The sequence below is a fragment of the Comamonas koreensis genome (assembly GCF_014076495.1).
Classification (GTDB): Bacteria; Pseudomonadota; Gammaproteobacteria; order Burkholderiales; family Burkholderiaceae_C; genus Comamonas; species Comamonas squillarum.
The window spans coordinates 4,747,414-4,804,083 of sequence record NZ_CP043575.1; the positions used below are offsets into that span (position 1 = coordinate 4,747,414).

A 56,670-nucleotide genomic window follows, 5' to 3' on the forward strand; every position below is an offset into this window, starting at 1 on the left:
TGCCGCCAAGCAAGCGGGCCTGCCGGTCGCGGCCATCAACCTGGGCCAGATGCGCGATGACGCACTGCTGGACCTGAAGCTGGCCCAGGCCTGCGCGCCCGCACTCAGCAGCCTGGCCGATCTGCTGGCACCCGCCCGCAGCGACTGACATTGCCAGCAACCCCAACCCACGACGGGGGCCCCGCAACGGTAGATGGAGCCGATAGCCTGCAGCTACACTAGCGGGCTTTACCCAGCCCGTGCCCCAGCGCTGCCAAGCCCCCTTTGCCCACTGCATGTCTCCTGCCTCCATCCCCCACCCCCAGCCGCACGACCACCAGAAAGCGCTGCGCCTCATGCTCGCCTTTGCCTGCCTGTACGCACTGGCCTGGACGCTCGTGCCGCCGCTGCTCGCCCCCAGCTTTCCGCTGGATGTGGTCGAGAGCCTGGGCTGGGGCCGTGAATGGCAATGGGGCTACTACAAGCACCCGCCGCTCCCCCCCATTGCGCTGCATGCGTCCTTCTTGGCGCTGGGCCGCTGGGGCCCGTTTGCGCTGAGCCAGCTGTGCGTGGCGCTGACCTTGGGGCTGGTCTGGCTGACGGCCTGCCGCCTGGTCGGGCGCGAGCGCGCCTTTATCGGCACGGTGCTGACGATGGGCGTGGTCTTCTACACCCGGCCCGCGCTGGAGTTCAACCACAACATTGCGCAGATGCCGTTTTGGGCGGGCATCTGCTACTTCTACCTGGCCGCCTGGCAGGACGACAAGCGCTGGCAATGGCTGCTGCTGGGCCTGATGGCCGGCCTGGGGCTGCTGAGCAAATACTCCATCGGCTTGCTGCTGCTCTGCCTGGGTCTATTTACCGTGCTGAGCCCGGCACGCAGCCTGCTGCGCCGTCCAGGCCCCTGGCTGGCCTTGCTGGTGATGGCGCTGGTGTTTGCGCCGCACCTGCTTTGGCTGCATAGCAACGACTGGCTGCCTTTCTCCTATGCCAAGGATCGCTCCAACAGCTCCGGCGAATCGCCGCGCGCAGGCGCGCTGGGCTTTTTGCTGACCCAGCTGCTCAACCACCTGCCGCTGCTGCTGGTGCTGCTGTTTGCCTACTTGCGGCTGCGCTGGTCCAAGCTGCGGCCTGCCGTATCTGCCCCCTGGCAGTGGCACAGCGCCAAGCCCGCCTACCTGTGCCTCATCGCGCTGGCCCCAGGCTTGCTGCTGGCCACGCTGGGCATGGCCCTGGGCTTGCGCCTGCGCGATATGTGGGGGGTGCCGATGTGGCCTTTCAGTGGCGTGCTGGCTGCGGCGCTCATCCCCAGCGCCTGGCTCGCGCCCATGCGCCCCTACCTGTTGCGCGGCACCATGGTGTGGCTCACGGTGATTTCCGTGCTCTGTGGTGTATATCTTTGGAAGATCTCGGACTTCCGCAAGAGCCCGGTGCGCAGCGATTGGCCCGCTGCCGCGCTGGCGCAGCAGGCCGAGGCCACTTGGGATTCGCTGTCGAGCTGCCCACTCGATACCGTGGCCAGCGATGCCTGGACCGGTGGCCTCGTCGCCATCGGCGCCAAAAGCCAGCCCTCGGTGCTGATCCCGGGCGACCCGCGCCATTCGCCCTGGGCCACGGCCCATCGCCTGCAGCAGCATGGCGCGCTGCGGATCTGGCAGTTGAAAGAGGATGCGGATCGGGATGCCCCCACTGGGCCCTACCCGGTGCTCGATGGACTGCAAGGCATGCGCCTGCATGAGGGCGAATGGGTCATTCCCTGGCCCCGGGGCCAGAGCCGTGCGGACCTGGTGGTGCAATGGCGCGCCTATGTGCCGGCGGCCTGCGAGCGGCGTTGATCACCGCCCTGCTTGCTCTGCCCCAGCCGTTTTGACCCGGGGCAGCAGGCGAGCGATGCTTAGCGCTTGATCCTCATCTCGGCTGCGCGCGCGTGGCCTTGCAGGCCTTCGCCATAGGCCAGCACCGCGGCAGTCTTGCCCAGCACCTGGGCGCCCGCCTCGCTCACCTCGATCAGGCTGGAGCGCTTTTGGAAGTCATAGACGCCCAGCGGCGACGAGAAACGCGCGGTGCCGCTGGTGGGCAGCACATGGTTGGGGCCTGCACAGTAGTCGCCCAGGCTTTCGCTGGTGTAGGCGCCCAGAAAGATCGCGCCCGCATGCTTGAGCAGGGGCTCCCAGCGGTGCGGATCGCGGCTGGAGACTTCCAGGTGCTCGGGCGCAATGCGGTTGCTCAGCGCGCAGGCCTCTTCCATGTCACGCGTGAGGATCAGTGCGCCCCGGTCGGACAGGCTCTTGGCGATGATGGCCTTGCGCGGCATCTCGGGCAGCAGGCGGTCGATTTCGCGCTGCACAGCATCCAGGTAGGCGGCATCGGGGCACAGCAGAATCGACTGCGCCAGTTCATCGTGCTCGGCCTGCGAGAAAAGATCCATCGCCACCCAGTCGGGCGGCGTCGAGCCATCGGCCAGCACCAGAATTTCGCTGGGGCCGGCAATCATGTCGATGCCCACCAGGCCGAACACGCGCTTTTTGGCGCTGGCCACATAGGCATTGCCCGGGCCGGTGATCTTGTCCACCTTGGGGATGGTGGCCGTGCCGTAGGCCAGCGCCGCCACGGCCTGCGCACCGCCAATGGTGAAGGCGCGGTGCACGCCCGCCACATAGGCCGCAGCCAGCACCAGCGGGTTCTTCACACCCTGGGGCGTTGGCACCACCATGATGATGTCCTCCACACCCGCTACATGGGCCGGGATGGCATTCATCAGCACGCTGCTGGGGTAGGCGGCCTTGCCGCCTGGCACATAGATGCCCACGCGGTCGAGCGGCGTGACTTTCTGGCCCAGCAAGGTGCCGTCTTCGTCGCGGTAGCTCCAGCTCTCGCCATTGGCCTTTTTCTGGGCCTCGTGGTAGCTGCGCACGCGGCGTGCTGCCGATTCAAGCGCCTCGCGCTGCTCAGTGGGCAGGCCCTCAAAGGCGGCCTTGAGCTCTTGCTTGCTCAACTCCAGCGCAGCCATGCTGCTGACCTGCAGGCCATCAAAGCGCGCGGTGTAGTCCAGCACAGCGGCATCGCCGCGCTTTTGCACGTCCGCCAGGATATCGGCCACCCGCTGCTCGATGGCAGCATCCGTGTCCGCCGACCAATGCAGGCGCTGAGCGAAGTCATGCTCGAACTGGGCATCGGTGGTTGACAGACGGGCGGGAGCGGCAACGAATTCCATAGTGAATACCTTCTGACTCAGACACTTTTCAAACAGGCAAGTGCCAGCCTGAGAGCGGATGCTTAAACCGGGGCAGTTTGGGCAACACCCGCAGCAAACACATCAATGATATGGCGCAGGCGCTTTTGCTTGAGCTTGAGCGCCGCCTGGTTCACCACCAGGTGCGAGCTGATGTCGATAATGTGCTCGACTTCCTGCAGGTGGTTGGCGCGCAGGGTATTGCCGGTGCTCACCAGGTCGACGATGGCATCGGCCAGACCCGTCAGCGGCGCCAGCTCCATGCTGCCGTAGAGCTTGATCAGGTCCACGTGCACGCCCTTGCGCGCAAAGAACTCGCGCGCAATCTGCGGGTACTTGGTGGCCACGCGCAGACGCGCGCCGCGCTTGACGGCCTGGGCGTAGTCAAAATCATTGCGCACCGCCACGCTCACACGGCACTTGGCGATCTGCAGATCGAGCGGCTGGAACAGGCCCTCGCCGCCGTGCTCGAGCAAGGTGTCCTTGCCGGTCACGCCCAGGTCCGCGCCGCCGTACTGCACATAGGTGGGCACATCGGAGGCGCGCACCAGCACCACCTGCACATCGGGCTGGGTGGTGGCAAAAATCAGCTTGCGCGATTTCTCGGGGTCTTCGAGCACCTCGATGCCTGCGGCGGCCAGCAGCGGCAGGGTTTCGTCAAAAATGCGGCCTTTGGAGAGGGCCAAGGTGATCATGGTGGTGTTGTCCATGGGGCACTTTCGCCAGCGGCAGCCTGCGCATCCATGCCGGATGGGGCTGGGCCAGCCTGGGTTGAAACAAGAAAAATCAGGCCTGCTGGGCAGCCCACTCGGCAGGGGTATGCGTCTTCATCGACAGCGCATGCACCTCATCGGTATGCATCTTCTGGCCCAGGGTCGCGTAGACCAGCTGATGGCGCTGGATCAAACGCTTGCCTTCAAAGGCGGGCGACACGATGGTGGCAAACCAGTGGCGGCCGTCGCCCTCCAGCGCAATATGTTCGCAGGCCAGGCCGGCGGTGATGATGTCTTTGAGGTCCTCAGCAGTCATTGCACGCTCTCACTTAGTCGGTTCGAAATGCCTGCCAGCCGCTCCGTGGGGCGGGCTGCTGGCCAGGCGACTGCAGCCGCGCGGGCTGCAGCAGGGTTCATCAGTTGCGGATCTTGTAGCCGGTGCGCAGCAGCTGCACCGCCAATGCACTCACCAGCAGCCAGGCAACGGCCACAATGCCCAGGCTCAGCCAGGGCGAGGTGTCGCTCTGGCCAAAAAAGCCGTAGCGAAAACCATCAATCATGTAGAAGAACGGGTTCAGGTGGCTGACCTTTTGCCAGAACGGGGGCAGCGACTGGATCGAATAGAACACGCCCGACAGAAAGGTCATCGGCACGATCACAAAGTTCTGGAACGCCGCCATCTGGTCAAACTTGTCTGCCCACAGGCCCGCCAGCAGGCCCAGGGTGCCCATCAGGCCTGCACCCAGCACGGCAAACATCAGCACCCAGGGCAGCGATGCAAAATGCGGCGGCGCGAAGAACAAGGTGATCACATAGACACCCAGGCCGACGGCTAGACCCCGCACGATGGAGGCGCCGACAAAGGCAAAGAACCAGCCCCAGTGCGACAGCGGCGTCAGCAGAACAAACACCAGGCTGCCCATAATCTTGCTTTGCACCAGACTCGACGAGCTATTGGCAAAGGCGTTTTGCAGCAGGCTCATCATCACCAGTCCCGGCACCAGAAAGGCGGTGTAGCTGACATCGCTGAACACGGTCACGCGGCCTTGCAGCACATGGCCAAAGATCAGCAGGTAGAGCACGGCGGTCAGCACCGGCGCGGCCACGGTCTGGAAGCTCACCTTCCAAAAACGCAGCACTTCTTTGTAAAACAGGGTTTGCCAGCCGCTCATCGTGCCACTCCCGCACCCAGTTGCGTGGTGGCATGGTCCACCACGGCATCGCGCGCCATCACTTGCAAGAACACATCCTCCAGATCCGCGCGGCGGATCTCCAGGTCTTCGACCACCACGCCTGCCGTGCGCAGCTGGGCAAGGATGCGCTCCACATCCGCTGCGCTGCTGGCGGGCAGCTGCACAATGCGGCCGGTGATGCGCGCCTGTGCGGCCAGATCGGCCGGCAGCAGGCCATCGGTCTTGAACTGCAGCACGTTCGAGGAGCTGCCCTGCAGCAGCTCGGCCATCGTCGACAGCGCCACCACATGGCCCGAGCGCAGCATCGCAATGCGGTTGCACAGCGCCTCGGCCTCTTCCAGGTAGTGGGTGGTGAGCAGCACCGTATGGCCCTGCTTGTTGAGCTTGCTGACGAACTGCCACAAGGTCTGGCGCAGTTCCACATCGACACCGGCTGTGGGCTCATCGAGCACGATGATCGGCGGCTTGTGCACCAGCGCCTGGGCGACGAGCACGCGGCGCTTCATGCCGCCGCTCAGCTGGCGCATATTGGCCGTGGCCTTGTCGGCCAGGCCCAGGCTCTCGAGCAGCTCATCGATCCAGGCATCGTTGTTCTTGACACCGAAATAGCCCGATTGGATGCGCAGCGATTCGCGCACATTGAAAAACGGGTCAAAAACCAGCTCCTGCGGCACGATACCGAGCTTGCGGCGCGCGTTGGCGTAATCCTCGCGCACATCGCTGCCCAGCACCTTGACGGAGCCGCTGCTGGCGCGGGCCAGGCCGGCCAGAATGCTGATCATGGTGGTCTTGCCCGCGCCGTTGGGCCCGAGCAGGCCAAAGAACTCCCCTTCCTCGATATCGAGGCTGACGTTGTTCAATGCCTGGAAGGGCCCCTTGGCGGTCTGGTAGACCTTGGAGACAGATTGGAATGCGATGGCGGACATGAGTCAGCCATTGTAGGCGCAGCGGCCAGATAGCGCTGTCCTGGGGATTCAGCGCTCAGCCGGCAGTGGTCAGCAGGCCATCGACACCATAGAGGCGCGCCAGCGACAGCACGGGCGCTGACACGCCACGCATCTCAAAGGGCCGGCCAGCCCCCAGTGCCGCGCGCCGGCTGCCCAGCATCACGGCCAGCGCCGATGAGTCAAACACCGCCAAGGCGCTGGCATCGATCTGCACCGCAGCGCCCGCTGGCAGCTGCGCAATGCCCGCCTGCAAGTGCTGCAGGCAGGCCTGGGCCTCATCATGGGTCAGGGTCGAAGGCAGGCTGAGCGCGGCCATGGCTTACTTGCCTGCGTTGGCCTTGTTGCGGGCAGCGATGGAGTCGATCAAGGTCTGTGGGCTGCCACCGGGCTTGTTCAGCTCTTCCTGGAACTGGTTGCGGTAGGTCTCCACCATCCAGATGCCCATGACATTGAGGTTGTAGATCTTCCAGCCCATGCCCTGGCCGGGGGTCTTGACCAGGCGGTAGTCCAGTTGGATCGGGTCACCCCGGCCCAGGATCTCAGAGCGCACCACGACTTCCTTGTCAGCGGGCTGCATGCGCACCGGCTTGACGCTGATGGTCTGGTCGCTCACCTGGTGCAGCGCACCGGCGTAGGTGTTGACCATCAGCTTCTTGAACTCATCTTGCAATTGCTGCTGCTGGGAGGCCGTCGCGGTACGCCACTTGGGGCCTACGGCCGAGGCCATCATGCGGCGGAAATCCACATTGGGCATGACCACGCTGTCGACATACGAGGTGATCTTGGAGACATCACCACCCCGGATGGACTGGTCGGTCTTCAAGGTGCTCAGCACTTCGTCCGAGAGCTGCTTGATCATCGCGTCGGGCGCCATGTCTGCTGCGCTGGCCGCCAGCGGGGCCGATGCCATGCAAGCCACTGCAGCCCATGCGGCGGAGTACTGCACCCATGCTCGACGATTCATCATATGCGTTCCTTTCAGCCGGTGTCTGCCATTCAGACTCGGACCATTTTTGATTCTGAGGCAGACACGCAGTTGCATGCACCACCCTATTTCTTGTAAGCCTTTATAACGGCGGCTTATTTGACGCGGCCCTGGGGCTGGGGGTCGGCTGCCGACTCATTCATCCACTGCGTCTCGTCCTCTTCCTCGCCCGCCTCGGTGGCATTTTGGCGCAGCTGCAGGTAGGCGTCACGGGTGAAGCTGTACTTGTCGAGCGCTGCGGACTGCACCAGCGACGTGGTGCCCAGCAGGTTGGCCCGGGTGTTGACAATGCGCAGACCGGTCAGCGAGTTGCGCACGGGCACATCGTTGATCGAGCTGACCACATTGCCCTGCCAGTCCACCACCATGCCGGCGGAATCGCGGATCGTCGAGGGGCCCAGCAAAGGCCAGACGATGTAGGCGCCCGCAGGCATGCCATAGCGCGCCATCGTCAGGCCAAAGTCCTGCTTGTGGCGCTCGATGTCCATTTCGCTGGCGATATCGATCAGACCACCCAGACCGAAGACGGTGTTGGTGGTAAAGCGCACCACGCTGTTGTAGGTGCCCTCACCCTTGAGCTGCAGCGCGTTGTTCACGGCTGACCACAGGTCGCCGAGGTTGGCGAAGAAGTTGGTCACGGCGGTGCGCACCACGGTCGGCGTCACATCGCGGTAGCCGGTGGCCACGGGCTCGAGCACCGCGCTGTCGACGGCATCGTTGAAGCTGAACACCGCCCGGTTGTAGGGCTCCAGCGGGTCGCGGGGGTTGGCACCAGGGCCGCTGGCACAGCCGGTCAGCACCGTAGCCAGACCCAGGGAAGAAGCCAGCACCCAGGTGCGGCCTTGGAGGTGGAGTGGATAACGCATCATCGTTCTCGTTTTTTGCTTGTGTTATTCGGCAGCCTTGGGTGCGGAGCTCTCCGAGGCCTTGCCATACAGGAACTGGCCGATCAGATTTTCCAGCACGATGGCCGATTGTGTATTGGTGACGGTATCACCACTGGCCAAGGGCTTTTCATCAAAGCCGGCCTCAACGCCCACGTACTGGTCGCCCAGCAGGCCGCTGGTCAGGATCTTGAACGAGCTGTCCTTGGGGAAGGCATAGCCATTGGCCAGCTCGATATGGACATCGGCCTGGAAGGTCTGGTCATTGAAGCCGATGCTTTTGACACGGCCAACCTTCACACCGGCGCTGCGCACGGCCGCCTGGGGCTTCAAGCCGCCAATGTTGTCAAAGCGGGCGGTGACTTCATAGCCTTTGTTGAAATCCAGGGTCAGCAGGTTGCCTGCGCGCAGCGCCAGGAACACCAGCGCGGCAGCACCCAGCATGACAAACAGGCCAACCCAGATATCGGTTTTGGAGGGCTGCATATGCGAATCCGTTTCTCTTTTCACTATCTATAGGGCAGGCGTCAGATGCTGAACATCATGGCCGTGAGCATGAAGTCCAGCGCCAACACCGACAACGAGGCCATGACCACGGTGCGTGTGGTGGCACGCGAGACACCTTCGGGAGTGGGGTTGGCGACAAAGCCTTGGAGCAAGGCGACAAAGGTCACCGTGATGCCAAAGACGATGCTCTTGATCACGCCGTTGCCCAGATCCTGGAAGACATCGACACCGCTTTGCATCTGGCCCCAGAAAGCGCCACCATCGATGCCCAGCATCAGTACGCCAACAATCCAGCCGCCCATGATGCCGACGGCGCTGAACACGGCCGCCAGCAGCGGCATCGCAATCAGGCCGGCCCAAAAGCGCGGCGCCAGAATGCGCTCGATCGGATTGACGGCTATCATCTCCATGGCCGAGAGCTGCTCGCCCGCCTTCATCAAGCCAATCTCGGCCGTCAATGCGGTGCCTGCACGCCCGGCAAACAGCAGCGCCGTCACCACCGGGCCCAGCTCACGCAGCAAGGTCAAAGCCACCATCATGCCCACGGCCTCGGCCGAGCCGTAGCGCTGCAGGATGTAGTAGCCCTGCAGCCCCAGCACAAAGCCGACGAAGAGGCCCGAGACGCCAATGATGGCCAGCGAATAATTGCCCAAAAAGTGGATCTGGTCGCGCAGCAGGCCCGGGCGCTTGAGCACATAGCCCAGCCCGGCGACCAGGCGCAGCAGCAGGCGCGTGGCCTGGCCTACTGCCGCAGCCTTGGAGCGCAGCGCAAAACCGATATCAGCAGGGTGCCACCAACGCATCAGCGGCCTCCCTTCTTGACGGCGCCAGGACCAAAATCTTCATCGATGCTGGGCCCTTGCACATGGAAAGGCACCGGCCCCTGCGCCAGCGCGTTGACAAACTGGTGCACGAGCGGATCGCTGCTGGCACGCACCTCATCGGGCGTACCCTGCGCGGCCACGACGCCGGGGCCCAGGATGATCACCTGGTCGGCCAGCTTGAAGGTCTCTTCCAGATCGTGCGAGACGATGATGCTGGTCAGGCCCAGCGCGTCGTTGAGTTCGCGGATCAGCTGGGCCGAGGTGCCCAGCGAAATCGGGTCCAGCCCGGCAAAGGGCTCGTCGTACATGATGAATTCCGGGTCCAGCGCCATCGCACGGGCCAGCGCCACGCGCCGGGCCATGCCGCCGGAGATCTGCGAGGGCATCAACTCGCGCGCGCCGCGCAGGCCCACGGCCTGCAGCTTCATCAGCACAATGTCGCGCACCATCGCATCGCACAGTTGGGTGTGTTCGCGCAGCGGAAAGGCCACGTTCTCGAACACCGTCATATCGGTGAACAGCGCGCCAAACTGGAACAGCATGCCCATGCGGCGCCGCGCGACATAAAGCTGCGCCTGGCTCATCGCACCCACATCCTGGCCGTCGAGCAGCACCTGGCCGGCCTGGGCGCGGGCCTGGCCGCCAATCAGGCGCAGCACCGTGGTTTTGCCGCCACCGGATGCGCCCATCAGCGCGGTCACCTTCCCGCGTGGGATGGTCAGCGACACATCACGCAAGATGGTGCGGTCACCATAGCCAAAGGTGACATTGCGCAGTTCGACAAGAGGTGGTGAGGCAGAAGATTGCATAGAAAAGCCGGCAACATCCGGCGTCGTCATCATAAGAGGGGGCAGGGCTCTTTTCTGTAGTCAGTTGCCGCAGCGCAAACCGTCAAGCTTACCGCTTGTAACAAACATTCATGAATGTATTTATATAGCCAGATCGTAACCCGGACGGGCTAAGCCCCGCAAGGCAACAGGCTATTGCAGTCGATTGCGTGATCGGGCCAGCCTACAGCATCGCACGGGCGGCTTCTCAGGCCGTTGTTCACAGCGTCAACAACGGTGAGAAGCGCCCGTGATTAGAGCATATTGTCCAAAAAGGAACGGATGCGTGGGTGGCTGCAGTCTTCAAAGAACGCGCGGGCGGGCTTGGTCTCGATCAGGGCGCCCTGGTCCATGAACACCACGGTATTGGCCACCTCGCGGGCAAAGCCCATCTCATGGGTGACCACGAGCATGGTCATGTGCTCCTCGGCCAGCTGACGCATGGTGCGCAGCACCTCGCCCGTCAGCTCCGGGTCCAGCGCCGAAGTGGGCTCGTCAAACAGCATGATGTCCGGCTCCATCGCCAGCGCCCGGGCAATGGCCACGCGCTGCTTCTGGCCGCCCGACAGGCGCGCAGGATAGGCATCGGCTTTCTCCAGCAGGCCCACCTTGCGCAGCAGCTCCTGGGCCTTGGGCATGATCTGCTCGCGCGTCAGGCCCTTGACGACCATCGGCGCCTCGGTGATGTTGTCGATCACCGACAGATGCGGGAACAGGTTGAAGCCCTGGAACACCATGCCCATGCGGCGCAAAATGGCGCGCATCTGGGCCTCGGGTGCGTACTGGGCCTGTCCCTGGGCATTGGTGCGGACGAGGGTCTGGCCCTCGACCACGACCGAGCCTGAATCGATCACCTCGAGGTGGTTCAAGCAGCGCAAAAAGGTGCTCTTGCCCGAGCCAGACGGCCCGATCACCGCCATCACTTCGCCCTTGTGGATATCGAGCGAGACGCGCTTGAGCACCTCGTTGCCATTGAAGGCCTTGCAGATATCACGCGCCTGCACCATCACTGGGGTGGTGCCCATGTCATTGCCTGTCATCGCCATTCTCCTGCGCTGTTCGCCATTGCCGCTTCACACCCACCCATCGCCAGCCACCACTTATGCGTCGTATTTGGCATAGCGCTTTTCCAGGCGGTTGAAGCCCCAGGTCAGCACCAGGGTCATCAGCAGGTAGAAGGCGGCCGCCACCACAAAGGGTGTGGTCGTGAAGTCGCGCTGCACAATGCCGCGCGCGGCGCGCAGCAGGTCGTTGAGGGCGAGCACATAGATCAGCGACGTGTCCTTGACCAGGGTGATGGTCTCGTTGCTGACCGGCGGCAGGATGGTGCGCACCATCTGCGGCAGCACAATGCGGCGCATGGTCTGGCTGTAGGACAGGCCCAGCACCTTCGCGCCTTCATACTGGCCCCGGTCCACGCTCTGGATACCGGCGCGGAAGATCTCGGCAAAATAGGCCGCATAGTTCAGCGCGAATGCCACCACAGCCGAGGGGAAGTCCGGCAGGCGCACGCCGATCACCGGCACAAAGGGCAGCGCAAAATAGATGAACAGCAGCTGCAGCATCAGCGGCGTGCCGCGCATCAGCCAGATATAGGCCTCGACAAAGCGCGCCAGCGCCTTGAAGCGCGAGATGCGCGCCAAGGCCAGCGCCAGACCCAGTGGCACCGACAGCGCCAGAGTGATGAAAAACAGCTTGAGAGTCACCAGGGCGCCGTTGGACAGCGGCCCCAGCATTGAAATTACATAATCCATCGATGGCCTTCAGGGTGGCAGCGGCTTCGCGGGCCTCGCTGCCACAGGCACGAGCGCCGCTGGAACCTGTTGGCGTTCCTGGTCTGGCGCTCCTGTCATAAAAATCCGTTCTGGCCGCCGGGCTGCGCCCAAAAGCACAAGACCGGCACGCTGTGCCGGCCCGGTGCAAAGTCACACGCAGATCAGTGCTTGATCACGTCGGCGCCAAACCACTTCTTGGCGATTTCTTCGGCCTTGCCGTCCTTCTTCATCTCAGACAGCACGTCGTTGATCTTGTTGCGGGTGGCTTCGTCGTCCTTGCGGAAGCCCACGCCATAGTCTTCGGTGCCAAAGTCTTCGGCCAGCACAACATAGTTGTCAGGCTTCTTGGAGACCAGGTAACGGCCCACTACTTCGTCCACCACCACAACGTCCAGACGGCCAGCTTCCACATCCATCAGCGCAGCGATGTTGTCGCCAAACAGCTTGGTTTCCTTGAACTGGGAGGACAGCTCCTTGTCCTTTTCCATCGCGGTCACGGCGCTGGAGCCTTCCTGGGCACCAACGATCTTGCCGGCCATGTCGGCCTTGGTCTTGATGGGCGAGCCGGCCTTGACGATGATGATCTGCTTGTTGACCATGTAGGGGTCGGTGAAGAGGATCTTTTCCTTGCGCTCTTCCAGAATGGTCAGGCCATTCCACAGTGCATCGACGCGCTTGCCCAGCAGCTCGGCTTCCTTGGCGTTCCAGTCGATGGGCTTGAATTCCACTTCGATGCCCGCGCGCTTGGCCGCTTCGCGGGCCATGTCGATGTCAAAGCCCACGATTTCGTTCTTCTCGTCACGGAAACCCATGGGCGGGAAGTTGTCGTCCAGACCCACCACCAGCTTGGTGACCGCCGCCGCAACAGGCGCGGGCGCGGGTGCTTCAGCCGCAGGCTTGGGCGCATCATTCTTGCCGCAAGCGGTGAGCAAGGCAGTCAGCGCCAGGGTGGCAACGAAAGAACGTTTTTTCATGTGTCTCAACCAAAGAGAAAGACAAAATAAGAGCACTTGGCTTGTTTTGTACAAGCATCAGCGTGCAGGCGAATCGCGTATTGTCTCCGATCACACGAAATTCGTGTCGCTCGTGTGGAAAACTCTGCCGGCCTAGTCGGACGTCCGCAAGCCGCTACGATGGCTGCCCCGGCCGCCGCGTGGCGACCAAGGCATCTCGGTATCACGGCTTTTTTTGCCGCGCGTGCATGATTGACAACACTGGCGGCCCCTTATTTATGACCACCCTCTCGCCCGAACTGCGCAAGGCTTTTGAAGAAACCCAGTACCACGTGCTGAACCAGGCCCCTTTCATCCTGCAGCTGGGCCAGGCCCAGGCGGCGCTCGGTGCCCTCTACCAGCAGCACCAGACCGACTGCAGCTGCTTCATCACCGCCTTCAACCCCATGGGCGAGCTGCTGGACAAGGACGAGAACATCGAGCGCCATGCCCAATTGGGCCGCGCGCTGGGCGCTGCCGGCTTTGCCGCGCTGCCCGCCGTTGCCCAGCACCCGGCCAACGGCTGGCCGGCCGAGCCGGGTTTTCTGGTCATCGGCATGGGTCGGGACGATGCCCAGCGCTGGGCCGCGCAGTGGGAGCAACTGGCGGTGGTATGGACCAGTGCCGACATGGTGCCCCAGCTGCTGGAAACCCGGGTGCCCGGCTGGATGCGCTGATCCCCATGACCGACTGAGAGGAAAACCCATGCTGTTGATCATTGGTACCGTGCGCCTGCCCGCCGCGAACCTGGAACGCGCCCTGCCCGCCATGCGAACGATGGTGGAAGCCTCACGCGCCGAGCCTGGCTGCCTGGAATACGGCTACGCCCAGGATGTGCTGGTGCCCGGGCTGATCCACGTCAAGGAGCTCTGGAGCGGCCAGGCCGCGCTTGATGCGCATTTTGCCTCCAGCCATATCCAGGCCTGGCGCGCTGCCTGGCCAGCGCTGGAGATTGGCGACCGCGATTTGCGCGTCTATGAGGTGGGCGCGCCGCGCAGCACCTGATGGTCAGTGGGCGCCGTCCTGTCCAACCACCCTCTTGCACTGCAATGTAGTGCCCGCGCCCATGCCTGAAATTCACAACTGGCTCGCCTTCGCTCTCATTTCCCTGGGCATGGTCCTGACGCCCGGGCCCAATATGGTCTATCTCATTTCCCGCTCGATATGCCAAGGGCGCGGTGCAGGCTTGATCTCGCTGGGCGGTGTGGCCCTGGGCTTTGTGTTCTACATGCTGTGCGCGGCGCTGGGTATCACCGCGCTGGTGATGGCCATCCCCTACGCCTACGACGCACTGCGCATTGGTGGCGCGTTGTACCTGCTGTACCTAGCCTGGCAGGCGGTCAAGCCCGGAGGGCGCTCCCCGTTCGAGCTGCGCCAGTTGCCGCAGGACAGCCCACGCAAGCTGTTTGCGATGGGTTTTCTGACCAACCTGCTCAACCCCAAGATTGCCGTGATGTACCTGTCACTGCTGCCGCAGTTCATCGATCCCGCACATGGCAGCGTTTTTTCGCAGTCCCTGGTGCTGGGTTTCACACAGATTGTGGTCAGCGTCAGCGTGAATGCCGCCATTGCGATGCTGGCCGGCTCGATCGCTGGGTTTCTGGCCAGCCGCCCCAGTTGGGTACAGATGCAGCGCTGGTTGATGGGCACGGTGCTCGCGGGCCTGGCGCTGCGCATGTTGACCGAGGCCCGCAAATAAAACAGGCGCCACAGCCCGGGGTGGGCGGCAGCGCCTGGCAGAAATCCGCGTACCGGGTTCTGTTTACAGCTGGCTGGCGTGAAAGCGCAGGTGCTCGTCGATAAAGCTCTGGATGAAGTAGTAGCCGTGGTCATAGCCGCCATGGCGGCGCAAGGTCAAGGGCTGGCCGACCTGGGCGCAGGCGGCTTCAAAGGCTTCGGGCAGCAGTTGCTTTTCCAGCAAGAACTTGTCGGCCAGGCCCTGGTCGATGAGGATGCCGGCCGGGTATGGCGGCTGCTTTTGCGCGGCCATCAGGGCGGTGGCATCGTGCTGCGCCCAATCGGCCTGGTTGTCGCCCAGGTAGCCGGCAAATGCTTTCTGGCCCCAGGGGCAGTGGGTGGGGTTGGCAATCGGCGCAAAGGCCGAGACCGACTTGAACACACCGGGGTGGCGCAGCGCCAGGGTCAGCGCGCCATGGCCGCCCATGCTGTGGCCAAAGATGCCCAGGCGTTGCAGGTCGATCGGCAGCTTGGCGCCCAAGAGCGGCAGCAGGTCTTCGAGGATGTAGCTTTCCATGCGCCAGTGCAGCGCCCAGGGCTTGGCCGTGGCATCGAGGTAAAAACCCGCACCCACGCCAAAATCCCAGCTCTCCGCCTCGCCAGGCAGGCCCGCGCCGCGCGGGCTGGTGTCGCAGGTGACCAGGGCCACGTTCAGCGAAGCCGCCAGGCGCTGGGCGCCGGCCTTGGTCATGAAGGTCTCTTCGGTACAGGTGAGGCCCGCCAAGTACAGCAGCGCAGGCACTTTCTCGCCCTCCACCGCCTTGGGCGGCAGAAAGACCGAGAACTTCATCGCCAGGCCGATCTGACTGGAGAAATGCTCATAAAAACGCTGGGCGCCGCCAAAGCAGGCATGGGCCGCCTGCAGCTTGAGGCTGGCTTGGGCTTCAGACATCGGAATTTCCTTCGGTCGGAGGTTGCGGGGATGCGGCCTGGGCGGCCGCTGCACGCAGCTTGTCTTTTTTGCTCATGCGCTTGCCCTTGATGCCGCCATTGCCGGCATCTTCAGAGGGCGCATGCGCGGGCACCGCTTCGGTGACCGGGTACTGCTCCAGGGTCTGCAGCGCCACATCGAGCCCATTGCGCTTCGCGATCAGCTTCCAGTGCGCCAGGCTGGCGGGGGTTACCAGGCTGATGGCCAGGCCCGAGATACCGGCCCGGCCCGTGCGGCCGATGCGGTGGGTGTAATCGGTGGGCGAGCGCGGCAGGTCGTAGTTGATGACCAGGGGCAGCGCCTCGACATGGATGCCACGCGCGGCCAGATCGGTGGTGACCAGCACCTGCCACTGGCTGCTGCGGAACTCCTGCAGCACCTGTTGGCGCGCACCCTGGCTCAGCTCGCCATGGAAAGCGGTGGCGCTGATGCCCTTGTCATAGAGCTTGTTGGCCACATGCTCGGCGCTGTAGCGGCTGGCCACAAACACCAGCATGCGCTGGCCCGCGTACTGGGTGACCAGCTCACGCAGCCAGGCAGTGCGCTTGGCGGCATCGAGGTAGTAGGCCTGCTGTACGATGGTGGCGTCCTGCAGGTGGGTCGAGGCGATCTCCACCTTCTCATGCATGGACCGCAACAGGGTGGGCACCAACGCCTGCACCGCCGGGGCAAAGGTGGCCGACAGCAGCAAGGTCTGGCGCTGCTCGCGCGCGGGCACCAGGGCCAGCACGCTGTGCAGCTCCTCGGCAAAGCCCAGGTCCATCAAGCGGTCGGCCTCGTCCAGCACCAGGGTGCTGATGGTGTCCAGCCGCAGCTTGCTGTGCGCCACCACATCGAGCAAGCGCCCAGGCGTGGCAATCACCAGATCCACGCCGCCGCGCAAGGCCAGCAGCTGGGGATTGATGGACACACCACCAGTGAGCACGGCCACCTTGGGGCGGCGGCCCAGGGCCTCGCCAACAAAGTAAACCAGCTCAGCCACCTGGGTGGCCAGTTCGCGCGTGGGCACCAGGATCAAGGCCTGCGTCTCATGGCGGCCCGCCTGGCCTGCCGCGTTGCTCAGCATCCAGGCCTGCATCAGCGGCAGCACATAGGCCGCCGTCTTGCCCGAGCCGGTCGGCGCGCAGCCCAGCAGGTCACGCCCGTCCAGAATGGCCGGAATGGCTTGGGTCTGGATGGCCGTGGGTGCCATCAGGCCATGGGCCTGGGCAGCGTGGGCCAGCGACGGAGCAAGGCCAAGAGAGGTAAAAGACATGGATTTCAATGGTGCGGGCCGGGCCGCAGGGACAACAAGCCTCGCATTGTCGCCCCTGGCAGCGCTGCCAGCGCTGCGCAGGACTATTGCAGCGCCCGCTGGCAGCCGGCGCTGGTCAGCTTTGGCCAGCGGCGCTTAGCGACGATCAGCTGGCGTAGTTGACTACCGAGCGGATCGACTTGCCTTCATGCATCAGGTCAAAAGCCTCGTTGATCTTGGCCAGGCCCATGGTGTGGGTGACAAAGGGCTCGAGCTTGATCTTGCCGGCCATCGCGTCTTCCACCATGCCGGGCAGCTCGCTGCGGCCCTTGACGCCGCCAAAGGCGGTGCCCAGCCATTTGCGGCCGGTCACCAGCTGGAAAGGACGGGTGGAGATCTCCTGGCCCGCGCCCGCCACGCCGATGATCACGCTCTGGCCCCAGCCACGGTGCGCGCATTCCAGCGCCGCACGCATCACCTGGGTGCTGCCAATGCATTCAAAGCTGTGGTCCACGCCCCAGCCGGTCATCTCGACGATCACTTGCTGGATCGGCTTGTCGAAATCCTTGGGGTTGATGCAATCGGTCGCGCCAAAGGTCTTGGCCAGCTCGAACTTGCCGGGGTTGGTATCGACAGCAATGATGCGGCCAGCCTTGGCCAGCTGCGCGCCCTGGATTACCGCCAGGCCAATGCCGCCCAGACCGAACACAGCCACGGTATCGCCCTCTTGCACCTTGGCGGTGTTCTTCACAGCGCCCAGACCGGTGGTCACGCCGCAGCCCAGCAGGCAGACCTGCTCGGGATTGGCATCGGGGTTGACCTTGGCCAGCGACACTGCGGCCACCACGGTGTACTCGGAGAACGTTGAGCAGCCCATGTAGTGGTAGATCGGCTCGCCGTTGTAGCTAAAGCGTGTGGTGCCATCGGGCATCACACCCTTGCCCTGGGTGGCGCGCACCGCTACGCACAGGTTGGTCTTGCCGCTCTTGCAGAACAGGCATTCGCCGCACTCTGCCGTGTACAGAGGGATCACATGGTCGCCCGGCTGGACGCTGGTGACGCCCTCGCCCACTTCCACCACGATGCCCGCGCCTTCATGGCCCAGCACCGCCGGGAAGATGCCTTCGGGGTCATCACCGCTCAAGGTGAAGGCATCCGTGTGGCACACGCCCGTGTGGGTGATCTTGACCAGCACTTCGCCCTTCTGGGGTGGCGCAACGTCGATCTCGACAATCTGCAAAGGCTCTCCGGCTTTGAAGGCAACAGCGGCGCGGGATTTCATGGGGGGACTCCTTGGGTCAAAAATGGGGAAAACAGTCAGGCGCGGTCATGACCACACGCCTATTTGAGGTACGAGCGCAGCAGCGACAGCATTTCGTCAATGTCCGCCTGCGACGGCGCGGGCTGCCGGGCCATGGTCTCGCGCATATGGCCATCAAGCAAATCGGCCATCAGCCCATGCACAGCGCCGCGCATGGCGGCGAGCTGCTGCAGGATGGGGGCGCAATCGCTGCCCGCCTCTACCGCCCGCTCCAAGGCCTCCGCCTGGCCTTTGATGCGGCGCAGGCGGGTGATGGCGCGGTGCTTGTCTTCGGCGTTATGGGGCATGGCAGGCGGTGTTCGCAACGGCGCAAAAGCACGCCAAACTCAGGTACTGGGCCAGAGTATAAATACAATTGATAAAAATTACATATAAAAAATAGATGAAAACCCCAGGTACCCCCTGGGGGTATCTTGAATCTCTGTCACTCTTTCAGGCCGAGCAGGCACAAAAAACCGCAGCCTCGGCTGCGGTCTTGGGTGGGTGAGTAGCTACCGGTTTTAGCGCGGCAGATCGCTCCAGCCCATCAGGTACTCGTCGACGGCGCGCGCGGCCTGGCGACCTTCGCGGATGGCCCAGACCACCAGCGACTGGCCACGGCGCATGTCGCCGGCGGCAAACACCTTGTCCACATTGGTGGCGTAGCCGCCAGTGAAATCGGTGGTGGCACGGGCGTTGCCACGGGCGTCCTTGTCGACACCAAAGGCTTCCAGCACGGGCGAGACGGGGTTCACAAAACCCATGGCCAGCAGCACCAGGTCGGCAGGCCATTCCTTTTCTGTGCCCTTGACTTCGCTCAGCTTGCCGTCCTTGAACTCGACCTGCACGGTGGTCAGGCTCTTGACCTTGCCCTTGTCGCCGTTGAAGGTCTTGGTCGAGATCGCGAACTCACGCACAGCGCCTTCTTCGTGGCTGGAGCTGGTGCGCAGCTTGATCGGCCAGTAGGGCCAGACCAGGGGCTTGTTTTCCTGTTCGGGCGGCATGGGCATCACCTCGAACTGGGTGACGCTCTTGGCGCCGTGGCGGTTGCTGGTGCCCACGCAGTCGCTGCCGGTGTCGCCACCACCGATGACGATGACGTCCTTGCCATCCGCACGGATCTGGCCCTTGAGCTTGTCGCCGGCATTGATCTTGTTTTGCTGGGGCAGGAACTCCATTGCGTAGTGCACGCCGTCCAGGTCACGGCCGGGCACCGGCAGATCGCGCGACTGCTCGGAGCCACCGGTCAGCAGCACCGCGTCAAAATCCGCCTTGAGCTGCTCGGGCGAGACGGTTTCCTTGGCCCAGTTGGTGACCTTGCTGTCCTTGCCCAGGCCGTCCTTGCCAGCCACCAGCACGCCGGTGCGGATGGTCACGCCTTCGGCCTGCAGCTGGGCGGCGCGGCGGTCGATGTGCAGCTTGTCGAGCTTGAAGTCGGGGATGCCGTAGCGCAGCAGGCCGCCGATGCGGTCGTTCTTCTCGAACAGGGTCACCGCATGGCCTGCACGGGCGAGCTGCTGGGCCGCCGCCATGCCGGCAGGGCCGGAGCCGACCACTGCCACTTTCTTGCCGCTCTGGTGCTTGGCGGGGCGCGCCTGCACCCAGCCCTCTTCCCAGGCGCGGTCGATGATGGCGTGCTCGATGGACTTGATGCCCACCGGGTCGTTGTTGATGTTCAGCACGCAGGCTGCTTCGCAAGGGGCGGGGCAGATGCGGCCGGTGAACTCGGGGAAGTTGTTGGTCGAGTCCAGCACATGAAAGGCGGCCGCCCAATCGGCGCGGTACACCAGATCGTTGAAATCCGGAATGATGTTGTTGACCGGGCAGCCGCTGTTGCAAAACGGCGTGCCGCAGTCCATGCAACGGGCGCCTTGCTGCTTGGCCTGCTGCGAGTTCAGGCCAACAACAAATTCCTTGTAGTGCTTGAGGCGGTCTTCAACGGGTGCATAACCCTCGTCGATACGCGCAAATTCCATAAAGCCTGTGACTTTTCCCATGATCGGATCTCTTGCTTGGCTGCTGCCCGCGCCGCGTTGGCGGGGACAGCAATCGTGGTCATTAATAAGGGGCTGGGTGCTTGGCGGCAGGGCCGCCAGGGGCCTCACTTCGCGGCGGCGTCCACACTCTTCTTGGCCGAGGTCTTGGCCTTGACGACCTGCGCCTTGGCTTCGGCGCGGGCATGGATCTCACCCAGCGCGCGCTTGTACTCGGTCGGGAACACCTTGACGAACTTGCTGCGCACCTCCGCCCAGTTGTCCAGCAGATCACGGGCACGCTTGCTGCCGGTCCAGCGCAGGTGGTCGGCGAGCAGGCGCTTGAGCTGTGCTTCGTCGGTCTGGCCGTTGTGCCACACACCCTTGTCGATGCTGGCCTCTTGCTCGGCCTGCGTCAGCACCTTGTCCAGCGTGACCATCGTGGTGTTGCAGCGGCTGGCGAACTGGCCGTCCTCGTCATAGACGTAGGCCACGCCACCGCTCATGCCGGCAGCAAAGTTGCGGCCGGTCTTGCCCAGCACCAGCACGGTGCCGCCGGTCATGTATTCGCAGCCATGGTCACCGGTGCCTTCGACCACCGCCGTCGCACCCGACAGGCGCACCGCAAAACGCTCGCCAGCCACGCCGCTCAGGAAAGCCTCACCGGTGGTCGCGCCGTACATCACGGTGTTGCCCACGATGATGTTCTTGTGCGCTTCGCCACGGAAATCCAGACTCGGGCGCACCACCACGCGGCCGCCGGACAGGCCCTTGCCGGTGTAGTCGTTCGCATCCCCCACCAGGTACAAGGTGATGCCGTTGCACAGGAAGGCGCCAAACGACTGGCCGCCCGTGCCCTCGACACGGATGTGGATGGTGTCGTCAGGCAGGCCTTCGGCATGCACCTTGGTCACCGCGCCCGAGAGCATGGCGCCCACAGTGCGGTTCACATTGCGCACGGTCTCCAGGATCTTCACGCGCTCGCCCTTGTCGATGGCGGGGCGCGACTTTTCGATCAGGATGTTGTCGAAGGCCTTTTCCAGACCATGGTCCTGGTTTTGCGTGTGGTAGAGCGGCACATCGTCCGCCACTTCGGCACGGGCCAGCAGGCGGCCAAAGTCCAGGCCCTTGGCCTTCCAGTGGGTAATACCGGCCTTCATGTCCAGCAGGTCGGCACGGCCCACCAGATCGTCGAACTTGGAGATACCCAGCTGGGCCATGATCTGGCGCGCTTCTTCGGCGATGAAGAAGAAGAAGTTCACCACATGCTCGGGCTTGCCGCTGAATTTCTTGCGCAGCTCGGGGTCTTGCGTGGCCACACCCACCGGGCAGGTGTTGAGGTGGCACTTGCGCATCATGATGCAGCCCTCGACCACCAGCGGTGCGGTGGCAAAGCCGAACTCATCGGCGCCCAAGAGCGCGCCAATCACCACGTCACGGCCGGTCTTCATCTGGCCGTCTGCCTGCACCCGGATACGGCTGCGCAGGCCGTTGAGCACCAGGGTCTGCTGGGTTTCGGCCAGGCCGATTTCCCAAGGCGAGCCTGCGTGCTTGATCGACGACCAGGGCGATGCGCCCGTGCCGCCGTCATGGCCGGCGATCACCACATGGTCGGCCTTGCACTTGGCAACGCCGGCGGCAATGGTGCCCACGCCAACCTCGGAGACCAGCTTGACGCTGATGGTCGAATGCGTGGCCACGTTCTTCAGGTCGTGGATCAGCTGGGCCAGGTCCTCGATCGAGTAGATGTCGTGGTGCGGCGGAGGGGAGATCAGGCCCACACCGGGCACCGAGTAGCGCTGCTTGCCGATGTACTCGGTCACCTTGCCGCCTGGCAGCTGACCGCCTTCACCGGGCTTGGCGCCCTGGGCCATCTTGATCTGGATCTGGTCCGCAGAGGCCAGGTACTCGGCCGTCACCCCAAAGCGGCCCGATGCCACTTGCTTGATGCGCGAGCGCAGGCTGTCGCCTTCTTGCAGCACGTAGTCCGATTCAATCTGGTCTTTGCCGATGATGGAGGCCAGCGACTCGCCCTGCTTGATCGGGATGCCCTTCAACTCATTGCGGTAACGGGCAGGGTCTTCACCGCCTTCACCGGTGTTGCTCTTGCCGCCGATGCGGTTCATCGCCACGGCCAGCGTCACATGGGCTTCGGTACTGATCGAGCCCAGCGACATGGCGCCGGTGGCAAAGCGCTTGACGATCTCGGCCGCCGATTCGACCTGCTCGACCGGGATGGCCTTGGCAGGGTCGATCTTGAACTCGAACAGGCCGCGCAAGGTCATGTGGCGCTTGCTCTGGTCGTTGATCAGCTGCGCGTATTCTTTGTAGGTGTTAAAGCTGTTGGCGCGGGTCGAGTGCTGCAGCTTGGCAATCGCATCGGGGCTCCACATATGCTCTTCACCCCGGGCACGCCAGGCGTACTCACCACCGGTGTCCAGCATGGTGGCCAGCACCGGGTCGTTGCCAAAGGCTGCCTTGTGGCGGCGGATGGCTTCTTCTCCGATCTCGAACACGCCCAGGCCTTCAACGCGGCTGGAGGTGCCGGTGAAGTACTTGTCGATGGTTTCGCTGTTGATGCCGACGGCCTCGAACAGCTGCGCACCACAGTAGGACATGTAGGTGGACACCCCCATCTTCGACATGATCTTGGACAGACCCTTGCCGATGGCCTTGATGTAGTTGTAGATCGCCTTGTCTGCCGACAGATCGCCGGGCAGGTGCTTGTGGATCGAGGTGATGGTCTCGAGCGCCAGGTAGGGATGCACGGCTTCGGCACCGTAGCCGGCCAGCACGCCGAAATGGTGCACTTCGCGGGCGGTGCCGGTTTCCACGACCAGACCGCAGGCGGTGCGCAGGCCTTCGCGGATCAGGTGTTGGTGGATGGCCGACAGCGCCAGCAGCGCCTGGATGGCCACGCGGTCCTTGCTGACACCCTTGTCGCTGATGATCAGGATGTTGTTGCCGGTCTTGATCGCATCAACGGCTTGCGCGCACAGCGATGCCAGGCGCGCTTCGACGCCTTCACTGCCCCACTCCAGCGGGTAGGTAATGTCGAGCACGGCCGAGCTGAACTTGCCGGCGGTGTGCGAGCGGATGTTGCGCAGCTTGACCATGTCGGTGAAGTCCAGCACCGGCTGGGTCACTTCCAGGCGCAGTGGTGGGTTGACCTGGTTGATGTCCAGCAGGTTGGGCTTGGGGCCGATAAAGGACACCAGGCTCATCACGATTGCTTCACGGATCGGATCTATCGGCGGGTTGGTCACCTGCGCGAACATCTGGCGGAAGTAGTTGTACAGCGGCTTGTTCTTGTCCGAGAGCACAGCCAGCGGGCTGTCATTGCCCATCGAACCAATGCCTTCTTCGCCGTTGGCGGCCATCGGGCTCATCAGGAACTTGATGTCTTCCTGGGTGTAGCCAAAGGCCTGCTGCAGGTCCAGCAATTCGGTCGACTGCTGCTCATCGGCAACGGCGCCAAACTCTTGCGAGGCCTTGGCCTGCTGGTCGATCTGCGATTCGCCAGCCACGGGCTTTTCCACATCGTCCAGGCGGATGCGCAGGTCTTCGATCCAACGCATATAGGGCTTGGCATTGGTGAGCGAGGACTTGACTTCTTCGTCATCAATCAGACGGCCCTGGTCCAGATCGATCAGGAACATCTTGCCCGGCTGCAGGCGCCACTTGCGCACGATCTTGTGCTCGGGCACGGGCAGCACGCCCGATTCGGAGCCCATGATGACGAAGTCATCGTCGGTCACGCAGTAGCGGGCAGGACGCAGGCCGTTGCGGTCCAGGGTGGCGCCGATCTGGCGGCCATCGGTGAACACGATCGATGCTGGGCCATCCCAGGGCTCGATCATTGCGGCATGGTATTCATAGAAAGCGCGGCGGCGCGAATCCATCGTGGCGTGCTGTTCCCATGGCTCGGGGATCATCATCATCACGGCCTGGGCCAGCGGGTAGCCCGCCATGGTCAGCAGCTCCAGGCAGTTGTCGAAAGTGGCCGTATCGGACTGGTGCGCAAAGCTGATCGGGTAGAGCTTTTGCAGATCGTTGCCCAGCACGGGCGAGCTCATCACGCCTTCGCGGGCGCGCATCCAGTTGTAGTTGCCCTTGACGGTGTTGATTTCACCGTTGTGCGCCACATAGCGGTAAGGGTGGGCCAGCGGCCACTCGGGGAAGGTGTTGGTCGAGAAGCGCTGGTGCACCAGGCCCAGCGCCGAAACGCAGCGCTCATCTTCCAGATCACGGAAGTAAGTGCCCACCTGGTCGGCCAGCAGCAGGCCCTTGTAGATCACAGTGCGGCTGCTCATGCTGGGCACGTAGTACTCTTTGCTGTACTTGAGCTGCAGGTTCTGGATGGCCGCGCTGGCGGTCTTGCGGATCACATACAGCTTGCGCTCCAGCGCATCCTGCACGATCACATCGGCTCCACGGCCGATGAACACCTGGCGGATGACCGGTTCTTTTTCGCGCACCGTGGGCGACATCGGCATTTCGCGGTTGACCGGCACATCGCGCCAGCCCAGCAGCACCTGGCCTTCGGCCTTGATGGCGCGCTCGAGCTCTTCCTCGCAGGCCAGACGCGATGCATGTTCCTTGGGCAGGAACACCATGCCCACGCCGTACTCGCCAAACGGCGGCAGCTTGACGCCCTGGGCGGCCATCTCGTCGCGGTAGAGCGCATCGGGCAACTGGATGAGGATACCGGCGCCATCACCCATCAGCTTGTCGGCACCCACCGCACCCCGGTGGTCCAGATTCTCCAGAATCTTCAGAGCCTGGGTCACGATGGCATGGCTCTTCTGGCCCTTGATGTGGGCCACAAAACCGACGCCGCAGGCATCGTGTTCCAGAGTCGGGTCATACAGACCCTGAGCTTGCATGTGCTCGCGTGCAGAAGCCGACATGGCGCAATCCTTCAAATAATCTATCGCGGGAAGGTCAATGTAGAGCAGCTGGCAATACCCGAGCAAGTTTTTTATTTGGGGTCAGATACTAATTATTTTCAAATGATTTTTCTCAACAATTAATTGGGGTCATATTAAAAATAGCAAAATTATCGTTGATTTATATGACATTTTCAATTCAATCGGCGGAGGGATCTACCAATCGCGGGCGTCCCGCACTCTTTTTGTGCAGCCTGCGCACCGTTTTGGACTGCAAAGACTGCACAAAGTCCTCGCTGCCCATCGCCCAGCCGCCTTGCACGGCATCGGTCAGCGCCCCGGACTCACGCTGCGACAAGCCATAAGCGAGCATTTGGGCATAGCGCGCCTCCCGCGCGAAGGGGGTGTTACCCAGCGCCCAGAAGGCCGCCGGATCGCGCAACCAGGCCATCGGTTTTGCACCTAAATGGTGCGCACAGCTGGACCAAGGGTAGTCTTCGGCCTTGGCGACCAGGCCTGCGCGCTGCGGGTTGGAATCGATATAGATGATGCATTGCAGCAACGGCGTGGCCGGCTCCACAACCGTCGAGCGGTAGCGCCCTTCCCACAAGGTGCCGCTGCGCCCATGCCGCGCATTGAAATAGCGCACATAGGCCCGGCCAAGCGCCTGCATCAAGAGCGGCAGGCCCTGCTCGGTCTGGGGTGTTATCAGCAGATGGAAATGGTTGGGCATCAGCACAAAGGCATGCACTGCCACCAGGTGGGTCTGCGCGAGCTGGCGCAACAAGTCGCTGAAGTGCTGGGAATCCTCGTCATCGACAAAGACCGTCTGCCGGTTGTTGCCCCGGTGCAGCACATGGTGCGGCATGTCGGGAAGACTGAGTCGGGGAAGGCGGGCCATGGTGAAAACGTCAGCAAAGGACGACAGAGGAAAAGCCGCTCCATTATCAACGCTGTGCCCTATGCACTACGCAATGGCAGCATCTGCCCCCACTCGCAGCCACCTAGCGCACAGGGGCTGCCCCAAGCTGTCACAGCACCACTAACAACACAAAGCCATCCACCCCATGGGCAGATGGCCTTTTTCCATACCAGCCTTGCAGCTTAGAAGCGGTAACGCGCCACCAGTTGCACCGAGCGCGGCGCGCCCGGCAGGTTCAGATTGGGCGAGGAGCCGTGGCCGGCTACGATGTAGCGCTTGTCCAGGAGGTTGTTGAGCTTGAGCTGCAGGTCCACGTTGTTCAGGCGGTAGTAGGCCATGGCATCCAAGGTGGCGTAGCCTGGCAGCACAACGGTATTGCCAGGGTTGGCAAAACGCGCACCGACATAGCTGATGCCGCCACCGGCGCCAAAGCCATGGCCCAGCGCCTTGGTGACCCAGATATTGGCGCTGTGCTTGGGCGTCAGGGTGGCGCGCTTGCCTTGCACGGCCTGGCCGGCGTCCACTGCCGGCGACGAGGTCATCTCGCTGAGCAGGTAGGCATAGCCCGACCAGATCTGCCAGCCCTGCGACAGGTCACCGGCAAAGCTCAGCTCCAGGCCGCGCGTGCGCTGCACGCCCAGGGGCACCAAGGTGTTGGTCACAGGGTCCACGCTCTTGATATTGGTGCGCTCGATCTCGAACAGCGCCGCATTGGCGCTGGCCTTGCCGTCGAGCAGATCCCACTTCACACCGACCTCACGGCTGCTGGTTTTCTCAGGCGCCAGCTGGGCATTGTTGGCAGCCAGCGCAAAGGTCTCGCCCGAGGGCTGGAAGGACTTGCTGAACGACACGTAGTACGACAGCGCATTGCTGGGCTGGTAGACCAGGCCGACGCGCGGGCTCCAGGCCACATCGGTGCGGCCCAGGTTGACGCTGCCTGGCGTGTAGTTGTCGGTTTCCTGGCGGAAGCGGTCATAGCGCACGCCGGCCAGCAGCTTCCATTCCGGGGCCAGGGTGACCATGTCCTGCACATAAGCACTGGCCACGCTGAAGACGCTGTCGTTGTTGGCAGACGGTGCAGCCGTCAGCACCGGCGAGACAACCGGCAGCACCGGGTTGAACAGCGATACCGTGCCCACATTGCTCTGGCTGATGCTCAGCAGGCCCTTGTTCTGGCGGCCCAGCTCCAGACCGTACAGCACCTGGTGCTGCATGCCCGCCAGATCCAGCTTCTGCGTCAACTCCAGCTGGTTGAAAAAGCCGTGCTCGTTACGCTCCAGATGGCCACGGTTGAGGGTCGCCGTCTGCGCCTTCTCATTCACCGAGCCAACCAGGGTGTTGCTGCGGTCCAGGCTGTAGTCGTAGTAGCGCAGCACATTGCGCAGGCTCAGGCTGTCGTTGAATCGGTGGCTCAAGGTGGCCGATGCCGAATACACCTCGGAGGTGCTGACATCGGTATCGCGTGCATTGGCCGCGCCAAAGTAGGTGCGGGGCGACACGTTGACCGGCCGGCCCTGGAAGGCGGGAATGCCGAAGTCAGTGAGGCGGCTGTCCTTGAGGTAGTCGGCCTGCAGCAGCAACTGCGTGTCCGCACTGAACTTGAACTGCACCGAGCCGGCCAGCGCCTTGCGGTCCAGAAACTGCTGGTCGCGGTAGCTGTCGGCGCGCTCGATGGCGCCGGTCAGGCGGTAGGAGACGATGCTGTCCTGCGGCGCGCGTGCCAGGTCAAACTCGCCCCGGCGCTGGTTCCAGCTGCCCAGGGTCAGACCCACCTCGCTGCGGTCAATGCCGGGCTTCTTGGTGATGCGGTTGATCAAGCCACCCGAAGAGCCCCGGCCATACAGCACCGATGCCGGGCCCTTGAGCACCTCGACCTGCTCGACATTGGACAGGTCACGGAAATACAGCGCGTCATCGCGCACGCCGTCGACAAACTGGTCGGCAATGGCCGAAAAGCCCCGGATCGTCACCTGGTCGCGCTGGCCATCGCCATGCGACAGGCCAATGCCGGGCACCGCCTTGAGCACGTCCTGCATCGACTGCACGGCCTGGTCGCGCATCAGCTGCTGGGGCACCACGTTCACCGTTTGCGGAATATCGCGCAACGGCGCTTCGATCTTGGTGGCGCTCTTGGCCGTAGGCGCTGCATAGCCCACGTCCGCTGCGGTATCGCCCTGCACGCGCACTTCCTGCAGCGTTGTCTCAGCCGGCGCCTGCTGCGCCGCTGCATGGCCCGTGCACAGCAGCGCCACTGCTGCTGCCACGGCTTGTGTTTTGAAAGCCATTCCAGTTCCTTGTATCGCTTTGGTATGTGTTCGGTTTGGCTGTACCGCAGGGAGAATCCGCACTCTGGTTGGCTACCACCGGGAAAAGCTCGCACATCTTAAAGAGGAAAATGGTTCTCATTTACATATCTTTAAGAAACGAATGCGAGGCAGCAACAAACCCACAGTAGGAGCTTTCTTTGACCGCCTTCAGGTTGTATTAAGAAACGCCGCAACTGCAGCGCATGGGCGGGCTGCGCGCCGTCGCAGCCCGCGCTTGGCACGGCTCGAAGCAGAGAAATTCCCCCTGCAACAAAGGGCTTACCGGGGCCAGGGCATGGCGAGCCGCAGCCTGCGACCGGCCTGGGCGCATCAAAGCGATGGGGGAGCGATGAGGCCCGAGCCCAAGCGCGCAGCGGCGCCCGCCACTCAGCAGCGTGGCACGATCTTGCCGCCCATGCCACGACCCGGCTGGTAGCCCAGCAGGCCTGAGACGCGCCCAGCCGCCTGCAACAGCTGGGGCAGCAGCTCGCCCTGCATGATCTCGGGTGTCGTGCGGTTGGCCTGGCCGCTGATGTTCATCGCAGCCACCACCTGGCCGCTGGCATTGCGGATGGGGGCTGCGACCGAGGTGAGGCCCTCTTCCAGCTCCTGGTTGAGCAGGCACCAGCCCTGCGCGCGCACCTGGGCCAGCTCGGCCAGCAACTGCGCATCGTCCTGGATCGTGAAGCGCGTGAACAGCGTGCGGTCGCGGCCCTGCAGCAAGGCCTGCAGCTCCTGCGGCGGCAGCTCGGCCAGCAGCACCCGGCCGAGCGACGTCCAGAAACTCGGCAGGCGCGAGCCCATGCCTAAGTTGGTGCTCATGATCTTGTGCGTGTGTACGCGCAACACATAGACAACATCCTGGCCATCGAGCACGGCGATGGAGCAGGACTCGTGCGTCTGCTCGACCAGCGCATCCATCACTGGCTGGGCCAGGTTCCAGACCGGCATCGACGACAGATAGGCGAAGCCCAGATCCAGAATGCGCGGCGTGAGCGCAAACAAACGGCCTTCCACCCGCACATAGCCCAGGGTCTGCAAGGTCAGCAGAATGCGGCGCGCCCCGGCACGCGTCATGCCGGTGGCCTCGGCCACTTCCGTCAAGGTCTGGCGCGGCGCGGCAGCGCCAAAGCTGCGGATGACCTCCAGCCCGCGCGCGAAGGACTGCACATAGCTGTCGCTGGGGCGGAGGGTCGGGTCTTCTTCTTTCATAGGCCGCAATCTTGGTCGTTGGCGTGGAGCGGGTCCCTGGCAATACAAAAGCAAATCGCAGGGACATCGGGTAGCGGATTATCAGGCAGTCTATAATTCTTTTAGCGAACTAATGTTCTATATACGAACATTTTATCCAAGAGCCCTACCAAAGGCCGCCGATCCTCTCAAATGCATTCCCAAGTCTCGCGCAGGCAGCCTCGGCATTGCATTTGTCGCACGCGGTACAGGCACTGCCACAGCGCAGCGCGACCATGCCGCAGCGGGATCAGCAGCCTGTTGCGACCCGTGTACAGAACCAGGAGACAAGATGATCAACAAGATTTCGGACTCGATTGCCGAGTCCCTCAGCCGCGTCCAGGACGGCTCGACCGTGCTCATCGGCGGCTTTGGCACCGCCGGCATTCCCGCAGCCCTGATTGATGGCCTGATCGCGCAAGGTGCGCGCGACCTCACGGTGGTCAACAACAACGCCGGCAATGGCGACACGGGCCTGGCGGCCTTGCTCAAGACCGGCGCGGTGCGCAAGATCATTTGCAGCTTCCCGCGCCAGGTCGACAGCTATGTGTTTGACGAGCTCTACCGCAGCGGCAAGATCGAGCTCGAAGTGGTGCCCCAGGGCAACCTGGCCGAGCGCATGCGCGCTGCGGGCGCCGGCATCGGCGCGTTCTTCTGCCCCACCGCCTACGGCACCGAGCTGGCAGCGGGCAAGGAAACGCGCGAGATCAACGGCAAGCACTATGTGCTCGAGTACCCCATCTATGGCGATGTGGCGCTGATCAAGGCCGAGCAAGGCGACCGCTGGGGCAACCTCACCTACCGCAAATCGGCGCGCAACTTTGGCCCGGTGATGGCCACCGCTGCCAAGTACACCGTGGCCACCGTGCATGAGATCGTGGAGCTGGGCCAGCTCGACCCCGAGGCCGTGGTCACCCCTGGCATCTATGTCAACCAGGTCATCAAGATCGAGCGCGTTGCCACGCAAGCCGGTGGCTTCAAAAAAACAGCCTGAAGCAGGAGACAAGACCATGAGCAGCTACCAAAAACGCACGAAAGACGAACTGGCCGCCCGCGTGGCGCAGGACATCCATGACGGCGCCTACGTGAACCTGGGCATTGGCCAGCCGACGGCTGTGGCCAACCACATCCCCCAGGACCGCGAAGTCATCCTGCAGTCGGAAAACGGCATCCTGGGCATGGGCCCGGCACCCGCCGCTGGCGAGGAAGACTATGACCTCACCAACGCCGGCAAGCAGCCCGTCACCTTGCTGGCGGGCGGCAGCTTCTTCCACCATGCCGACAGCTTTGCGATGATGCGCGGCGGTCACCTCGACATCTGCGTGCTCGGCGCTTTCCAGGTGGCAGAGAACGGCGACCTGGCCAACTGGAGCACCGGTGAAGCCGGCGCCATTCCCGCCGTGGGCGGCGCGATGGACCTGGCCATTGGTGCCAAAGAGACCTGGGTGATGATGGACCTGCTGACCAAGAAGGGCGAGAGCAAGATCGTCAAGCAATGCAGCTATCCGCTGACCGGCATTGGCTGCGTCAAGCGCATCTACACCGACGTGGCCACCATCGAGGTCACGCCCCAAGGCCTCAAGCTCATCGACACCGTCGACGGTCTGGACAAGGCCGAACTCGAAAAAATGATTGGCCTGAGCCTGCTCTAAGCGCAGCGCCGATCTGTACTCATCCAAGGAGACCACCATGACCAACGCCTATATCTGCGACGCCGTGCGCACCCCCTTTGGCCGCTACGGCGGCGCGCTTGCCGGTGTGCGCACCGATGACCTGGGCGCCGTGCCCATCAAGGCGCTGATGGAGCGCAACCCCGGTGTGGACTGGACGGCGGTGACCGACGTGATCTACGGCTGCGCCAACCAGGCCGGCGAAGACAACCGCAATGTGGCCCGCATGTCCAGCCTGCTCGCGGGCCTGCCCATCGAGGTGCCCGGCGCCACCGTCAACCGCCTCTGCGGCTCGGGCCTGGATGCCGTGGGCACGGCCGCCCGCGCCATCAAGTCCGGCGAAGCACGCCTGATGATCGCCGGTGGTGTGGAATCGATGAGCCGCGCCCCCTTTGTGATGCCCAAGGCCGAGTCCGCCTTCAGCCGCAACAATGCCGTCTACGACACCACCATTGGCTGGCGCTTTGTCAACAAGCAGATGAAGGCGCTGTACGGCGTGGACTCCATGCCCGAGACGGCCGAGAACGTGGCCGACGACTTCAAGATCGAGCGCGACGCCCAGGACCGCATGGCCTTGGCCTCGCAGCAAAAGGCCGCAGCGGCCATCGCCGCCGGCCACCTGGCCCGCGAGATCGTGGCCGTGACCATTGCGCAGAAAAAGGGCGATGCACTGGTGATCAGCCAGGATGAGCACCCCCGTGCCACGACGATCGAAGCGCTGGCCAAGCTCAAGGGCGTGGTGCGCGAAGGCGGTACCGTGACGGCCGGCAATGCCTCGGGCGTGAACGACGGCGCCTGCGCCCTGCTGCTGGCCAATGAAGAAGCCGCCCAGCAATACGGACTGACCCCGCGCGCCCGTGTGGTGGCCATGGCGACGGCCGGTGTGGCACCGCGCATCATGGGCTTTGGCCCGGCCCCTGCCGTGCGCAAGGTGCTGGCGCTGGCCGGCCTGAGCTTGGCCGACATGGATGTCATCGAGCTCAACGAAGCCTTTGCCGCCCAAGGCCTGGCCGTGCTGCGCGACCTGGGTATTGCGGATGACGACCAGCGCGTCAACCAATGGGGCGGCGCGATTGCGCTGGGCCACCCGCTGGGCGCATCGGGCGCACGCCTCGCTACCACCGCCGTCAACCAGCTGCATGCACTGGGTGGCCGCTACGCACTGTGCACCATGTGCATCGGCGTGGGCCAGGGCATTGCCGTGATCCTCGAAAAAGTCTGACGCCCCTAGCGGCGGCAAGCGCGGGCCTGCAACGGCCGCGCCTTGCCCCCGCGTCTCTCCATCCTCCCCCCAAAACACCCGCGCTGCTGCCTCGCCCACCTTGGCGCAGCCACGCCCGCGCAGCGATGCAGGGGCATTTTTTGAAGGACAGAACGCCATGGCAACACAACAAATCACCACTGCGACCGGCATGTTCAACATCGATCTGCAAGGCCCCGAGGGCGCGCCGGTGCTGGTGTTCTCCAACTCGCTGGGCACCACCTTGGACATGTGGGATGCCCAGGCCCACACCTTCAGCAGCCAGTACCGCGTGCTGCGCTATGACACCCGGGGCCACGGCGCCAGCGTGGTGAGCCCTGGCCCCTACCAGTTTGCACAACTGGGCGGCGATGTGCTGGCCATTCTGGACAGCCTGGGCATTGACCAGGCCCATTTCTGCGGTATCTCGATGGGCGGCCTCACAGGGCTCTGGCTGGGCGTGCATGCCGGCGCACGCATGCGCAGCATCACCGTGGCCAACAGCGCCGCCAAGATTGGCGCCGAAGCCAGCTGGCGCGACCGTGCCGCGCTGGTGCGTGCCAATGGCGCTGCAGCGATGCAAACGCTGGCCGACTCGTCACCCAGCCGCTGGTTCACCGAAGGCTTTATCGCCAGCCAGCCCCAGGTGGTGCGGGCCGCCCAGGCCTGGATCGCCGGCATTGCCCCCGAAGGCTATGCCAGCTGCTGCGAGGCCCTGGCCGCCGAAGACCTGCGCGCCGATATCGCCCGCATCCAGACCCCCACCTTGCTGATTGGTGGCAGTGCCGACCCTGTTACCACGGTGGCCGATGCCCAGGCCATGCATGCCGCCATTGCCAGCTCGGAGCTGGCGACGGTGCCGGCCTCGCACCTGTCCAACCTCGAAGTGCCCCAGGCCTTTGACCTGGCACTGGGCAGCTTTTTGCAAAAACACTGAGGCAGTCGCCTTACACCATGCAGACGGGTACCAAGAACAACAACCGCCCGCTGCAGCCCTTCCTCAACCAAGGAGACAAGCATGTCCGATGCCAATCCACGCTGGAAGCAGCGCCCTGCAGGATCGACCTGGGGCGACTTCGGCCCCGATGACCAACTTGGCCGCCTCAACCTGCTGACGGCAGCCAAGGTGCGCCAGGGCGTGGCCGAGGTGCAGGAAGGCCTGCGCTTTTCGCTCAGCCTGCCACTCGATTACCCCGGCGGCAGTGCCCTCAACCCCAACCGCAAGCCACCTGTGCTGCGCCCCCTGCAGCGCAAGGGCCTGGTCAACTTCAACTGTCTGCTCGGCGACCTGGAGCCTGGCCGCACCGATGTGCTGTCGGACGACATGGCCGTGCTGTCGCTGCAGTACTCCACCCAGTGGGATGGCCTGGCCCATGCCGGCCAGCTGTTTGATGCCAATGGCGACGGCGTGCCCGAGCCGCTCTATTACAACGGCTTTGCCGCAGGCCGCGATGTGCTGGGGCCGCTGCTGGTCAGCGACACCGGGATGCCCACGGCCGAGAGCAGCGGCAGCACCAGCTGCGCCAAGGCGCTGGGCATCGAGGGCATGGCCCAGAACGGCGTGCAAGGCCGGGGCGTGATGATGGACCTGCATGCGCACTACGGCGATGCCCGCACGCTGATCGGCTACGACGAGTGGATGCGCGTGATCGAGGCTGACCGGCTGGAGATCGAGCCCGGCGACATGCTCTGCCTGCACACTGGTTTTGCCCAGGCCGTGCTGGCGATGCAAAAGAGTCCCGACCCGGTTGTGCTGAACAACAGCTGCGCGGTGCTCAATGGCCGCGACGAGAAGCTGCTGCAGTGGATCAGCGACAGCCAGATCGCCGTGATCGCGGCCGACAACTATGCCGTCGAAGCCCACCCGGCCCAGCCCGGTGCCGATTGCTGCGCGGCGTTGCCGCTGCATGAGCACTGCCTGTTCAAGCTGGGCCTGCACCTGGGCGAGCTGTGGCACCTGACGCCGCTGGCGCAGTGGCTGCGCGCCCATGGGCGCAGCCGCTTTTTGCTGACGGCCCCGCCGCTGAACCTGCCCGGCGCCATTGCCTCGCCCGTGACCCCGATTGCCACGGTCTAAGACCTGCATCCAGACAACCGTATTACTGCGGCAGCAGCCCAACGCCCGCCTGCCGCGCCCTATCCCGGAGCCACCATGCCCTACATCATTGAGACTTTCGACAAGCCCGAGCACCAGGCCGTGCGCCAGGCCCACCGCCCGGCACACCTAGACTTTCTGGCGCGCAATGCCCAGCTGCTGCTGGCCTGCGGCGCCAAGCTGCAGGACGACGGCAGCGACATGGGCGGTGGCCTCTATGTGGTGGACCTGGACACGCGCGAAGCAGCCCAGGCCTTTATCGAATCCGATCCCTTCTACCAAGCCGATCTGTTTGCCCAGGTGCGCATCACGCGCTGGCGCAAAGCCTACGTGGCCGGCCAGTGCTGCCTGTGACGCCTTTCTTGGAAACCGCTATGTCCACTCCATTGACCCCATCGACCTCCGCACGCCCACGCGTGCTTATCACCGGCGGCGGCGCTGGCATTGGTGCAGCCGCTGCGCTGCGCTGCCACGCCGATGGTTACGACCCGGTCATCATCGACCGCCAGATTGACCAGGTGCCGGCAGGTTTTGTCGCGATCCAGGCCGACCTCAGCAGCGCCGAAGACACGGCGCGCGCGCTGGGCGAAGCGCTCGCTGGCGGCCCTATCACCCGCCTGGTGAACAACGTTGGCATCGTCGTGCCCAACGACTCCGCCAGCCAGACGCTGGCCGAATTTGATCTGGCCGTATCGCTGAACCTGCGCTGCGCCTTCCAGTGCATGCAGGCCTTGCTGCCCGGCATGCAAGCGGCGCGCTTTGGCCGCATCGTCAACATGTCCTCGCGCGCAGCTCTGGGCAAGGATTTGCGCACCGCCTACGCCGCGACCAAGGCCGGCCTGATCGGCATGACCCGCGTCTGGGCGCTGGAGCTGGGCCAATGGGGTATCACCGCCAATGCGATTGGCCCCGGCCCCATCCGCACCGAGCTGTTTGACAAGGCCAACCCGCCGGGCGCCGAGCGCACGCAAAAGATCATCCAGTCCGTGCCCGTCAAGCGTGTGGGCACGCCCGATGACGTGGCCCATGCCGTGGCCTACATGCTCGACGAGCGCAGCGGTTTTGTCACCGGGCAGGCGCTCTATGTCTGCGGCGGCATGACCGTGGGCGTGGCACCGGTCTAGCCTTTTTCCTGAGCGTGTCTGGTACACGCCCACCTTTGCTCCCTCCATCGATAACAAGAGACATTGATGTCAAAAATCACCGCTTTTTTCACCGAGCTGATGCGCAAGTATCTGCCCGACCCCTTCGTGTTCGCGATCCTGCTCACCTTGCTGACCATGGTGCTGGCCTTTGCCGTGGAGAGCCGGCCCATCAACCTGGTAGTGCAGGACTGGGGCAAGGGCTTTTGGAGTCTGCTGGCCTTTACCACCCAGATGGCGGTGATTCTGGTGATGGGCTATGTGCTGGCCGCAGCGCCGGTGGTGGACCGTTTCCTCAACCGCATCGCGGCCCTGGTGAACACGCCGCGCGGCGCCATCATCATGGCCACTGTCGTGGGCTGCGTAGGCAGCTACCTCAACTGGGGTTTTGGTCTGGTGATTGGCGGCATCATGGCCAAGAAGCTGGCCCTGCGCGTCAAGGGCGTGCACTACCCGCTGATCATCGCCTCGGCCTATACGGGTTTCACGATGTACAGCCTGGGGCTGTCGGCCACCATCCCGGTGCTGATCTCCACCAAGGGCCACAGCTTTGAAAAGCAGATGGGCATCATCCCCTTGAGCGAAACCATCTTCTCGCCCCACATCCTGCTCACGGCCCTGGCCGTGCTGATCGTGCTGCCGCTGATCAATGCAGCGATGCACCCCAAGGCCGGAGAAAAGGTCACCGAAATCAGCCCTGAACTGGCCAGCAACGAAGAGGCCAAGGGCGCGTCGGCCGCCAACCTGTTGGGCGATGAAAAGACCTTTGCCGGTCGCCTGAACAACAGCCGCATCCTGAGCTGGCTGATTGGCCTGACCGGCATGGCCTTCGTGGCGATGCACTTCATGCAAAACGGCAGCCTCGATCTGAACATGATCAATTTCTTCATCCTGTTCCTGGGCATCTTGCTGCTGGGCACGCCGATGAAATATGTGGAAAAGGTCAATGAAGGCGTCAAGACCATTGGCGGCATCATCCTGCAGTTCCCGTTCTACGCCGGCATCATGGCCATCATGCATGCCTCGGGCCTGGTCGAATCGATCGCCCATGTGTTTGTGAGCTTCTCGACCGCCTACACCCTGCCGCTGTGGGGCCTGGTGAGCTCGTTCTTCATCAACTTCTTTGCGCCCTCTGGCGGCGGCCACTGGGTGCTGCAAGGCCCGTTCATGATTGAAGCGGCCAAGACCCTGGGCGCATCGCAGGCCCACACCGCCATGTCGGTGATGCTGGGCAATGGCTGGAACGACCTGGTGCAGCCTTTCTGGATCCTGCCGGCGCTGGCGCTGTCCAAGCTCAAACTCAAGGACATCATGGGCTACACCGTGGTCTCGATGTTTGTCGTGGGGGCCATCTATATCGGCTCCTCCCTCTTCTGGCCATAAACGCCGCTAACACAACCCTTGATACGTCGTTGCCAAGCCTTGTCTTACGCCTGTAATGCCTGCGGCTTGACGCCTCGTCGGGGGCGCCAAGCCTCAATCGCAAACCTGCGGTTTTCTGGGCCGTGTTAGCGGCTCAGAACAACAGGCCAGGCCTTCCCTTCCTCCGGCTGTCACGCGAGACCCCACAAGCACTGACAAAACAAGTGGCAGCCTTTTTCACTTTGCTTTGGAGATACCCATGAACACCATCCGCCTCAACGCCCGCCGCACCGTGCTGCAAGCCATTGCCGCTGTCAGCCTGGGGGCAGCCCTCATGCCTGCTGCCTTTGCGGCAGAGGCCTTCCCCAACAAACCCATCACGATGGTCGTGCCCTTTGTGGCCGGCGGCACCACCGACATCCTGGCCCGCATCGTCGGCCAGTCGCTGGGCGAGGAGTTGGGCCAGCCAGTCATCATCGACAACCGTGCCGGTGCCGGTGGCAATATCGGCGGGCAGTTTGCCGCACGTGCGCCTGCTGACGGCTACACCATCTTCATGGGCACCGTGGGCACCCACGCGATCAATGAATGGCTCTACAAGAAGATGCCCTTCAGCCCCAACAAGGACTTTGCGCCGCTGACCCGCGTGGCCAATGTGCCCAACCTGCTGGTGGCCAATCCCGCCCAGCCTTTCAAGAACGTCAAGGAGCTGATCAGCTACGCCCAGGCCCATCCCGGCCAGGTGAACTTTGGCTCCTCGGGCAGCGGCAGCTCCATCCATCTATCCGGTGAGCTGTTCAAGATGATGGCCAAGGTCGACATGATCCACATCCCCTACAAGGGCAGCGCGCCGGCCGTGACCGACCTGCTGGGCAACCAGATTGCGATCATGTTCGACAACATGCCCTCGGCCATCCAGCATGTGCGCTCGGGCAAGCTGCGCCCGCTGGCCGTGACCACCGCCAAGCGCTCGCCCGAGCTGCCCGATGTGCCTACCGTTGCCGAAGCGGGCGTGCCGGGCTACGAGGCCACCTCCTGGTTTGGTCTTTTCGCCCCCACCAAGACGCCCGCCGATGTGCAGGCCAAGCTGCATGCCGCGATCATCAAGGTGTTGCAAAAGCCTGACGTGATCAAAAAGATTGGTGACCAGGGCGGCGAAGTGGTGACCGAATCGCAAGCGGAATTTGGCAAGTTCATCGCTGCTGAAAACGAGAAGTGGAAGCAAGTGGTGAAGACCTCGGGCGCGACCGCAGGCTGATTAACACAACAAGCGCCCAAACCAAAGCCGCCGACCCTGGATGCCCAGGACCGGCGGCTTTTTCTATGCAGCGCGGCTAAAGTATCAGACGCCGATCGGGCCGCCGTCCACCTTCTGGATCACCACCGTCGACGAGCGTGGGCGCACCTTGCCATCGGGCGCGCGGGTGGCATCGGCCGTGCCATAGGCAGGCCAGTTCACCGGGTGCTGGATGTTGAGGAAGATGCTGGTGTGGTCGGGGGTATAGGCAAAGCCGGTGATCTCGGCCTCGTTGGGGCCGACAAAGAAGCGGCGCAGCTCGGCCTGGTTGGCCGCATTGATGACCGGGCCCGTGCCCTTGGCATCCTTCATAGCACCGGGCACCACGGCCAGCATCTGGTCATTGGTGGCCTTGGCGACGGCATTGTTGCGGCCGCCGTCGATGCCGTTGTCGGTCTGGATCCACAGAATGCCGCGGTCATCGAAGGCAATGCCATCAGGGCTGGCCAGCTGGTTCATCTCGGTCAGGCCCGAGCGGTTGGTGTCGGCATTGCCCGCCGCGTCCGAGCCGAACACAAAGATATCCCAGCGGAAGGTGTTGGCGCCGGCATCGTCGTGCCAGCGCACGATGTGGCCGTTGACATTGTTCAGGCGCGGATTGGCCGGGTTGGTGCCGCGCTCGGCATTGCGGCTGGTGTTGTTGGTCAGGGTCAGGTAGACATCGCCATTGCTGGGGTGCACAGCGGTCCACTCGGGGCGGTCCATCGGGGTGGCACCGACAAAATCCGCCGCGCCGCGCGTGTTGATCAGAATGGCATCGATATTGCCAAAGGCCTCGCCCAGGCTGCGGCCGTCCTTGCCCTTGGTCGCCGGAGTCAGCGCCAGCCATTCGCCCTTGCCTTCGGCATCAAAGCGCGCCACATACAAGGTGCCCTTGTCCAGGTACTTGTGGCCCACGGCAATGCGGTCGCTGCGCTCGGCATCCTTGGGGTCCCACAGCGCTTCGGACACAAAGCGGTAGATGTACTCAAAGCGCGAATCATCGCCGCTGTAGAAGGCCAGCGGCTTGCCAGCCACCGGGATGCCGTAGGCGGCGCCTTCGTGGGCAAAGCGGCCCATCGCGGTGCGCTTGGTGGCCGTGCTCCCGGGGTCATACGGATCGATCTCAACCAGGTAGCCAAAGCCGTTGACCTCATTGCGCCAGTCCTGCAGGCCGTCGGTGCCAGTGGCAGTGATGTTGAAGCGGGCAAATTCGCCCTGCTGCTCGCTCGCGTCGCCCGCTGCGGTTTCCCACTGGTAGCGGCCCAGCTTGGCCTGCACGCCCACGCGCTTTTGCGCGGCGGTTTGCTCGCCGGTGTTGACAAAGCAGGCCGCCCAGTTTTCTTCGGCGGTGATGTAGGTGCCCCAAGGCGTGGTGCCATTGCCGCAGTTGTTGTTGGTGCCGCGCACTTGGCTGCCGGTGGTCGAGAACGGCGTCTTGACCCAGTCGGTTCCCGCCACGGGGCCGGACAGGTTCATCGGCGTGGCCGAGGTAAAGCGGCGGTTGTAGCGCGAGTTCTGGATGATCTCCCACTGGCTACCCTGCTTGCGCACATGCATCACCGCCACACCATGGGCGTTGATCTCCTTGCGCACTTCTTCTGCCGGGCGCTTGCCGCCCACCGAGGTGGGGCCGTTGGGGTGCAAGGCCTTCTCGTCGATGTACTCGTGGTTGACCACCAACAGGCCTTCGCTGGAGCTGCCTGCCAGCGGGAAGTAATGCATGCCGTCATGGTGCATGCCGGTGGAATGCAGCAGGTCTTGCGAGGTGTTGCGGCCTTCATTGCTCCAGGGTGCCGCCTGGTCGTTGAGCGGCGTGCCCCAAGCACCGATGACCGAGGCCACATAGCCGGCGGGCACCACGCAGGCGTCCGTCATCGAGTTGGGCAGCGAGGCAAAGCCGAGCTTGACGGCCTTGTCATCATCGCCATCGCCGCCGCCACCACAGGCGGAGATGCTCGCACCGGCAAACAGCGCCAGGGCCGAGCCCAGGCTGCCGCGCATCACCAGGCGGCGCGACATATGCGTTTCAAGGATGGTGCTGAAAGGGGTGTTGCCTTCCGTGTTGCGGACGACTTTGTCGGAAATGGATTTGCTCATCGCTGGGACTCTCCTGATGGTGGGACTGCCTGAGGGAAGGCCCAGTCTAGAAAGCAGAAATGACGGCTCCATGAATATCCGATGACGTCACGGCGCCGTCATGGAAGCGATACGTTTGTGCGTTATAAGCCGGCAACCAAGGCCAGCGCCAAGGCTGCTGGCGGGCGCTACCAGGGCTTTTGGTTCAGCACCCATCACTCCCGCCCAGCCCAGCTGATGCCAATGTTCAATCCATCCGGTAGCGGTGCTGCAAGGACTGGTCCAGACCGAACTCGACCAACAGCTGCTGCAGCCGCTCGGCCGCCGCGCGCTTTTTGTGGCCGGTGTACTTGGCCAGGATCAGCTCGTTCTTCATGCTGTGCTCCCAGCCGACCAGCTCGGTGACGGTGACCTGGTAGCCCTGGCTTTCCAGGTAGAGGCAGCGCAGCACATTGGTGATCTGGCTGCCCATCTCACGGGTGTGGATGGGGTGGCGCCACAACTCTGCCAAAGGGGTGCGCGCAAGGTTCATGGCCTTGTTCTGGCGCAGGCAGGCCGCCACTTCGGCCTGGCAGCAGGGCACCAGCACCATCGCGCGGGCCTGCTTTTCCAGGCCAAAGGCAATGGCGTCATCGGTGGCGGTATCGCAGGCATGCAGTGCGGTGACCACATCGAAGCGCTCGGGCACCGCATCGGTGCGGGTCGAATCCGCGACCGACATGTTGAGGAACGACATGCGGTCAAAACCCAGGTCGGCGGCCAGCTGCTGTGAGGCCTCGACCAAAGGCGCACGGGTTTCGATGCCGTAGATATGGCCACGGCCCAGGTATTTGAAAAACAGGTCGTAGAGGATAAAGCCGAGGTAGGATTTGCCCGCGCCATGGTCAGCCAGGCTGACCGGGTGGTCCTGCGCCGACAGCTCAGTCAGCAAAGGCTCGATGAACTGGTAGAGGTGGTAGACCTGCTTGAGCTTGCGGCGTGAATCCTGGTTCAGCTTGCCATCGCGCGTGAGGATGTGCAGCGCCTTGAGCAGTTCAATCGACTGGCCGGGCTTGAGCTCCAGCTGCTGGGCGACATCAGGGGCCGCAGGCTTGGTGGCAGGGCGGCCTGCGGCGCGCGGTGCTTTCATCGTTTTCATTCCTTGGCCTTGTCGCTGGCAGCGCCTGGGTGCGGAAAGGGGCAGCGTGGGCCCACGCCCAGGTCGAGCCAGCCCTCCAGGCCCAGCGCATCGAGCGTGTCCATGTTCTTTTCGTAGATCGCATCCGCCTCGGGAAAGGCCTCCACCGCTTTGTCGATGCTCTCCTCGCGCAGCAGGTGCAGGATCGGGTACGGCGAGCGATTCGTGCAGTTGGTCACATCATCGATGGTGGTGCCCTCGAACTGGAACAGGGGGTGGAACGAGGCCACCTGCAGGATGCCGCCCAGATCCAGCTCTTCGATCATTTCGTCGGCGATCTCCAGGAAATCATTGAAATCCAGAAAATCATGCAAAGCCTGGGGCAGGATCAGCAAGGTGGTGTCTCGCTTGTCGGGGTTGGCTTCGGCCAGCGCTTCGAGCTCGCGGTGCAGGTCGTGCGCGACCGCTTCGGCATCCTGCGCATCGCTCACCACATAGTGGATCTGGTCCTTGACATGCACGCCCTTGGCAAAGGGGCAAAGGTTCAAACCAATGACGGCCTTTTCCAGCCAGTTCACGGTGTAGGCGATCACCACTTGGTGCAAGGCCTCATCCGCAGGCGCGGGCGCAGCATGGGTATCGGTCATCGTGGGGCTTTCTGGTGGAGTTATGGGTGGCCAGCGGGGGCTGTCTGCGGGCCTTCACCCTGCAAATGGGCGGGCGCTTGGCGCCAGAGCGGCGCAGGGCCGCAGGCGGCAGAGGCTGACGCTGGGCCTGCCATTGTAGCGAGGCTGGCTTTGCCACCTGCCGCGCTACACCATGCCCACCGTGCCGGGGCCCGCCATCAGGGCACCAGAACGCGCTGGCCCGTCAGGCGTTCATGCTCTCGCAATGCATAGCGGTCGGTCATGCCGGCAATAAAGTCGGCCACCACGCGGGCGCAAGCGACTTGCTCCAAACCGGCCGCACGGGCGGCAAAGCGCGGCTTCATCTGCGCGGGCTCGGCCAGGTAGATGTCAAACAGCTCGCGCACGACGACCTTGGCTTGGCCAGTGGTCTGCACCACCTGCGGGTGGCGGTAGAGGTTCTTGAACAAAAAGCGCTTGAGCTCGGCCGACTCGGCCGCCATCGTGCTGCTGAAACCGACCAGGGCGGGCAGCTGGCGCACGGCATCCACATCGGCCGGCTGCGCGGCCTGCAGCCCAGCGCTGGTGTGGCGGATCACATCGTAGATCTGTTCGCTGAGCATGCGGCGCGTGGCCTCATACAGCCATTTGCGCTGCCAGCGCGGCTCCTGCAGTTGCGGGTACTCGGCCAGTGCCTCCTGGGCATAGCGGGCAAACAGCGGCACGCCCATCAGCTGCTCCAGGCTGATCAGGCCCGAGCGCACGCCGTCGTCCGCATCATGGGCGTTGTAGGCAATCTCATCGGCCAGATTGGCCAGCTGGGCCTCAAGCCCCGGCTGGTGGCCCAGCAAAAAACGCTGACCCACACCGCCGGGCTCGCGCTGCACCAGCTGGCGCGCGTGTTTGGCCGAGCAGTGCTTCAAAATGCCTTCCCGGGTCTCAAAGCAGAGGTTCAGGCCGCTGTAGTCCGGGTAGCGCTCTTCGAGCGTATCGACCACGCGCAGGCTTTGCATATTGTGCTCAAAGCCGCCAAAGTCCTGCATGCAGGCATTGAGCGCATCCTGGCCCGCATGGCCAAAAGGGGTGTGGCCCAGGTCATGGGCCAGGCAGATCGCTTCGGTCAGGTCTTCATTGATACGCAGCGCCCGCGCCACCGAGCGGCCCAGCTGCGCCACCTCGATCGAGTGCGTGAGGCGGGTGCGAAACAGGTCGCCCTCGTGGTTCAAAAAGACCTGGGTCTTGTAGACCAGACGGCGAAAGGCGGTGGAGTGGACAATCCGGTCGCGGTCACGCTGGAAGGCACTGCGCGTGGGCGCGGCCTCTTGCGCATGCAGACGGCCCTGGCTTCGGTGGGAGAAGCAGGCGTAAGGCGCCAGGCCCAGCTCGGTCCAGATCTGCTGGGACTCGGCCGGCTGCATCAGCAGCGAGGGACGGTCCATCCGGTCAGGCCTGTACTGCGCCGGCGCAGCACAGGTCGATGACTTCGCGCACCAGCGCATCAGGCGCCTCGCGCACCACCGCCTTGCCGGGGCCATCGATCAGCACAAAGCGGATCGCACCGGCCTGGGATTTCTTGTCGTGGCGCATCAGCTCCAGATAGCGGCCCGCGTTGTCATTGGCATCCAAAATGGCGCCGCGCACCGGCAAACCGGCACGCGCCACCAGGGCACGCAGGCGCTGCACAAAGGCCGCATCGACCAGGCCTAGACGCTGGGACAGTTCGGCAGCCATCACCATGCCGGCGCCCACGCCTTCGCCATGCAGCCAGACGCCATAGCCCATGCCGGCTTCGATCGCATGGCCAAAGGTGTGGCCAAAGTTCAAAATGGCACGCAGGTCTGCCTCGCGCTCGTCCTTGGAGACCACATCGGCCTTGATCTCGCAGCTGCGGCGCACCGCATGGGCCAATGCGCGCTTGTCGCCCGCAATCAGCGCAGGCATCTCGGCCTCCAGCCAATCCATAAAGGCCATATCTGCAATCGGGCCGTACTTGATGACTTCGGCCAGGCCAGCGCTCAGCTCGCGTGCGGGCAAGGTGTCAAAGGTGTCCAGGTCACAGACCACCAGCTGGGGCTGGTAGAAGGCGCCGATCATGTTCTTGCCCAGCGGGTGGTTGATGCCGGTCTTACCGCCGACCGACGAATCGACCTGCGACAGCAAGGTGGTGGGCACCTGCACAAAGGGCACGCCGCGCATAAAGCTGGCAGCGGCAAAGCCGGTCATATCGCCCACGACACCGCCGCCCAGCGCAAACAGCACCGTCTTGCGGTCGGCGCCGTTGTGCATCAGTGCATCAAAGATGCCTTGCAGGGTTGTCCAGTTCTTGTGCGCCTCGCCATCGGGCAGCTCCACCAGCTCCACCTTGGGGTAGTGCGGCGCCAGCGCAGCCTGCAGCTGGCGGGCGTAGAGCGGGGCCACCGTGTCGTTGCTGACGATCAGCGCCTGCGAAGCCTTGGGGCAGTGCGCAAAGGTGTCCGCCTGGGAGAGCAAGCCAGCAGCAATCAGGATGGGGTAGGAGCGGTCGCCCAGATCAATATGAACAGTGTCGGTCACAGGTGTTTGCGTCGGGAAGTTGTACGGGTTCGCCCGCCCATTATCGGGGAGTTGCCAGATTCGCGCCCAACTGAGGCACCAAGCCAGCGAGCTCGGCCTGCATGCTGACCTTGCGCATCACCTGGCCAGTGCCGCAACGCAAGGTGTCTATCGTGAAATGCGCCGTCTCTTCGTACAGGGCCGCGCGCACGGCCAGCAGGTCCTTGAGGCGCTTGAGCGTGTCATCGCCTTGCAGCAAGGGGCGCCCGGTATCGTTGCGCAGGCGCCGGGCAATGTCTTCAGGGCTGGAATGCAGGTAGAACACCGTTGTGTGGGCATGCAGCACCGCGCGGTTTTCTGGCCGCAGCACCGCGCCGCCGCCGGTGGACAAAATGCAGGCCCGCTCCCGTGTCGCAAGCGCGGCAATCACCTGGGCCTCGACATCCCGAAAAGCCTGCTCGCCATGGACCGAGAAATACTCCTTGATCGTGCAGCCCAGTTGCGCCTCGATCACATGGTCGGAATCGACAAAATCCACACCCCAAAGGCGTGCCAGCTGCCGGCCGATGGTGGATTTCCCACTGCCGGGCAGCCCAATCAAACACACGGAAGGTGCCATCGCGCTAGATCCTGAAAACGGACTGCACATGATATGGCAATGGCGGGCATAAAAAAACCTCCGGGGGTGCCGGAGGTTTTTGGGCAGACCCGGTCAGGGGTCTACATCAACGCGATCAGGATGTCGCGCCGGGCGTTGGTGTCGTTGGCGTGCAGGTGCCAGCTGTGTCAGTGACACGGAAGGTCACTTCTCGACTGACCGAATTGGTCGCGTTCTTCGCCGTTACAAACATGCGGTAGGTAGCTACATCTGCACAAGTCAAGGGTGCACCCGACGCGATGCGACCAGTCGTGCCTTGACCCACCACTTGCAACCAGCTAGGCGCACCTTCCAGAACCCAGGTCACATTGTCACCAGTCGCGGAGAAGGTGTAGGTGTAGGAGGTTCCCACTTCCACAGAGGCAATCGGGCAAGGCGAAGTCGACGAGCCGGTGCAACCGTTTATGGTGAAGGCAACTGGGTTGTCTGGCAGGTTACCCACTACGGTCAGCACCAGGGTTTGACGTGCAGTAGCGCCGTTGGCATCGCGCACATTCAGCACCACGGTGTATGCGCCAGGGCCCTTGACATTCGGTGTGCCGGAAATCAGGCCATCCGAGCTCAGACTCAGACCTGTGGGCAGGGTCGAAGTGGTGGACCACAGGAAAGGAGCAACACCACCTTCTACAACCAGGGCATGAGAATAGGGCTCGGCATTCTGCACCGTCTGGGCCAATTCTGACTCAGGAATGCTCAGTGCGCTGGAGGCAATCGCATGCACAACGGGAATCACAGCGTACTGGGTGATGGGTTGCTGGATGCCATTGGTCAGGTCATTGTCAGCGCGGTCGACTGTCAAACGCAGCAGCAGGGAGCCCGAAGCAGGACCGCTGGCCACGGAGAACTGGCCTACGCCATTGACGGTGCTGATCTGGATAGAGCCACTGTTGGTCTGGCCACCGGCCAGCAACCTGGCGCCGTCGGATGCCGCATTGGGCACAATGCTGACCTGCAGGTTGGCATTGCCCGAGCTGCTCACGGGCTGGTCATTGTCGTTCTTGAGGATCGCCTGCACCACCACGCTGTTGGGGATGTTGTTTACATTGTCACGCGAGCCGACATAGGAGGCATCCTTGGTCAACGTGACTGTCGCTGGCGTTGCGGTGCTGCCGCCGCCAACCTTCACGGTTGCGCGGTCGGTGTAGACCTTGTTGTCACGCGGATCGGTCACGCTGCACTGTACGGTGACTTCTCCGGCAATGTCGTGCGAGATGATATGGAACGACGCACCACCGGCGTTGGAGCCCAGGGTGATATTGCGGTAAGCACCTGGAACCTTGACAGTCCCGGTTCCAGATGGAATCTCAACGGTATGCTCATCCTTACCATCCAGGTAGTAAAGCGCGCCGGAGTCCAGACCCGAGGTGATGTTGCAGGAAAAAGCCCCGTCTTCTTGGTTTGGAATGGGATTGCTGCCTGCGTTGGCCTGGATGTACAGGGTCGACATGTACGGGTAGTAATCACCATTGGAATAGCCCGGCAAGCTACTTCCAACATTCACTGGCACCGTTGTCTTGGAAGACGTCAGCTTGATGCTGTACTGCAGTTGCGCTTCACCACCGCTACCACCGCCGCCGCCACAGGCGGCCAACAACAGTGGCGCCACCAGCACCAAGGGCTTCAACAAATTTCTCATAGCTCTCCCTATCAATCTTAATTAACGCATTTCACCGCGGTCTGAAATCATCTTTGGAGTGATGAACACCAGCATCTCGCGCTTTTCCGATTCACGAACATTGCTCTTGAACAGATTGCCCAGCACCGGCACATCGCCCAACAAAGGAATCTTGTTGGTGGTCGATGTTTCCGAGAGCTCGAAAATACCGCCAATCACCACGGTACCGCCATTTTCCACCAAGACTTGGGTCTTAATGTGCTTGGTATCGATCGCCGGGCCCGCAGAGGTATTCGCCCCCTGGGAGTCCTTGGAGACATCCAGGTCCAGAATGATGCTGCCTTCAGGGGTGATCTGGGGCACCACTTCGAGCTTGAGCACCGCCTTTTTGAATTCCACCGTGGTCGCACCGTTTTGTGCAGAGTTCTGGTACGGGATTTCCGTCCCTTGCTCGATCAGCGCCTTGGTCTGGTCGGCCGTGATCAAGCGTGGGCTGGAGACAATCTTGCCCTTGCCATCGGCTTCCATGGCCGACAACTCCAACGCCAAAAAGCGATTGGCCGCCGAGTTGAAAATCGACAGTGCGAAGGAGCCACTGCCACCACCGGTGGACAACACGGCAGGCAGGTTGACAAAGCTACCGTTGGAGGTGTTAGTACCACCCATACCCGTGGTTCCCACCGCATTGTCATAGCTGGTGCCAAAGCCCACGCGGTTGCCGCCCCCAATGCTGTAGCCACCATCACCCCCATTGGCAGCGCGCATATCGCCACCGCCCAGGCGCACACCCAGCGCACGTCCAAAGGTGTCGCGCGCCTCCACAATGCGCGCCTCAATCAGCACCTGGCGCACGGGAATGTCCAGGGTCACGAGCAGGCGTCTGAACTCTTCGAGCTTGGCAGGGATGTCCGTAATGAACAGCTGGTTGGTGCGAGGCTCGGCAATGGCCGAACCACGTGCGGTCAAGAAACGGCTTTGCGTACCGCCGGTTCCACCCCCACCGCCGGAATTGCTGGTAATTTGCTTGAGCAACTCAGTCGCCTTCGCATAGTTCAGCTGGAACGACTGGGTCTGCAGCGGCGTCTTTTCCTCGAGCTTGGCGACCGCATCAAAGTCCTTCTGGATGCGCTCGTCGATTTCATCCTTGGGCGCAATCCACAGAACCGTGCCGGACTTGCGCATGCCCAGGCCCTTGGCATCCAGAATGATCTGCAAGGCTTGGTCCCAGGGCACGTCTTTCAAACGCAGCGTCAGCGCGCCATTGACGGTGTCCGAGGTCACAATATTGAAGTTGGTGAAGTCAGCAATCACCTGCAACAGCGAGCGCACTTCAATATTCTGGAAGCTCAGCGACAGCTTTTCACCCGTGAAGGTGCCTGATGAACCCAGCTTGTTCGGATCAGTCTTGCGCTGGCGCACTTCGACGACGAACTGGTTGTCGCTTTGGTAGGCACTGTGTTCCCACTCACCCGCATTTTTCAACTGCACAAACACGGTGCTACCAGACTGGCGTGCCGAGATCATGCCCACTGGCGTGCCAAAGTCGGCCACATCGAGCCTGCGGCGCAATGCCTCGGGCAGCAGGGTATGCTGCAACTCCAAGGTCAGGCCATCGCCTTGCTTGGAGATATTCACGCCCACCTTGTTGTTCGGCAACGTGATCACCAAACGGCCCGCTCCATCGGTACCACGGCGGAAATCCAGATCCGACAGCGGCTGCGAATAGTTATTGCCGTCTTCGGCAAACTGGGTGTTTTGCGCATTGACGCTGGCAACCGCCTTGGCAGCGGGCTCCAACGCCACCAGCAAGTCATTGCCGCTCACTTCGGTCTTGTAGCTGGTGCTTTCCTTGAGGTTCAGCACCACACGGGCCTTGGTGTCCGTCTCCACAACATTCAAGGAACGCAAATTGCCTTGGTTGAGCTCTACCCGGTTGCTGGGCATCGCGCTTTTGAACCCTGGCAGGTCCAGCACCACGCGTGCGGGTGATTGGATGCTGAAGGTTTCGGGCAAGACCAGCGGCGCACCGTCGGTCTCAATCTTGACCATCTCCACGCCATCGCGCACCAGGGTCGAGACTTTGTTGATACGCCCCTGTGCCAGCGCCCAGGATGGCAGCAGCATGGCCATCAAAGGGATAAGTACACTGAATTTCTTCATTTTTTGGCCTCCTGCAGCTCGAGCACTGCATCTCTCTCTATCCATTCACCCACACCATCTTGCACAATCTCCCGCAGGGTGATGGCGCTGTCGCTGATGCTTTTTATCTTTCCGTAGTTCTGGCCCATGTACATGCCCTTGCTGACCTGGTAGATCAGGCTATCGGCCTTGACCAGCGCGACGTCCTGCGCGCCCTTTTTCAAGAAACCCACCATGGAAATGGTGTCGAGCGGAAACGACTCAAGCTGCTCTTTGCGCCGCGCACGCTCGGGCGCCACCAGTGCATCCGAGATGGTTGCTGGTGCGTTTGGACTGCCACCCAACAGGGCTGCCAAGCGTTCCTTGCTGAAAGGATCAAGCGTCGCACTGGCCAGATAGCCTTGCGGCACGAACTCTTTGGGGGCGCTGATGGGCTTGACCGAAGGTCGGGTGCTCGCCTGCTCCTGCTGCATCCACTGCTGCAGGTCGTCGCCTTCGTCACTGCAGCCTGCCAGCAGCGACACCGCCAGCGCAGCGCCTATCCATTTAGACAAAGTATGCATATCCCACCCTACTTCTTCCCTTTTTGTTTGGACTTCGCAGCTTGCTGCTCTTGGAGTTCCTGCGGATCCAAATAGCGGAAGGTTCTGGCCGTGGCATTCAACGCCAAGGTAGCGCTGTCCTTGCTGGCAGGCGCCAAAGCGATATTGTTCAAGGTCACGATACGGGAGAGATTGGCGACATCGGCCGCAAAAAAGCCGATGTCGTGGTACTTGCCATTGACCTTCAGCGTAATCGGCAACTCCGCGTAATAGTCCCTCACCACCGTCTGACCTGGCTTGAACAGGTCAAATTGCAAGCTGCGACCAATACCCGCCTGGTTGATATCCGACAGCAGCGCTGCCATCTCCGCTTTGCTGGGCAGTTGCTTTTCCAACTGGGTGACATACTGCAAAACCTGCTCGCGCTGCTTGCGCAGCGCATCGAGGTTGACGGCCTTGCGCAAACGCGTTTTGTAGTCTTCCTTGAGCTTGAGTTCCTGGGCCTGAGCTGTCGTCAACTCGTCTTCAAAACTGCTCAGATAGGCATACCAGCCCAGGCCGATCACCACGGCTGCAATAACCACCAATAAAACCGCACGCGGTGCAGCCGGCCAAACAGAAGGATCCTTCGGATCGAGATTTTGAAACTGGCGCTGAAAGCCTTGCAGCGCCTCTCCCACCTGTATATTTTTTTTCGTTGCCATGGTCGCCCTTATTTTTTCAGCGCCTGCGCGTTTTGGGCCTGCTCTACATCGCTGGAGCGCATCAGGCCAAAACGCAGGTTGAAGCCAGCGACACGCTTTTTCTCACGCGCATTGACCTGGGTGGTGGTGCCGACCACCTCGACCAGTTCGGGCTTGGACAGCCAGGGCGTCTTGGTCGCCAGGCTGTTGAGCAACTCGGACACCCGTTCATTCGATTGGGCGATGCCCTGGATCTGCACGGTCTGATCTTGCTGCTTGAGACTCTCGATATAGACACCATCGGGCAGTTGCAGCACCAGCTCATTGAGCAAATGCACCGGCAGATTGCGGTCGGACTGCAGATCCTCCACCGCCTTTTGCCGCGCCTTCAGCGCAGCAATTTCTGCATCGATCTTGGCCACATCGGCGATCTTGACATCCAAGGCCTTGATCTCGCGCGTCAGCAGCGCATTGCGCTGGCCTTGCAGATCGATCTTGTACTGGTAGAACATGTACACGGCACCGCAGACCAGCGCTCCCACCAGGGCAGCGGCCACCATCGATGCCTGAAAGCTCTCTTTGCGCTTCTTGCGCGCAGCCTCGCGGTGGGGGAGCAGATTGATCAAGATCATGCTGCATACCTCCGCAGTGCCAGACCGCAGGCGGTGAGGTAGGTGGTGAAGTCCTTGCTCTTGGCTCGGGACCGCACGGCGGCATCCATCACCATGTCTTCAAACGGGTTGGCAGCAGATGCGGCAAAGCCGGTCGCATCGATTACCGCATCCGTCAGGCCGCTCAGCACCGCAGAGCCGCCCGCGAGCAGGATGTGGTCAATGCGGTTGTGCGGTGTACTCGTAAAGAAAAACTGCAAAGCGCGGTTGATCTCCTGCCCAATGCTCTCGACAAAGGGCTTGAGAACAACCTGCTTGTAGTCGGCGGGCAAATCACCGCCGCGTTTTTTCTGCTCGGCCTCTTCTTGCGAGAAGCCGTACTGGCGCATGATCATCTGCGTGAGCTGGCCCCCGTTGAAGGACTGGTCACGCTCATAGATCACCTGGTTGTTGTGGATGATCTGCAGGAAGGAGGCGTTGCCACCGATCTCAAAGATGGCGATAAAGGCATCCTTGCCTTTGCTGGGCATATTGCCAATCAAGCGCCGGGCCGCCAGCGCGGTGGCGTTGGACTCGATCTCCAGCACGACGGGCTTGAGGCCTGCCGCTTCTGCCAGGCCCTGCCGGTCTTGCACCGTCTCCTTGCGGGCAGCCGCGATCAACACGTCGACGTCCCCCACCGAATTGGAGGATGGGCCGATGACGTAGAAATCCAGATTCACCTCATCGAGGGAAAATGGTATGTATTGGTTAGCTTCTGATTCAACTTGAAACTCCATCTCGAGCTCGGAGAGCCCCGATGGCAGCACGATTTTCTTCTGAATCACGGCAGAAAGCGGCAACGCCAGTGCCGCTTGCTTGGTGCGCGTGCCGCTTTTTTTGACCAGCCGCCGCAAGGAATCAGCGACTTCGTCAAAACGCTCGATGCCCGACTCGGTGACCCAGCCAGGCTCCAGCAGCTCTTGTGCACAGCGCTCAACAATGAATTGACCGCTGCCGCTCCTCCCCAGTTCAACCAACTTGATGCTCGACGCGCTCACATCTATCCCCAAGAGGCTAGGCGGCTGGCGTCGGAACAAAGATCCCATTGAGACCAAGATGGGCTCCTCCCTAATTTGCTCTATATTGAGCTACAAAACTTAACACTCCCTATGAATGCTATCAGCAAGATAGTCGCGCAGCAAAGAACCACCGGCTCCCAGACCCAATTCGTTGTCAAAACAATACGATACAAGGGATACATTGGACGCAGCATGACATTTGTCACAAGCTAATTCAAAACCGGCGCGAACCCCATCCCAGGCAGCCGCGTGATAGCATCCCCTGCTTATGCAAGCTCCTCTCGACGGTCTGACCCCATGAATCCAGACGCTCCGATCTCGCGCAGAACGCCTGACAAACCTCCCGCCAAGTCTCCCAAGCAACCCAAGCCATCGAGCTTCGCCACCAAGACCATGAAGTTCTTTGGCTGGCTGCTGGCCTTGCTGGTGGCCGGTGCCATCGCTGGCGCTGCGGTGGTTGCCGTTGGCCTGGCCATGGCCTACCCCAACCTGCCCGATGTCTCCGAGCTGGCCGACTACCGGCCCAAGCTGCCGATGCGCGTTTACTCCTCCGAAGGTGCGCTGCTGGGCGAATTCGGTGAAGAGCGCCGCAATTTGACCCCGATCAGCGAGATTCCCAAGGTCATGGTGGACGCCGTGCTGGCGATCGAAGACACGCGCTTTTTCGAGCACAGTGGTGTGGACTACAAGGGCATGGCGCGCGCGCTGCTCGCCAACCTGGGGCGCGAAAAGGCCCAGGGTGCGTCCACCATCACGATGCAGGTGGCCCGCAATGTCTATCTATCATCTGAAAAAACCTATACCCGCAAGATATATGAGATCCTGCTGACCTTGAAGCTCGAGCACACCCTCAGCAAGAACCAGATTCTGGAAATCTACATGAACCAGATCTACCTGGGCAACCGTGCCTACGGCTTCTCGGCCGCGTCCGAAACCTATTTCGGCAAGCCGCTCAAGGATGTCACGGTGGCAGAAGCGGCCATGCTCGCCGGCCTGCCCAAGGCCCCCTCGGCCTACAACCCGATCAGCAACCCCAAGCGCGCCCGCATTCGCCAGCTCTACATCATTGACCGGATGGAAGAGAACCACTTCATCACGCCGGCCCAGGCCAGCCAGGCACGCGAGGAGTCGCTCAAGATCCGATCGAGCTATGCGGACAACCGCGTGCATGCCGAATATGTGGCCGAGATGGCGCGCCAGCTGATCTTTGCACAGTACGGCAGCGAGGCCTACACACGCGGTCTCAACGTCTACACCACCTTGATCGCCAGCGACCAAGAAAAGGCCTACGAGGCGCTGCGCAAGGGCATCATGGACTATGAGAAGCGCCAGCACTACCGCGGCCCGGAGAAGTTCATCACGCTGCCAGCCGCCGGCCAGGAGCGGGACGAGGCCATTGACGAGGTGCTGGCCCAGCACCCGGACAACGGCAATATCCTGTCTGCCGTTGTGCTTGAGGCTGCGCCGCGCAAGGTCGTGGTCATCCGCGCCGATGGTGATCCGATCGAGATCACCGGGGACGGCCTCAAGCCCGTGCAATCGGGCCTGAGCGACAAGGCGCCGCCCAACACCAAGCTGCGCCCAGGCGCCGTGGTGCGCATCATGGAAACTGCCAAGAAGACCTTTGAGCTGACCCAACTGCCCGAGGTGGAAGGCGCCTTTGTCTCACTCGACCCGCGCAGTGGCGCCATCAAGGCGCTGGTCGGTGGCTTTGATTTCGACAAGAACAAGTTCAACCACGTGACCCAGGCCTGGCGCCAGCCGGGCTCCAGCTTCAAGCCCTTCATCTATTCGGCAGCGCTGGAAAAAGGCTTCTCGCCCACCACGGTGATCAATGATGCGCCGCTGAGCTTCCCGGGATCGGCCGGCCAGCAGCCCTGGGAGCCCAAGAACTCCGACGGCCGTTTCGATGGCCCGATGACCATGCGCCAGGCGCTGGCACGCTCCAAGAACCTGGTGACCATCCGTGTGATGCAATCGGTAGGCCCCAAGAAGGCGCAGGAATGGGTGACCAAGTTCGGCTTTGATGCCGACAAGCAGCCCCCTTACCTACCGATGGCCTTGGGCGCGGGCTCCGTCACCCCGATGCAGATGGTGGCGGCCTATTCGGTGTTTGCGAATGGCGGGCACCGGGTCAATCCCTACCTGATTGCCAAGATCACCGACCACCGCGGCAATGTGCTGTCTGAGTTTGCACCACCGGCCACTGAGGACCTGCCGCGCGCCATCGACGCCCGCAACGCCTTTGTGATGGACTCGCTGCTGCAGGATGTCGCCCGTTACGGCACCGCTGCCAAAGCCCAGGCCCAGCTCAAGCGCCCGGACATCTATGGCAAGACCGGCACCACCAATGACTCGGTGGACGCCTGGTTTGCTGGCTTCCAGCCGACCAATGCAGCGGTGGTCTGGATGGGCTATGACAACCCACGCAGCTTGGGAGCGCGCGAATATGGTGGGGGCTTGAGCCTGCCCATCTGGATCAACTACATGCAGCACGCGCTCAAGGATGTGCCCGTGGCCAAGATGACGCCACCCAGCGGCCTGCTCAATGTGGGCGGAGACTGGCTCTACGAAGAATATGCGCGCAGCGCCCCCAACCTGGGACTGGACTCCCCCGCCTCGACCGCCGGCACCATGGTGCCGCCGCCGAACTCGGAAGAGCGCAACCAGATTCTGGACCTGTTCCGCAACTGACGCAGCGCCAGCGCCCAGACAAAAGGCCAGCCCGCATTGCGCGGACTGGCCTTTTTATATAGGGTGATGCGCCTTCAGGCTTTGAAGACCAGGGGCAGACCCGACTGCACACCGGCATCCCGCGTCAGATCGGCAAAGAAATCATGGCCGGTCTTGGTGTCGCGCCACACGCTGCCATCGAACTTGTAATGGTAGCCCCCAGACTTGGCCGCCAGCCATACCTCGTGCAGCGGCGGCTGCAGGTTGATGATGATCTGGCTGCGGTTGGCAAAAATCAGGGTCAGCAGGCCGCCCACGCGCTGGGCGTCGATATCGGCATCGGTCTCATCGTTGATGCGGTCGCAGGTCTGCTCAACCGCCAGCAAGAGTTTTTCGGCCGCATCCAGGTATTCGAGTTCGTTCATTACAATGCTTCAATGTGGAGTATTTACCAAATTGTATGCAGGACCATTGTCCTTGCCACCGGTGCGGCACTATTGGCCGCTTGCGGCCAACGCGGGCCGCTGTACCTGCCCACCGAGCCGGCAGCGGCCAACCGGGCCACCTTGCCGCAAACGCTGGACCCCAGCGCACCGGACCGGCCTGAGCCCCAGCTGCAGCCATCCCCGGTGATGCAGCCCGCTGCCAAGCCCTGATCCAGCGCTGGCCGTTGCCCTCTTCGGCCCACCCAGCCTGCCTCCTTGATCCACCTCAAGGTCCAACCCACTACACCCCGTTACAGTCACGCCCGTTGCAATAGATAACTGGGCGGAAGAGATGGCGTTGGAACCTGTGGAACTGTACCGTGACGAGCAGCATGCTTGTCTGATGTTCACCGATCTGGTGGAAGAGGATGCGCAGGCCGTGCAGGCCAACCAGTTCCTGATTGTCGACCATGGTACCGGCGCCATCATCGACCCGGGCGGCAACCTCGCTTTCAATGAGCTCTACATGGGCATGGTGCGCTATTTCTCGCCGCACAAGCTGTCCTACCTGATCGCATCCCATGCCGACCCGGACATCATCGCCTCACTGGACCGTTGGCTCACCTCCACCCGCGCATCGCTGGTGATCTCCCGCGTCTGGGAGCGCTTTGTGCCGCATTTCACCAAGGTCGGCAAGACCGAAAACCGCGTCATCCCCGTGCAAGACCCCGGAGGCATTCTGCCGCTGGGCCAAAGCCAGCTGCACATCCTGCCTGCGCATTTTCTGCATGCCGAAGGCAACTTCCATTTCTACGACCCGATCAGCCGCATCCTGTTCACTGGCGACCTGGGCGTCTCGATGACCGATGGCTACATCGCCCGCACCCCGGTGACCGATCTGGCACCGCACATTCCGCGCATGGAAGGCTTTCACCGGCGCTACATGGTGTCCAACAAGGTGCTGCGCCTGTGGGTGGCCATGGCGCGCCAGCTGGATATTTCATTGATCGTGCCCCAGCACGGCGCGCCCATCATGGGCCCGGCCATTGCCCAGTTCTTTGACTGGCTCGACCACCTGATGTGCGGCGTCGATCTGATGGACAACCAGAACTACACCTTGCCCACGCAGCCCATCGCTCCGCTGCCGCAGCGCCCTCAGTGATCCGTGTGGGGCAGCTTACAGCGTGCCGTAGCTGTGCAAGCCCGAAAGGAACATGTTCACGCCCAGGAACGCGAAGGTGGTCACCACCAGCCCCACCAGTGCCCACCAGGCCGAGATGGCACCGCGCAGGCCCTTGACCAGGCGCATGTGCAGCCAGGCGGCATAGTTGAGCCAGACGATCAGCGCCCAGGTCTCCTTGGGGTCCCAGCTCCAGTAGCCGCCCCAGGCCTCGGCCGCCCAGAGCGCGCCCAGCACGGTGGCAATGGTGAAGAACGCAAAGCCCACGGCGATGGCCTTGTACATCAGGTCATCCATGATCTGCAGGCGCGGCGTGCCCCGGTTGATCCAGCTGCGCAGCACGATCATCAGCCCGAAGAACAGCTCCAGCGGCAAGGCCATGCGCAAGGTCTTGTCGAGCGACGGGTAGAGGCTCTCATCGCCCCAGATGCGGAAAGCCACCAGCGGCAGCACCAGCACCAGCATCGGCACAAGCACCAGGCCGATCCACAGCGCGCGCTGCGTGGCGGCCTTGAGCAGGTAGGCCAGCGCCACCATGGCCGCCAGCGCAAAGGTGCCGTAGCC

Annotated in this window: 54 protein-coding genes (2 of these 54 cut by a window edge); 17 read left to right on the forward strand and 37 right to left on the reverse strand. The window is 62.8% G+C overall.

The genetic code is table 11. From position 1 onward, the window contains the following. Positions 1–148 carry the final stretch of an NAD-dependent protein deacetylase gene (locus F0Q04_RS21720; protein WP_182343490.1) on the forward strand. It extends 728 nt beyond the left edge of the window, so only the last 148 of its 876 coding nucleotides appear in the window; its start codon lies beyond the left edge, outside the window; its stop codon occupies positions 146–148. 127 nt (positions 149–275) lie between these two features. Then, entirely contained in the window at positions 276–1,814 is a 1,539-nt protein-coding gene (locus F0Q04_RS21725) for a glycosyltransferase family 39 protein (protein WP_116926545.1), read from the forward strand. Positions 1,815–1,873: 59 nt separating this feature from the next. On the opposite strand, the gene hisD is transcribed toward F0Q04_RS21725, so the two are convergent. The 14 genes from hisD to F0Q04_RS21795 form a co-directional block, all read right to left on the reverse strand. Further along, positions 1,874–3,193, reverse strand: coding sequence for a histidinol dehydrogenase (hisD, locus tag F0Q04_RS21730; protein ID WP_116926423.1), 1,320 nt, complete (start codon positions 3,191–3,193; stop codon positions 1,874–1,876). Between the two features lie 62 nt (positions 3,194–3,255). Further along, the gene (gene hisG, locus F0Q04_RS21735; protein WP_116926546.1) at positions 3,256–3,906 is read right to left on the reverse strand and encodes an ATP phosphoribosyltransferase; all 651 of its coding nucleotides are present in this window, start codon (positions 3,904–3,906) and stop codon (positions 3,256–3,258) included. Between the two features lie 91 nt (positions 3,907–3,997). After that, a complete protein-coding gene (locus F0Q04_RS21740; RefSeq protein WP_021026078.1) occupies positions 3,998–4,240 on the reverse strand; it encodes a BolA family protein in 243 nt (80 codons plus the stop codon). A 100-nt stretch (positions 4,241–4,340) separates the two neighbouring features. Further along, a complete protein-coding gene (locus F0Q04_RS21745; RefSeq protein ID WP_021026079.1) occupies positions 4,341–5,096 on the reverse strand; it encodes an ABC transporter permease in 756 nt (251 codons plus the stop codon). Further along, the gene (locus F0Q04_RS21750; RefSeq protein ID WP_021026080.1) at positions 5,093–6,043 is read right to left on the reverse strand and encodes an ABC transporter ATP-binding protein; all 951 of its coding nucleotides are present in this window, start codon (positions 6,041–6,043) and stop codon (positions 5,093–5,095) included. Before F0Q04_RS21750 ends, F0Q04_RS21745 begins: the two co-directional genes overlap by 4 nt. 55 nt (positions 6,044–6,098) lie before the next feature. After that, entirely contained in the window at positions 6,099–6,380 is a 282-nt protein-coding gene (locus F0Q04_RS21755; protein WP_116926424.1) for an STAS domain-containing protein, read from the reverse strand. 3 nt (positions 6,381–6,383) lie between these two features. Further along, on the reverse strand, positions 6,384–7,031 hold the full coding sequence (locus tag F0Q04_RS21760; RefSeq protein ID WP_116926425.1) for an MlaC/ttg2D family ABC transporter substrate-binding protein: 648 nt from the start codon (positions 7,029–7,031) through the stop codon (positions 6,384–6,386). A 113-nt stretch (positions 7,032–7,144) separates the two neighbouring features. Further along, positions 7,145–7,915, reverse strand: coding sequence for a VacJ family lipoprotein (locus F0Q04_RS21765; RefSeq protein WP_182343492.1), 771 nt, complete (start codon positions 7,913–7,915; stop codon positions 7,145–7,147). Positions 7,916–7,939: 24 nt separating this feature from the next. Next, complete coding sequence (gene mlaD, locus F0Q04_RS21770; protein ID WP_116926426.1) at positions 7,940–8,419, reverse strand: outer membrane lipid asymmetry maintenance protein MlaD; 480 nt, start codon at positions 8,417–8,419, stop codon at positions 7,940–7,942. Between the two features lie 41 nt (positions 8,420–8,460). Next, positions 8,461–9,243, reverse strand: a complete 783-nt coding sequence (gene mlaE / locus F0Q04_RS21775; RefSeq protein ID WP_182343494.1) for a lipid asymmetry maintenance ABC transporter permease subunit MlaE — start codon at positions 9,241–9,243, stop codon at positions 8,461–8,463. Further along, a complete protein-coding gene (locus tag F0Q04_RS21780) occupies positions 9,243–10,073 on the reverse strand; it encodes an ABC transporter ATP-binding protein (protein WP_116926427.1) in 831 nt (276 codons plus the stop codon). The genes mlaE and F0Q04_RS21780 overlap by 1 nt, the downstream gene beginning before the upstream one ends. A 272-nt stretch (positions 10,074–10,345) precedes the next feature. Beyond that, positions 10,346–11,098, reverse strand: a complete 753-nt coding sequence (locus F0Q04_RS21785; RefSeq protein ID WP_182345848.1) for an amino acid ABC transporter ATP-binding protein — start codon at positions 11,096–11,098, stop codon at positions 10,346–10,348. Positions 11,099–11,191: 93 nt separating this feature from the next. Beyond that, positions 11,192–11,845: an amino acid ABC transporter permease gene (locus F0Q04_RS21790; RefSeq protein ID WP_021026088.1), complete on the reverse strand. Its 654-nt coding sequence runs from the start codon at positions 11,843–11,845 to the stop codon at positions 11,192–11,194. Positions 11,846–12,027: 182 nt separating this feature from the next. Next, positions 12,028–12,840, reverse strand: coding sequence for an amino acid ABC transporter substrate-binding protein (locus F0Q04_RS21795; protein ID WP_116926428.1), 813 nt, complete (start codon positions 12,838–12,840; stop codon positions 12,028–12,030). Between the two features lie 257 nt (positions 12,841–13,097). Here F0Q04_RS21795 and F0Q04_RS21800 point away from each other — a divergent pair, with 257 nt between their 5' ends. From F0Q04_RS21800 to F0Q04_RS21810, 3 genes are all read left to right on the forward strand, one after another. Next, the gene (locus F0Q04_RS21800) at positions 13,098–13,535 is read left to right on the forward strand and encodes a DUF3293 domain-containing protein (RefSeq protein WP_182343496.1); all 438 of its coding nucleotides are present in this window, start codon (positions 13,098–13,100) and stop codon (positions 13,533–13,535) included. A 28-nt stretch (positions 13,536–13,563) separates the two neighbouring features. Continuing rightward, on the forward strand, positions 13,564–13,863 hold the full coding sequence (locus F0Q04_RS21805; protein WP_182343498.1) for a putative quinol monooxygenase: 300 nt from the start codon (positions 13,564–13,566) through the stop codon (positions 13,861–13,863). Positions 13,864–13,924: 61 nt separating this feature from the next. After that, on the forward strand, positions 13,925–14,557 hold the full coding sequence (locus F0Q04_RS21810) for a LysE family translocator (protein ID WP_182343500.1): 633 nt from the start codon (positions 13,925–13,927) through the stop codon (positions 14,555–14,557). A gap of 63 nt (positions 14,558–14,620) precedes the next feature. On the opposite strand, the gene fghA is transcribed toward F0Q04_RS21810, so the two are convergent. The 9 genes from fghA to F0Q04_RS21855 all read right to left on the reverse strand — a co-directional run bounded on the left by fghA (position 14,621) and on the right by F0Q04_RS21855 (position 29,362). Beyond that, positions 14,621–15,487 (reverse strand): S-formylglutathione hydrolase, encoded by an 867-nt coding sequence (fghA, locus tag F0Q04_RS21815; protein WP_116926432.1) that lies wholly within the window; start codon positions 15,485–15,487, stop codon positions 14,621–14,623. Next, positions 15,480–16,781 carry a DEAD/DEAH box helicase gene (locus F0Q04_RS21820; RefSeq protein ID WP_182343502.1) on the reverse strand — a complete coding sequence of 434 codons (1,302 nt, stop codon included), beginning with the start codon at positions 16,779–16,781 and terminating at the stop codon, positions 15,480–15,482. Before F0Q04_RS21820 ends, fghA begins: the two co-directional genes overlap by 8 nt. A gap of 145 nt (positions 16,782–16,926) precedes the next feature. Continuing rightward, positions 16,927–18,042 carry an S-(hydroxymethyl)glutathione dehydrogenase/class III alcohol dehydrogenase gene (locus F0Q04_RS21825; protein ID WP_116926434.1) on the reverse strand — a complete coding sequence of 372 codons (1,116 nt, stop codon included), beginning with the start codon at positions 18,040–18,042 and terminating at the stop codon, positions 16,927–16,929. Between the two features lie 59 nt (positions 18,043–18,101). Further along, positions 18,102–18,368: a metal/formaldehyde-sensitive transcriptional repressor gene (locus tag F0Q04_RS21830; protein ID WP_182343504.1), complete on the reverse strand. Its 267-nt coding sequence runs from the start codon at positions 18,366–18,368 to the stop codon at positions 18,102–18,104. Positions 18,369–18,581: 213 nt separating this feature from the next. After that, on the reverse strand, positions 18,582–20,057 hold the full coding sequence (locus tag F0Q04_RS21835) for a glutamate synthase subunit beta (RefSeq protein ID WP_182343506.1): 1,476 nt from the start codon (positions 20,055–20,057) through the stop codon (positions 18,582–18,584). 104 nt (positions 20,058–20,161) lie between these two features. Continuing rightward, positions 20,162–24,943 (reverse strand): glutamate synthase-related protein, encoded by a 4,782-nt coding sequence (locus tag F0Q04_RS21840; RefSeq protein ID WP_116926437.1) that lies wholly within the window; start codon positions 24,941–24,943, stop codon positions 20,162–20,164. A 178-nt stretch (positions 24,944–25,121) separates the two neighbouring features. Next, positions 25,122–25,823: a transposase gene (locus tag F0Q04_RS21845; protein ID WP_182343508.1), complete on the reverse strand. Its 702-nt coding sequence runs from the start codon at positions 25,821–25,823 to the stop codon at positions 25,122–25,124. A 203-nt stretch (positions 25,824–26,026) separates the two neighbouring features. After that, on the reverse strand, positions 26,027–28,129 hold the full coding sequence (locus F0Q04_RS21850) for a TonB-dependent receptor (RefSeq protein ID WP_182343510.1): 2,103 nt from the start codon (positions 28,127–28,129) through the stop codon (positions 26,027–26,029). Between the two features lie 408 nt (positions 28,130–28,537). Next, complete coding sequence (locus tag F0Q04_RS21855; protein WP_116926440.1) at positions 28,538–29,362, reverse strand: IclR family transcriptional regulator domain-containing protein; 825 nt, start codon at positions 29,360–29,362, stop codon at positions 28,538–28,540. 310 nt (positions 29,363–29,672) lie between these two features. Between F0Q04_RS21855 and F0Q04_RS21860 the strand changes: the two genes are divergently transcribed. The 9 genes from F0Q04_RS21860 (at position 29,673) to F0Q04_RS21900 (ending at position 38,147) form a co-directional block, all read left to right on the forward strand. After that, entirely contained in the window at positions 29,673–30,374 is a 702-nt protein-coding gene (locus tag F0Q04_RS21860; protein ID WP_021026103.1) for a 3-oxoacid CoA-transferase subunit A, read from the forward strand. Positions 30,375–30,390: 16 nt separating this feature from the next. Then, the gene (locus tag F0Q04_RS21865) at positions 30,391–31,032 is read left to right on the forward strand and encodes a 3-oxoacid CoA-transferase subunit B (protein WP_116926441.1); all 642 of its coding nucleotides are present in this window, start codon (positions 30,391–30,393) and stop codon (positions 31,030–31,032) included. Between the two features lie 37 nt (positions 31,033–31,069). Beyond that, a complete protein-coding gene (pcaF, locus tag F0Q04_RS21870; protein WP_116926442.1) occupies positions 31,070–32,272 on the forward strand; it encodes a 3-oxoadipyl-CoA thiolase in 1,203 nt (400 codons plus the stop codon). 157 nt (positions 32,273–32,429) lie between these two features. Continuing rightward, positions 32,430–33,227 (forward strand): 3-oxoadipate enol-lactonase, encoded by a 798-nt coding sequence (pcaD, locus tag F0Q04_RS21875; RefSeq protein ID WP_182343512.1) that lies wholly within the window; start codon positions 32,430–32,432, stop codon positions 33,225–33,227. 81 nt (positions 33,228–33,308) lie between these two features. Continuing rightward, positions 33,309–34,367 (forward strand): cyclase family protein, encoded by a 1,059-nt coding sequence (locus tag F0Q04_RS21880; RefSeq protein ID WP_182343514.1) that lies wholly within the window; start codon positions 33,309–33,311, stop codon positions 34,365–34,367. 75 nt (positions 34,368–34,442) lie between these two features. After that, positions 34,443–34,739, forward strand: a complete 297-nt coding sequence (locus F0Q04_RS21885; protein WP_116926444.1) for a YciI family protein — start codon at positions 34,443–34,445, stop codon at positions 34,737–34,739. Between the two features lie 20 nt (positions 34,740–34,759). Beyond that, the gene (locus F0Q04_RS21890) at positions 34,760–35,509 is read left to right on the forward strand and encodes an SDR family oxidoreductase (protein ID WP_116926445.1); all 750 of its coding nucleotides are present in this window, start codon (positions 34,760–34,762) and stop codon (positions 35,507–35,509) included. Positions 35,510–35,575: 66 nt separating this feature from the next. Continuing rightward, on the forward strand, positions 35,576–36,910 hold the full coding sequence (locus F0Q04_RS21895) for a short-chain fatty acid transporter (RefSeq protein WP_116926446.1): 1,335 nt from the start codon (positions 35,576–35,578) through the stop codon (positions 36,908–36,910). 238 nt (positions 36,911–37,148) lie between these two features. Further along, a complete protein-coding gene (locus F0Q04_RS21900) occupies positions 37,149–38,147 on the forward strand; it encodes a Bug family tripartite tricarboxylate transporter substrate binding protein (protein ID WP_182343516.1) in 999 nt (332 codons plus the stop codon). A gap of 84 nt (positions 38,148–38,231) precedes the next feature. On the opposite strand, the gene F0Q04_RS21905 is transcribed toward F0Q04_RS21900, so the two are convergent. The 12 genes from F0Q04_RS21905 to F0Q04_RS21960 all read right to left on the reverse strand — a co-directional run bounded on the left by F0Q04_RS21905 (position 38,232) and on the right by F0Q04_RS21960 (position 51,864). Continuing rightward, a complete protein-coding gene (locus F0Q04_RS21905; RefSeq protein ID WP_182343518.1) occupies positions 38,232–40,265 on the reverse strand; it encodes a PhoX family protein in 2,034 nt (677 codons plus the stop codon). 226 nt (positions 40,266–40,491) lie between these two features. Further along, entirely contained in the window at positions 40,492–41,373 is an 882-nt protein-coding gene (locus F0Q04_RS21910) for a class I SAM-dependent methyltransferase (RefSeq protein ID WP_182343520.1), read from the reverse strand. 5 nt (positions 41,374–41,378) lie between these two features. Next, positions 41,379–42,008: a DUF1415 domain-containing protein gene (locus F0Q04_RS21915; RefSeq protein WP_182343522.1), complete on the reverse strand. Its 630-nt coding sequence runs from the start codon at positions 42,006–42,008 to the stop codon at positions 41,379–41,381. Between the two features lie 197 nt (positions 42,009–42,205). After that, a complete protein-coding gene (locus F0Q04_RS21920) occupies positions 42,206–43,405 on the reverse strand; it encodes a deoxyguanosinetriphosphate triphosphohydrolase (RefSeq protein ID WP_182345850.1) in 1,200 nt (399 codons plus the stop codon). A 25-nt stretch (positions 43,406–43,430) separates the two neighbouring features. After that, the gene (gene aroB, locus F0Q04_RS21925; RefSeq protein ID WP_116926450.1) at positions 43,431–44,540 is read right to left on the reverse strand and encodes a 3-dehydroquinate synthase; all 1,110 of its coding nucleotides are present in this window, start codon (positions 44,538–44,540) and stop codon (positions 43,431–43,433) included. Positions 44,541–44,580: 40 nt separating this feature from the next. After that, positions 44,581–45,138 carry a shikimate kinase gene (locus F0Q04_RS21930; protein ID WP_116926451.1) on the reverse strand — a complete coding sequence of 186 codons (558 nt, stop codon included), beginning with the start codon at positions 45,136–45,138 and terminating at the stop codon, positions 44,581–44,583. Between the two features lie 115 nt (positions 45,139–45,253). Next, on the reverse strand, positions 45,254–46,813 hold the full coding sequence (locus tag F0Q04_RS21935; RefSeq protein WP_116926452.1) for an Ig domain-containing protein: 1,560 nt from the start codon (positions 46,811–46,813) through the stop codon (positions 45,254–45,256). Positions 46,814–46,834: 21 nt separating this feature from the next. After that, positions 46,835–48,952 (reverse strand): type IV pilus secretin PilQ, encoded by a 2,118-nt coding sequence (gene pilQ / locus F0Q04_RS21940; protein WP_232539434.1) that lies wholly within the window; start codon positions 48,950–48,952, stop codon positions 46,835–46,837. Continuing rightward, positions 48,949–49,494: a pilus assembly protein PilP gene (locus tag F0Q04_RS21945; protein WP_021026119.1), complete on the reverse strand. Its 546-nt coding sequence runs from the start codon at positions 49,492–49,494 to the stop codon at positions 48,949–48,951. The genes pilQ and F0Q04_RS21945 overlap by 4 nt, the downstream gene beginning before the upstream one ends. 8 nt (positions 49,495–49,502) lie before the next feature. Next, positions 49,503–50,177 (reverse strand): type 4a pilus biogenesis protein PilO, encoded by a 675-nt coding sequence (locus F0Q04_RS21950; RefSeq protein WP_182343528.1) that lies wholly within the window; start codon positions 50,175–50,177, stop codon positions 49,503–49,505. An 8-nt stretch (positions 50,178–50,185) separates the two neighbouring features. Next, positions 50,186–50,788 carry a PilN domain-containing protein gene (locus F0Q04_RS21955; RefSeq protein ID WP_116926456.1) on the reverse strand — a complete coding sequence of 201 codons (603 nt, stop codon included), beginning with the start codon at positions 50,786–50,788 and terminating at the stop codon, positions 50,186–50,188. Further along, positions 50,785–51,864, reverse strand: a complete 1,080-nt coding sequence (locus tag F0Q04_RS21960; protein ID WP_116926457.1) for a pilus assembly protein PilM — start codon at positions 51,862–51,864, stop codon at positions 50,785–50,787. Before F0Q04_RS21960 ends, F0Q04_RS21955 begins: the two co-directional genes overlap by 4 nt. 357 nt (positions 51,865–52,221) lie before the next feature. On the opposite strand from F0Q04_RS21960, the gene F0Q04_RS21965 reads away from it, so the two are divergent. Next, positions 52,222–54,522 carry a penicillin-binding protein 1A gene (locus tag F0Q04_RS21965; protein WP_116926458.1) on the forward strand — a complete coding sequence of 767 codons (2,301 nt, stop codon included), beginning with the start codon at positions 52,222–52,224 and terminating at the stop codon, positions 54,520–54,522. 74 nt (positions 54,523–54,596) lie between these two features. On the opposite strand, the gene cyaY is transcribed toward F0Q04_RS21965, so the two are convergent. Then, positions 54,597–54,926, reverse strand: coding sequence for an iron donor protein CyaY (gene cyaY / locus F0Q04_RS21970; protein ID WP_116926459.1), 330 nt, complete (start codon positions 54,924–54,926; stop codon positions 54,597–54,599). 72 nt (positions 54,927–54,998) lie between these two features. Here cyaY and lptM point away from each other — a divergent pair, with 72 nt between their 5' ends. Together lptM and F0Q04_RS21980 are read left to right on the forward strand one after the other, a co-directional pair. Further along, positions 54,999–55,157 carry an LPS translocon maturation chaperone LptM gene (gene lptM, locus F0Q04_RS21975; protein WP_409935106.1) on the forward strand — a complete coding sequence of 53 codons (159 nt, stop codon included), beginning with the start codon at positions 54,999–55,001 and terminating at the stop codon, positions 55,155–55,157. A gap of 121 nt (positions 55,158–55,278) precedes the next feature. Next, complete coding sequence (locus F0Q04_RS21980; RefSeq protein ID WP_116926461.1) at positions 55,279–56,088, forward strand: MBL fold metallo-hydrolase; 810 nt, start codon at positions 55,279–55,281, stop codon at positions 56,086–56,088. Between the two features lie 15 nt (positions 56,089–56,103). Here the strand turns inward: F0Q04_RS21980 and ccsB are convergent, their stop codons facing one another. Continuing rightward, positions 56,104–56,670, reverse strand: the final stretch of a protein-coding gene (ccsB, locus tag F0Q04_RS21985; protein ID WP_116926462.1) for a c-type cytochrome biogenesis protein CcsB. It continues 807 nt past the right edge of the window; the window shows 567 of its 1,374 coding nt (coding positions 808–1,374); its start codon lies off the right edge, out of view — the gene reads right to left on this strand; it ends in the stop codon at positions 56,104–56,106.

Bases quoted from the DNA above. Each gene is read 5' to 3' on its own strand.
- F0Q04_RS21725 (WP_116926545.1), top strand. From the start codon at position 276: ATGTCTCCTGCCTCCATCCCCCACCCCCAGCCGCACGACCACCAGAAA.
- F0Q04_RS21865 (WP_116926441.1), top strand. From the start codon at position 30,391: ATGAGCAGCTACCAAAAACGCACGAAAGACGAACTGGCCGCCCGCGTG.
- pcaF (WP_116926442.1), top strand. From the start codon at position 31,070: ATGACCAACGCCTATATCTGCGACGCCGTGCGCACCCCCTTTGGCCGC.
- F0Q04_RS21950 (WP_182343528.1), bottom strand. From the start codon at position 50,177: ATGGCAACGAAAAAAAATATACAGGTGGGAGAGGCGCTGCAAGGCTTT.
- F0Q04_RS21830 (WP_182343504.1), bottom strand. From the start codon at position 18,368: ATGCCCCATAACGCCGAAGACAAGCACCGCGCCATCACCCGCCTGCGC.
- F0Q04_RS21850 (WP_182343510.1), bottom strand. From the start codon at position 28,129: ATGGCTTTCAAAACACAAGCCGTGGCAGCAGCAGTGGCGCTGCTGTGC.
- F0Q04_RS21965 (WP_116926458.1), top strand. From the start codon at position 52,222: ATGAAGTTCTTTGGCTGGCTGCTGGCCTTGCTGGTGGCCGGTGCCATC.
- F0Q04_RS21840 (WP_116926437.1), bottom strand. From the start codon at position 24,943: ATGTCGGCTTCTGCACGCGAGCACATGCAAGCTCAGGGTCTGTATGAC.
- F0Q04_RS21795 (WP_116926428.1), bottom strand. From the start codon at position 12,840: ATGAAAAAACGTTCTTTCGTTGCCACCCTGGCGCTGACTGCCTTGCTC.
- F0Q04_RS21760 (WP_116926425.1), bottom strand. From the start codon at position 7,031: ATGATGAATCGTCGAGCATGGGTGCAGTACTCCGCCGCATGGGCTGCA.
- F0Q04_RS21800 (WP_182343496.1), top strand. From the start codon at position 13,098: ATGACCACCCTCTCGCCCGAACTGCGCAAGGCTTTTGAAGAAACCCAG.
- F0Q04_RS21885 (WP_116926444.1), top strand. From the start codon at position 34,443: ATGCCCTACATCATTGAGACTTTCGACAAGCCCGAGCACCAGGCCGTG.
- F0Q04_RS21890 (WP_116926445.1), top strand. From the start codon at position 34,760: ATGTCCACTCCATTGACCCCATCGACCTCCGCACGCCCACGCGTGCTT.
- F0Q04_RS21785 (WP_182345848.1), bottom strand. From the start codon at position 11,098: ATGGTGCAGGCGCGTGATATCTGCAAGGCCTTCAATGGCAACGAGGTG.
- fghA (WP_116926432.1), bottom strand. From the start codon at position 15,487: ATGTCTGAAGCCCAAGCCAGCCTCAAGCTGCAGGCGGCCCATGCCTGC.
- F0Q04_RS21740 (WP_021026078.1), bottom strand. From the start codon at position 4,240: ATGACTGCTGAGGACCTCAAAGACATCATCACCGCCGGCCTGGCCTGC.
- F0Q04_RS21910 (WP_182343520.1), bottom strand. From the start codon at position 41,373: ATGAAAGCACCGCGCGCCGCAGGCCGCCCTGCCACCAAGCCTGCGGCC.
- F0Q04_RS21895 (WP_116926446.1), top strand. From the start codon at position 35,576: ATGTCAAAAATCACCGCTTTTTTCACCGAGCTGATGCGCAAGTATCTG.
- F0Q04_RS21755 (WP_116926424.1), bottom strand. From the start codon at position 6,380: ATGGCCGCGCTCAGCCTGCCTTCGACCCTGACCCATGATGAGGCCCAG.
- F0Q04_RS21880 (WP_182343514.1), top strand. From the start codon at position 33,309: ATGTCCGATGCCAATCCACGCTGGAAGCAGCGCCCTGCAGGATCGACC.
- F0Q04_RS21845 (WP_182343508.1), bottom strand. From the start codon at position 25,823: ATGGCCCGCCTTCCCCGACTCAGTCTTCCCGACATGCCGCACCATGTG.
- hisG (WP_116926546.1), bottom strand. From the start codon at position 3,906: ATGATCACCTTGGCCCTCTCCAAAGGCCGCATTTTTGACGAAACCCTG.
- F0Q04_RS21935 (WP_116926452.1), bottom strand. From the start codon at position 46,813: ATGAGAAATTTGTTGAAGCCCTTGGTGCTGGTGGCGCCACTGTTGTTG.
- F0Q04_RS21790 (WP_021026088.1), bottom strand. From the start codon at position 11,845: ATGGATTATGTAATTTCAATGCTGGGGCCGCTGTCCAACGGCGCCCTG.
- F0Q04_RS21900 (WP_182343516.1), top strand. From the start codon at position 37,149: ATGAACACCATCCGCCTCAACGCCCGCCGCACCGTGCTGCAAGCCATT.
- F0Q04_RS21855 (WP_116926440.1), bottom strand. From the start codon at position 29,362: ATGAAAGAAGAAGACCCGACCCTCCGCCCCAGCGACAGCTATGTGCAG.
- F0Q04_RS21980 (WP_116926461.1), top strand. From the start codon at position 55,279: ATGGCGTTGGAACCTGTGGAACTGTACCGTGACGAGCAGCATGCTTGT.
- hisD (WP_116926423.1), bottom strand. From the start codon at position 3,193: ATGGAATTCGTTGCCGCTCCCGCCCGTCTGTCAACCACCGATGCCCAG.
- F0Q04_RS21805 (WP_182343498.1), top strand. From the start codon at position 13,564: ATGCTGTTGATCATTGGTACCGTGCGCCTGCCCGCCGCGAACCTGGAA.
- F0Q04_RS21780 (WP_116926427.1), bottom strand. From the start codon at position 10,073: ATGCAATCTTCTGCCTCACCACCTCTTGTCGAACTGCGCAATGTCACC.
- F0Q04_RS21820 (WP_182343502.1), bottom strand. From the start codon at position 16,781: ATGTCTTTTACCTCTCTTGGCCTTGCTCCGTCGCTGGCCCACGCTGCC.
- pcaD (WP_182343512.1), top strand. From the start codon at position 32,430: ATGGCAACACAACAAATCACCACTGCGACCGGCATGTTCAACATCGAT.
- F0Q04_RS21810 (WP_182343500.1), top strand. From the start codon at position 13,925: ATGCCTGAAATTCACAACTGGCTCGCCTTCGCTCTCATTTCCCTGGGC.
- F0Q04_RS21860 (WP_021026103.1), top strand. From the start codon at position 29,673: ATGATCAACAAGATTTCGGACTCGATTGCCGAGTCCCTCAGCCGCGTC.
- F0Q04_RS21905 (WP_182343518.1), bottom strand. From the start codon at position 40,265: ATGAGCAAATCCATTTCCGACAAAGTCGTCCGCAACACGGAAGGCAAC.
- mlaE (WP_182343494.1), bottom strand. From the start codon at position 9,243: ATGCGTTGGTGGCACCCTGCTGATATCGGTTTTGCGCTGCGCTCCAAG.
- F0Q04_RS21745 (WP_021026079.1), bottom strand. From the start codon at position 5,096: ATGAGCGGCTGGCAAACCCTGTTTTACAAAGAAGTGCTGCGTTTTTGG.
- F0Q04_RS21825 (WP_116926434.1), bottom strand. From the start codon at position 18,042: ATGAAATCCCGCGCCGCTGTTGCCTTCAAAGCCGGAGAGCCTTTGCAG.
- F0Q04_RS21930 (WP_116926451.1), bottom strand. From the start codon at position 45,138: ATGGCACCTTCCGTGTGTTTGATTGGGCTGCCCGGCAGTGGGAAATCC.
- F0Q04_RS21945 (WP_021026119.1), bottom strand. From the start codon at position 49,494: ATGCATACTTTGTCTAAATGGATAGGCGCTGCGCTGGCGGTGTCGCTG.
- F0Q04_RS21915 (WP_182343522.1), bottom strand. From the start codon at position 42,008: ATGACCGATACCCATGCTGCGCCCGCGCCTGCGGATGAGGCCTTGCAC.
- cyaY (WP_116926459.1), bottom strand. From the start codon at position 54,926: ATGAACGAACTCGAATACCTGGATGCGGCCGAAAAACTCTTGCTGGCG.
- F0Q04_RS21920 (WP_182345850.1), bottom strand. From the start codon at position 43,405: ATGCAGCCGGCCGAGTCCCAGCAGATCTGGACCGAGCTGGGCCTGGCG.
- F0Q04_RS21765 (WP_182343492.1), bottom strand. From the start codon at position 7,915: ATGCGTTATCCACTCCACCTCCAAGGCCGCACCTGGGTGCTGGCTTCT.
- F0Q04_RS21955 (WP_116926456.1), bottom strand. From the start codon at position 50,788: ATGATCTTGATCAATCTGCTCCCCCACCGCGAGGCTGCGCGCAAGAAG.
- F0Q04_RS21835 (WP_182343506.1), bottom strand. From the start codon at position 20,057: ATGGGAAAAGTCACAGGCTTTATGGAATTTGCGCGTATCGACGAGGGT.
- pilQ (WP_232539434.1), bottom strand. From the start codon at position 48,952: ATGAAGAAATTCAGTGTACTTATCCCTTTGATGGCCATGCTGCTGCCA.
- mlaD (WP_116926426.1), bottom strand. From the start codon at position 8,419: ATGCAGCCCTCCAAAACCGATATCTGGGTTGGCCTGTTTGTCATGCTG.
- F0Q04_RS21750 (WP_021026080.1), bottom strand. From the start codon at position 6,043: ATGTCCGCCATCGCATTCCAATCTGTCTCCAAGGTCTACCAGACCGCC.